The organism is Oceanobacillus massiliensis str. N'diop (assembly GCF_000285495.1).
Lineage (GTDB): Bacteria > Bacillota > Bacilli > Bacillales > Amphibacillaceae > Oceanobacillus > Oceanobacillus massiliensis.
This window is the reverse complement of sequence record NZ_HE610979.1, coordinates 214,556-272,226: the sequence shown is the minus strand read 5'-3', so window position 1 is coordinate 272,226 and position 57,671 is coordinate 214,556. Positions and strand designations below refer to the sequence as shown.

General features: G+C 41.0%; 58 protein-coding genes, 4 pseudogenes and 3 riboswitches (1 of these 65 cut by a window edge). Of the genes and pseudogenes, 42 read left to right on the top strand and 20 right to left on the bottom strand.

Features of this window, described 5'->3' with window-relative positions; translation table 11 throughout:
• Positions 1–82 carry the end of a hypothetical protein gene (locus tag OMHG_RS14945; protein WP_010651707.1) on the top strand. Its footprint begins 611 nt before the window's first position, so only the last 82 of its 693 coding nucleotides appear in the window; the start codon falls outside the window, past its left edge; it ends in the stop codon at positions 80–82.
• A gap of 59 nt (positions 83–141) precedes the next feature.
• Here the strand turns inward: OMHG_RS14945 and OMHG_RS18045 are convergent.
• Positions 142–255: pseudogene (locus OMHG_RS18045) on the bottom strand (IS3 family transposase); the annotation flags it as partial.
• A 3-nt stretch (positions 256–258) separates the two neighbouring features.
• On the opposite strand from OMHG_RS18045, the gene OMHG_RS14940 reads away from it, so the two are divergent.
• The 4 genes from OMHG_RS14940 (at position 259) to OMHG_RS14920 (ending at position 3,734) form a co-directional block, all read left to right on the top strand.
• Positions 259–759 carry a hypothetical protein gene (locus tag OMHG_RS14940; RefSeq protein ID WP_147629092.1) on the top strand — a complete coding sequence of 167 codons (501 nt, stop codon included), beginning with the start codon at positions 259–261 and terminating at the stop codon, positions 757–759.
• A gap of 379 nt (positions 760–1,138) precedes the next feature.
• Positions 1,139–2,131, top strand: a complete 993-nt coding sequence (locus OMHG_RS14935; RefSeq protein WP_010651704.1) for an asparaginase — start codon at positions 1,139–1,141, stop codon at positions 2,129–2,131.
• Between the two features lie 216 nt (positions 2,132–2,347).
• Complete coding sequence (locus tag OMHG_RS14925) at positions 2,348–3,040, top strand: copper homeostasis protein CutC (RefSeq protein ID WP_010651702.1); 693 nt, start codon at positions 2,348–2,350, stop codon at positions 3,038–3,040.
• Positions 3,041–3,119: 79 nt separating this feature from the next.
• Positions 3,120–3,734: an HAD-IA family hydrolase gene (locus tag OMHG_RS14920; protein ID WP_010651701.1), complete on the top strand. Its 615-nt coding sequence runs from the start codon at positions 3,120–3,122 to the stop codon at positions 3,732–3,734.
• A gap of 167 nt (positions 3,735–3,901) precedes the next feature.
• Here the strand turns inward: OMHG_RS14920 and OMHG_RS14915 are convergent, their stop codons facing one another.
• On the bottom strand, positions 3,902–4,084 hold the full coding sequence (locus tag OMHG_RS14915) for a hypothetical protein (RefSeq protein ID WP_010651700.1): 183 nt from the start codon (positions 4,082–4,084) through the stop codon (positions 3,902–3,904).
• A gap of 193 nt (positions 4,085–4,277) precedes the next feature.
• Between OMHG_RS14915 and OMHG_RS14910 the strand changes: the two genes are divergently transcribed.
• Entirely contained in the window at positions 4,278–5,213 is a 936-nt protein-coding gene (locus OMHG_RS14910; RefSeq protein ID WP_010651699.1) for an NADP-dependent oxidoreductase, read from the top strand.
• A 317-nt stretch (positions 5,214–5,530) separates the two neighbouring features.
• Positions 5,531–6,853 (top strand): metal ABC transporter solute-binding protein, Zn/Mn family, encoded by a 1,323-nt coding sequence (locus OMHG_RS14905; RefSeq protein ID WP_010651698.1) that lies wholly within the window; start codon positions 5,531–5,533, stop codon positions 6,851–6,853.
• A gap of 254 nt (positions 6,854–7,107) precedes the next feature.
• Here OMHG_RS14905 and OMHG_RS14900 read toward each other — a convergent pair whose 3' ends face one another.
• Complete coding sequence (locus tag OMHG_RS14900; RefSeq protein ID WP_010651697.1) at positions 7,108–7,371, bottom strand: hypothetical protein; 264 nt, start codon at positions 7,369–7,371, stop codon at positions 7,108–7,110.
• A 356-nt stretch (positions 7,372–7,727) separates the two neighbouring features.
• On the opposite strand from OMHG_RS14900, the gene OMHG_RS14895 reads away from it, so the two are divergent.
• Positions 7,728–8,246: a methylated-DNA--[protein]-cysteine S-methyltransferase gene (locus tag OMHG_RS14895; RefSeq protein ID WP_010651696.1), complete on the top strand. Its 519-nt coding sequence runs from the start codon at positions 7,728–7,730 to the stop codon at positions 8,244–8,246.
• A 53-nt stretch (positions 8,247–8,299) separates the two neighbouring features.
• Here OMHG_RS14895 and OMHG_RS14890 read toward each other — a convergent pair whose 3' ends face one another.
• Both OMHG_RS14890 and OMHG_RS19275 read right to left on the bottom strand, forming a co-directional pair.
• Positions 8,300–9,037, bottom strand: a complete 738-nt coding sequence (locus tag OMHG_RS14890) for a YqjF family protein (RefSeq protein ID WP_010651695.1) — start codon at positions 9,035–9,037, stop codon at positions 8,300–8,302.
• Positions 9,038–9,141: 104 nt separating this feature from the next.
• Positions 9,142–9,273 (bottom strand): hypothetical protein, encoded by a 132-nt coding sequence (locus OMHG_RS19275; RefSeq protein WP_261796353.1) that lies wholly within the window; start codon positions 9,271–9,273, stop codon positions 9,142–9,144.
• A gap of 241 nt (positions 9,274–9,514) precedes the next feature.
• Here OMHG_RS19275 and OMHG_RS14885 point away from each other — a divergent pair.
• Positions 9,515–10,341: pseudogene (locus OMHG_RS14885) on the top strand (manganese catalase).
• Between the two features lie 122 nt (positions 10,342–10,463).
• Here OMHG_RS14885 and OMHG_RS14880 read toward each other — a convergent pair.
• Positions 10,464–11,138 carry a DUF421 domain-containing protein gene (locus tag OMHG_RS14880; RefSeq protein WP_010651693.1) on the bottom strand — a complete coding sequence of 225 codons (675 nt, stop codon included), beginning with the start codon at positions 11,136–11,138 and terminating at the stop codon, positions 10,464–10,466.
• A 136-nt stretch (positions 11,139–11,274) separates the two neighbouring features.
• Between OMHG_RS14880 and OMHG_RS14875 the strand changes: the two genes are divergently transcribed.
• On the top strand, positions 11,275–11,631 hold the full coding sequence (locus OMHG_RS14875; protein WP_010651692.1) for a SpoIIAA family protein: 357 nt from the start codon (positions 11,275–11,277) through the stop codon (positions 11,629–11,631).
• Positions 11,632–11,685: 54 nt separating this feature from the next.
• On the top strand, positions 11,686–11,991 hold the full coding sequence (locus OMHG_RS14870) for an AbrB/MazE/SpoVT family DNA-binding domain-containing protein (RefSeq protein ID WP_161603069.1): 306 nt from the start codon (positions 11,686–11,688) through the stop codon (positions 11,989–11,991).
• Positions 11,992–12,059: 68 nt separating this feature from the next.
• Here OMHG_RS14870 and OMHG_RS14865 read toward each other — a convergent pair whose 3' ends face one another.
• A complete protein-coding gene (locus OMHG_RS14865) occupies positions 12,060–12,689 on the bottom strand; it encodes a flavodoxin family protein (RefSeq protein WP_010651690.1) in 630 nt (209 codons plus the stop codon).
• A 154-nt stretch (positions 12,690–12,843) separates the two neighbouring features.
• Between OMHG_RS14865 and OMHG_RS14860 the strand changes: the two genes are divergently transcribed.
• The 4 genes from OMHG_RS14860 to OMHG_RS14845 are packed head-to-tail and all read left to right on the top strand — an operon-like array spanning position 12,844 to position 16,858.
• Positions 12,844–14,403 carry a spore germination protein gene (locus tag OMHG_RS14860; RefSeq protein ID WP_010651689.1) on the top strand — a complete coding sequence of 520 codons (1,560 nt, stop codon included), beginning with the start codon at positions 12,844–12,846 and terminating at the stop codon, positions 14,401–14,403.
• A complete protein-coding gene (locus OMHG_RS14855) occupies positions 14,400–15,503 on the top strand; it encodes a GerAB/ArcD/ProY family transporter (RefSeq protein WP_010651688.1) in 1,104 nt (367 codons plus the stop codon). Before OMHG_RS14860 ends, OMHG_RS14855 begins: the two co-directional genes overlap by 4 nt.
• Before the next feature lie 2 nt (positions 15,504–15,505).
• Positions 15,506–16,678, top strand: coding sequence for a Ger(x)C family spore germination protein (locus OMHG_RS14850; protein WP_237566208.1), 1,173 nt, complete (start codon positions 15,506–15,508; stop codon positions 16,676–16,678).
• Positions 16,679–16,858, top strand: coding sequence for a hypothetical protein (locus OMHG_RS14845; protein ID WP_010651686.1), 180 nt, complete (start codon positions 16,679–16,681; stop codon positions 16,856–16,858). It begins immediately after the preceding gene.
• A 20-nt stretch (positions 16,859–16,878) separates the two neighbouring features.
• On the opposite strand, the gene OMHG_RS14840 is transcribed toward OMHG_RS14845, so the two are convergent.
• Positions 16,879–17,613, bottom strand: coding sequence for a YqjF family protein (locus OMHG_RS14840; RefSeq protein ID WP_010651685.1), 735 nt, complete (start codon positions 17,611–17,613; stop codon positions 16,879–16,881).
• 157 nt (positions 17,614–17,770) lie between these two features.
• Between OMHG_RS14840 and OMHG_RS14835 the strand changes: the two genes are divergently transcribed.
• Both OMHG_RS14835 and OMHG_RS14830 read left to right on the top strand, forming a co-directional pair.
• Positions 17,771–19,201, top strand: a complete 1,431-nt coding sequence (locus tag OMHG_RS14835; RefSeq protein ID WP_390621688.1) for an FMN-binding glutamate synthase family protein — start codon at positions 17,771–17,773, stop codon at positions 19,199–19,201.
• A gap of 67 nt (positions 19,202–19,268) precedes the next feature.
• Positions 19,269–20,768: an amidase gene (locus tag OMHG_RS14830; RefSeq protein WP_010651683.1), complete on the top strand. Its 1,500-nt coding sequence runs from the start codon at positions 19,269–19,271 to the stop codon at positions 20,766–20,768.
• A 96-nt stretch (positions 20,769–20,864) separates the two neighbouring features.
• On the opposite strand, the gene OMHG_RS14825 is transcribed toward OMHG_RS14830, so the two are convergent.
• The gene (locus OMHG_RS14825; protein WP_010651682.1) at positions 20,865–21,875 is read right to left on the bottom strand and encodes a WxL protein peptidoglycan domain-containing protein; all 1,011 of its coding nucleotides are present in this window, start codon (positions 21,873–21,875) and stop codon (positions 20,865–20,867) included.
• 160 nt (positions 21,876–22,035) lie between these two features.
• Positions 22,036–22,602, bottom strand: a complete 567-nt coding sequence (locus OMHG_RS14820; RefSeq protein WP_010651681.1) for a WxL domain-containing protein — start codon at positions 22,600–22,602, stop codon at positions 22,036–22,038.
• A 281-nt stretch (positions 22,603–22,883) separates the two neighbouring features.
• On the opposite strand from OMHG_RS14820, the gene OMHG_RS14815 reads away from it, so the two are divergent.
• From OMHG_RS14815 to guaA, 8 genes and pseudogenes are all read left to right on the top strand, one after another.
• Positions 22,884–24,125 (top strand): hypothetical protein, encoded by a 1,242-nt coding sequence (locus OMHG_RS14815; RefSeq protein ID WP_237566207.1) that lies wholly within the window; start codon positions 22,884–22,886, stop codon positions 24,123–24,125.
• A gap of 23 nt (positions 24,126–24,148) precedes the next feature.
• Positions 24,149–24,301, top strand: a complete 153-nt coding sequence (locus OMHG_RS18460; protein WP_154648245.1) for a hypothetical protein — start codon at positions 24,149–24,151, stop codon at positions 24,299–24,301.
• A 163-nt stretch (positions 24,302–24,464) separates the two neighbouring features.
• A pseudogene (locus tag OMHG_RS14810) lies at positions 24,465–24,668 on the top strand (KGG domain-containing protein); the annotation flags it as partial.
• Positions 24,669–24,794: 126 nt separating this feature from the next.
• Positions 24,795–25,181 carry a KGG domain-containing protein gene (locus tag OMHG_RS14805; protein WP_010651678.1) on the top strand — a complete coding sequence of 129 codons (387 nt, stop codon included), beginning with the start codon at positions 24,795–24,797 and terminating at the stop codon, positions 25,179–25,181.
• A 255-nt stretch (positions 25,182–25,436) separates the two neighbouring features.
• Positions 25,437–26,396 (top strand): AAA family ATPase, encoded by a 960-nt coding sequence (locus OMHG_RS14800; RefSeq protein WP_010651677.1) that lies wholly within the window; start codon positions 25,437–25,439, stop codon positions 26,394–26,396.
• Positions 26,396–27,664: a DUF58 domain-containing protein gene (locus OMHG_RS14795; protein WP_010651676.1), complete on the top strand. Its 1,269-nt coding sequence runs from the start codon at positions 26,396–26,398 to the stop codon at positions 27,662–27,664. Before OMHG_RS14800 ends, OMHG_RS14795 begins: the two co-directional genes overlap by 1 nt.
• Complete coding sequence (locus tag OMHG_RS14790; RefSeq protein ID WP_010651675.1) at positions 27,661–29,844, top strand: transglutaminase TgpA family protein; 2,184 nt, start codon at positions 27,661–27,663, stop codon at positions 29,842–29,844. The genes OMHG_RS14795 and OMHG_RS14790 overlap by 4 nt, the downstream gene beginning before the upstream one ends.
• A gap of 84 nt (positions 29,845–29,928) precedes the next feature.
• Positions 29,929–30,030, top strand: a riboswitch (purine riboswitch).
• Positions 30,031–30,201: 171 nt separating this feature from the next.
• Positions 30,202–31,737, top strand: coding sequence for a glutamine-hydrolyzing GMP synthase (gene guaA, locus OMHG_RS14780; protein WP_010651674.1), 1,536 nt, complete (start codon positions 30,202–30,204; stop codon positions 31,735–31,737).
• 81 nt (positions 31,738–31,818) lie between these two features.
• On the opposite strand, the gene OMHG_RS14775 is transcribed toward guaA, so the two are convergent.
• The 6 genes from OMHG_RS14775 to OMHG_RS14750 all read right to left on the bottom strand — a co-directional run bounded on the left by OMHG_RS14775 (position 31,819) and on the right by OMHG_RS14750 (position 35,573).
• A complete protein-coding gene (locus OMHG_RS14775; protein ID WP_010651673.1) occupies positions 31,819–32,361 on the bottom strand; it encodes a metallophosphoesterase in 543 nt (180 codons plus the stop codon).
• A gap of 19 nt (positions 32,362–32,380) precedes the next feature.
• Positions 32,381–32,659, bottom strand: coding sequence for a site-specific integrase (locus tag OMHG_RS18810; protein WP_010651672.1), 279 nt, complete (start codon positions 32,657–32,659; stop codon positions 32,381–32,383).
• Between the two features lie 326 nt (positions 32,660–32,985).
• Positions 32,986–33,468 carry a protein-tyrosine phosphatase family protein gene (locus tag OMHG_RS14765; RefSeq protein WP_010651670.1) on the bottom strand — a complete coding sequence of 161 codons (483 nt, stop codon included), beginning with the start codon at positions 33,466–33,468 and terminating at the stop codon, positions 32,986–32,988.
• Between the two features lie 63 nt (positions 33,469–33,531).
• The gene (locus tag OMHG_RS17575) at positions 33,532–34,509 is read right to left on the bottom strand and encodes a hypothetical protein (RefSeq protein ID WP_010651669.1); all 978 of its coding nucleotides are present in this window, start codon (positions 34,507–34,509) and stop codon (positions 33,532–33,534) included.
• Positions 34,506–34,682: a hypothetical protein gene (locus OMHG_RS14755; RefSeq protein ID WP_154648244.1), complete on the bottom strand. Its 177-nt coding sequence runs from the start codon at positions 34,680–34,682 to the stop codon at positions 34,506–34,508. Before OMHG_RS14755 ends, OMHG_RS17575 begins: the two co-directional genes overlap by 4 nt.
• Before the next feature lie 381 nt (positions 34,683–35,063).
• Positions 35,064–35,573 carry a hypothetical protein gene (locus tag OMHG_RS14750; protein ID WP_010651667.1) on the bottom strand — a complete coding sequence of 170 codons (510 nt, stop codon included), beginning with the start codon at positions 35,571–35,573 and terminating at the stop codon, positions 35,064–35,066.
• Positions 35,574–36,549: 976 nt separating this feature from the next.
• Positions 36,550–36,651, top strand: a riboswitch (purine riboswitch).
• 115 nt (positions 36,652–36,766) lie between these two features.
• Between OMHG_RS14750 and OMHG_RS14740 the strand changes: the two genes are divergently transcribed.
• A complete protein-coding gene (locus tag OMHG_RS14740) occupies positions 36,767–38,071 on the top strand; it encodes an NCS2 family permease (protein ID WP_010651665.1) in 1,305 nt (434 codons plus the stop codon).
• Positions 38,072–38,453: 382 nt separating this feature from the next.
• On the opposite strand, the gene OMHG_RS14735 is transcribed toward OMHG_RS14740, so the two are convergent.
• Together OMHG_RS14735 and OMHG_RS14730 are read right to left on the bottom strand one after the other, a co-directional pair.
• The gene (locus OMHG_RS14735) at positions 38,454–39,182 is read right to left on the bottom strand and encodes a type 1 glutamine amidotransferase (RefSeq protein ID WP_237566206.1); all 729 of its coding nucleotides are present in this window, start codon (positions 39,180–39,182) and stop codon (positions 38,454–38,456) included.
• Between the two features lie 98 nt (positions 39,183–39,280).
• Positions 39,281–40,444, bottom strand: coding sequence for an MFS transporter (locus OMHG_RS14730; protein WP_010651663.1), 1,164 nt, complete (start codon positions 40,442–40,444; stop codon positions 39,281–39,283).
• 182 nt (positions 40,445–40,626) lie between these two features.
• Here OMHG_RS14730 and OMHG_RS14725 point away from each other — a divergent pair, with 182 nt between their 5' ends.
• Positions 40,627–41,337: a gamma-glutamyl-gamma-aminobutyrate hydrolase family protein gene (locus OMHG_RS14725; protein WP_010651662.1), complete on the top strand. Its 711-nt coding sequence runs from the start codon at positions 40,627–40,629 to the stop codon at positions 41,335–41,337.
• 147 nt (positions 41,338–41,484) lie between these two features.
• Entirely contained in the window at positions 41,485–41,793 is a 309-nt protein-coding gene (locus OMHG_RS18455) for a hypothetical protein (RefSeq protein WP_147629090.1), read from the top strand.
• Between the two features lie 85 nt (positions 41,794–41,878).
• Here the strand turns inward: OMHG_RS18455 and msrA are convergent.
• Positions 41,879–42,401: pseudogene (gene msrA, locus OMHG_RS14715) on the bottom strand (peptide-methionine (S)-S-oxide reductase MsrA).
• Between the two features lie 90 nt (positions 42,402–42,491).
• Between msrA and OMHG_RS14710 the strand changes: the two are divergent.
• From OMHG_RS14710 to purD, 14 genes are all read left to right on the top strand, one after another.
• On the top strand, positions 42,492–43,055 hold the full coding sequence (locus OMHG_RS14710) for an MOSC domain-containing protein (RefSeq protein ID WP_010651659.1): 564 nt from the start codon (positions 42,492–42,494) through the stop codon (positions 43,053–43,055).
• Positions 43,056–43,218: 163 nt separating this feature from the next.
• Positions 43,219–43,839 (top strand): DUF2179 domain-containing protein, encoded by a 621-nt coding sequence (locus OMHG_RS14705; RefSeq protein WP_010651658.1) that lies wholly within the window; start codon positions 43,219–43,221, stop codon positions 43,837–43,839.
• 292 nt (positions 43,840–44,131) lie between these two features.
• A riboswitch (purine riboswitch) is annotated at positions 44,132–44,233 on the top strand.
• Positions 44,234–44,565: 332 nt separating this feature from the next.
• Positions 44,566–45,057 carry a 5-(carboxyamino)imidazole ribonucleotide mutase gene (purE, locus tag OMHG_RS14695; protein ID WP_010651656.1) on the top strand — a complete coding sequence of 164 codons (492 nt, stop codon included), beginning with the start codon at positions 44,566–44,568 and terminating at the stop codon, positions 45,055–45,057.
• Complete coding sequence (gene purK, locus OMHG_RS14690) at positions 45,044–46,177, top strand: 5-(carboxyamino)imidazole ribonucleotide synthase (RefSeq protein WP_010651655.1); 1,134 nt, start codon at positions 45,044–45,046, stop codon at positions 46,175–46,177. Before purE ends, purK begins: the two co-directional genes overlap by 14 nt.
• Positions 46,171–47,475, top strand: a complete 1,305-nt coding sequence (purB, locus tag OMHG_RS14685; protein ID WP_010651654.1) for an adenylosuccinate lyase — start codon at positions 46,171–46,173, stop codon at positions 47,473–47,475. Before purK ends, purB begins: the two co-directional genes overlap by 7 nt.
• Before the next feature lie 2 nt (positions 47,476–47,477).
• Positions 47,478–48,191, top strand: coding sequence for a phosphoribosylaminoimidazolesuccinocarboxamide synthase (gene purC, locus OMHG_RS14680; protein ID WP_010651653.1), 714 nt, complete (start codon positions 47,478–47,480; stop codon positions 48,189–48,191).
• Positions 48,188–48,439: a phosphoribosylformylglycinamidine synthase subunit PurS gene (gene purS / locus OMHG_RS14675; RefSeq protein ID WP_010651652.1), complete on the top strand. Its 252-nt coding sequence runs from the start codon at positions 48,188–48,190 to the stop codon at positions 48,437–48,439. The genes purC and purS overlap by 4 nt, the downstream gene beginning before the upstream one ends.
• Complete coding sequence (gene purQ, locus OMHG_RS14670; protein WP_010651651.1) at positions 48,436–49,119, top strand: phosphoribosylformylglycinamidine synthase subunit PurQ; 684 nt, start codon at positions 48,436–48,438, stop codon at positions 49,117–49,119. The genes purS and purQ overlap by 4 nt, the downstream gene beginning before the upstream one ends.
• A complete protein-coding gene (purL, locus tag OMHG_RS14665; protein ID WP_010651650.1) occupies positions 49,103–51,331 on the top strand; it encodes a phosphoribosylformylglycinamidine synthase subunit PurL in 2,229 nt (742 codons plus the stop codon). The genes purQ and purL overlap by 17 nt, the downstream gene beginning before the upstream one ends.
• The gene (gene purF, locus OMHG_RS14660; RefSeq protein ID WP_010651649.1) at positions 51,307–52,716 is read left to right on the top strand and encodes an amidophosphoribosyltransferase; all 1,410 of its coding nucleotides are present in this window, start codon (positions 51,307–51,309) and stop codon (positions 52,714–52,716) included. Before purL ends, purF begins: the two co-directional genes overlap by 25 nt.
• 74 nt (positions 52,717–52,790) lie before the next feature.
• On the top strand, positions 52,791–53,810 hold the full coding sequence (gene purM, locus OMHG_RS14655; RefSeq protein ID WP_010651648.1) for a phosphoribosylformylglycinamidine cyclo-ligase: 1,020 nt from the start codon (positions 52,791–52,793) through the stop codon (positions 53,808–53,810).
• Positions 53,807–54,373: a phosphoribosylglycinamide formyltransferase gene (gene purN / locus OMHG_RS14650; RefSeq protein ID WP_010651647.1), complete on the top strand. Its 567-nt coding sequence runs from the start codon at positions 53,807–53,809 to the stop codon at positions 54,371–54,373. Before purM ends, purN begins: the two co-directional genes overlap by 4 nt.
• Before the next feature lie 9 nt (positions 54,374–54,382).
• Positions 54,383–55,915, top strand: a complete 1,533-nt coding sequence (purH, locus tag OMHG_RS14645; RefSeq protein WP_010651646.1) for a bifunctional phosphoribosylaminoimidazolecarboxamide formyltransferase/IMP cyclohydrolase — start codon at positions 54,383–54,385, stop codon at positions 55,913–55,915.
• Between the two features lie 98 nt (positions 55,916–56,013).
• A complete protein-coding gene (gene purD, locus OMHG_RS14640; protein WP_010651645.1) occupies positions 56,014–57,258 on the top strand; it encodes a phosphoribosylamine--glycine ligase in 1,245 nt (414 codons plus the stop codon).
• Positions 57,259–57,365: 107 nt separating this feature from the next.
• Here the strand turns inward: purD and OMHG_RS19125 are convergent.
• The coding region (locus OMHG_RS19125; protein WP_222704857.1) for a hypothetical protein at positions 57,366–57,671 on the bottom strand (306 nt) is incomplete at its 5' end.

The following is a 57,671-nucleotide window of genomic DNA, read 5'->3' as shown; positions in this document are numbered from 1 at the left end:
CAAAGAGACAGAGAAAGTGGAAATTGAAGCATTTACCAATGAAAAAATCATTGAGTACATTGAAAAAATTGAACTGGATTGATAAAAAAAGTGGCGTTGTGCACTGAACCCTGTCAAGTAGACAACTAAAAAAAGAGTAACTTATGCTGCGGCTTTTTCCTGATATTCTATCGGGGAAAGGCCGTTTTGTTTTTCCTGTAATCGTTCGGTATTGTAAAAATGAATGTATTTTGTAATCATTTGTTTAGCTTGCTCACAGTGCTAAAGCAAGTACTATCACTTTTTGAAGAAGCGGATTTCAGTTATCAGACGGAACTGCCTAACTACTTAAAGGAGGAAGAAGTTGAGAAATTAATAAATGAAGACGATATGGTTCTTATCCAGTACAATAAGCAGGTTATTGGCTTAGTGGAATTTGAAGTCATTATGGACGCTGCTGGACATTATAAACTGTATTACCGACTGTCCAACACTATTGATAAGGAATTAAATGTATCAATTCTAGGTGAAATCATCGACAGCTTCACAATGAGAAATCATGTTGTCAAGCTAACTGCACATTGCTTCGGAGATGATGATATCTATCAAGATATCTTCCGGAAGTCTGGTTTCGAACCAGAAGGACAACTTGAATCAATGTTGGAGTCTGATGAGAAAAAACCTGCTCTTGTTTATTACCATAAGGCGATCGATGAAGGGCATGTACATAACGAAGCTGAGATTGTACAAACAGAGCAGCCAAATCGTTTTGGTGAATAAATTCTAAGTGAAAGAGGGTCATAATGGGAATGATAGAAACGCCTGAAAAAACAGGGATGTTAGTAGGGTATCGCGCAAAACTCACAAATCTCTCTTAAAATGGAATTGGGTTTTGAATGAGCTGATTTATTTTAATCCAGATTATCCTTTTTATTATCTTAAAAAATTAGATTGGGAAATTTAGAGCTTATTAAAAGGACCGGATTTAAAAAAGTGGGGCATATTCCGAATGAATAATACTTTCATAATCAAAGAATCGATAGGGAAGTCTGGGTTATTCTAAAAGCAGAGTACGGGTTTAGGATTAGCAATCCATAAGAAACAGCCCAAGTAGAATTATGCTAAAATTAAGTCAGCCATTGTTAGAAGGGGGAAACTAATGCATACAATTATTGCAGAAGAATACCGAGGGGGATATTTGGAAAACAGGCATGAAGGTGCTATTTGTATATTGGATGGGAATAAACAGGTCATTTATTCAAAGGGAGAGACAGAGAATACTCCTGTTTTCTACCGATCAGCCATGAAGCCAATCCAAGCAATCCCCGTATTTGATACCGATATTGAAAGAAAGTATAACCTTACCAGTGATGAAATGGCTTTATTCTGTGCATCACAGCGTGGAGAAAGCTATCATCAGAAAAGCTTAAGTTCATTGATACAGAAATTAGGACTGCAAGAGGAATCCCTCATTTGCGGGAAAAGCTATCCATTGAACGAACAACCTAAAATTGACTATATCTGTGCAGGCAAAAAGAAACGAAAATTAATGCATAACTGTTCCGGCAAGCACCTTGGCTTTTTGGCTTATGCAAGAGAGAAAGGTCTAAAAACAGATGATTACGGGGAAGTGGGTCATCCTCTTCAAGAGCGTATCAGAGAAGAGGTTGAGCGATTAAGTGAATACCCAAAAGAAAAGATGGCTGTAGGCAAGGATGGCTGTGGAGTGCCTGTTTACGGGGTCCCGCTAAGGAACATGGCTCTATCCTATCTGAAGTTTGTAAATCCGGAGCTGGTCCCAGATATGAACAAAAGAGACATCTTAAACCGTATATCCAATACCATGCAGGCAAATCCGGAAATAGTGGCGTCTCATGACTTTATCTGCACTGTATTATTAAAAGATAATAACATTATTGCAAAAGGCGGCGCACAAGGGGTATACTGCTTGGCTTTAAAAGAAGAGAAAATCAGTATCGCGTTGAAGGTGTTTAGTGGTACAGAATTGCTTTGGCCATTGATTGTCGCCGAAATTCTAGAAAAAATCAACTATCGAAACCAAAAAACAATTGAAAGTCTTTACCAATTGCGATCCTCAATAATATGTAGTGATGCAGGAGAAGCAGTCGGGGAAACAAAAGTATTTCTGTAGGAGATTATATATATTAAAAAAACCTTCTGGAAGCTCGTATGTTACTATTTACATTGGATGCTGTAAACCAATTGTTGAAAATGGAGAAGGTAAAGAGCGTTTTCCATGACAAAATGGATTCACATTGGAATGAAAATACTTTAAGATTTTTTCCTTATTCTGATGGAGAGCATCGGGGCCCGATACATAATGGTATAACCAGAGAGGAGATTAAGAATGATTGAATGTATAGCAGAAAATGAAAAAGATGTAATAGCTGCTGAAGAGATCGGAGCATCGAGGATAGAGCTAGTATCGGCAATTCAATTAGGTGGTTTGACTCCCTCGTATGGAACAATCAAAAAAACGATAGAAGCGGTACAGATTCCAGTACAAATCATGATTAGACCTCACAGCTACGGTTTTATATATAACACACAAGAAAAGGAAGCTATGAAGGAAGATATCGCCTCATTATATGATATGGGACATTACCGAATTGTGATAGGTGCGCTTGAACAGAATAAAAAAATAGATACAGATTTTCTTGATGATATATTCAGGGAGTTTCCTAATCTGGATGTGACGTTTCATCGTGCGTTTGATGAAGTGGAAGATCAACTGGAGGGATATCGAACACTCATGGCTTATCGCAATAATATTAAGAGAGTATTAACTTCTGGCGGGGCAGATACTTGTATGGCGGGCATCGAATCCCTTCGCAACTTAGTTCAATTACAACGTGAGCTAAATGGTCCGCACATCCTGCCGGGGAGTGGTGTGAAACTAGAAAATATAAAAGAGCTGCATCAGGCATTGCAAGTGGATGAATACCATTTCGGAAGTGGAGTCAGAAAGCACCAGTCATTTGAAGAAGGATATGATAAAGAGGTAATTGAATCAATTAAGAGTATCCTATCCGATTGCTAGGTCCAAGCTTTCCCTCTTTTATTTTTGAGTAGGGTAAACTGAATATTACGATACTGCGAATGAGGAGGGAATAATTAGTATGTATAAACATATAATTTGGGATTTTGATGGCACTCTATTTGATACTTATCCCGTGATGGCGAACGTATTCAAAGAGTGTCTGCAAGTTAATGGAATAGAAGAACCGTTAGAGAATATCGAGAAGCGGATGAGGGTTTCTTCAGGCTATGCTCTTCAATACTATGAGGAGAAGTATGATATTAACGCAGATTTTATAGCAGGTTTCAAGAAAAAGAAAAGAGAGATAGAATTAGAATCTGCCAAACCATATAAAGGGATTTTAGATATTTGTGAATTCATTCATTCCACAGGTAGATATAATTATTTATTTACCCATCGAGGGGAGTCGTCCATCGAACTGCTAAAAAAATATGATTTGTATCGTTATTTCTCCGATTTTATAACTTCGAAGCAAAGATTTGAAAGGAAACCAAGTCCTGCCGCCATTAAATACATTATTCAAAAACATACTATCAAGCCATCAGAGGCTATCATGATTGGCGATAGAGATTTAGATTTATTATCAGGCAAAAGTGCGGGAATAAGTGCTTGCTATTTTGCCGAAAAGAATGAGCCAAATAATAATTCTGATTACATAATTAATGACTTCCAGAAATTATATTCAATTGTTTAATGCCTCAAAAATGAATTAGGAAAGACTATACAGTATTGAACAATATCTGATTTATAGCTAATAGGGAGGAGTAAAGAAGGTTATGCCTTGACGACTCCCTATTATTTATCATTTAATCCTGCATACACAAACCTTCTATTTCTGCCTAAGCCTGTTTTAAATGAATTTTAGAACTGGATATTTTGGAAAAGCGAAATGGTTAGTATTAGTGTTGATAAGGAACCCGCAGACATTAAAGTTATCATTTTTTTCCTATTCTTTTCTTTTGAAGGTTTTACAATCTCCCGAGACACCATAATCCATATAACCATAGAAGCTATAGCTACTATCGTAATAACATCTGTAGACATATTTCATACCTCCTTATTTGATACTTTTCTGAACGATACTAAACATGATTTTGTTATACCTTATGTACGAATTAAGGGAATTAAAGTTTCACAATTGAGCAATTAAAGGTGAGGAGAAGCACCGCAGTTTTATAAAAGGATAAATTTCCCACGATGCTTTATAATAAATGATACAACTAGAGGAGGTTAAAGGATGAAAGCAGTCATTATTGATCAATATGGAGGAAGAAAACAATTAAAAGAAAGAGAAATAGAGCGGCCGTCTATCACAGATGATCAAGTATTGGTTGAAATTCATGCTACTTCGATAAATCCAATTGATTGGAAACTGCGGGAGGGGCATTTGCAAGAGATGCTTCCATTTGAATTTCCAATTATTCTGGGTTGGGATGCAGCAGGCATAATCACGGAAACAGGTAAGAATGTCTCTGAATTCAAGGTTGGTGACAGGGTATTTGCACGTCCGGCGACAACAAGGCAAGGTACTTACGCAGAATTTGTCCCGGTTGATCAAAACCTGCTTGCGAAAATGCCTGAAAATATGGGATTTGAAGAAGCTGCATCGATTCCTTTGGCAGGATTAACCGCATGGCAGTGCCTGGTTGATTTTTGCAAAATCAAAAAAGGTGATAAAGTACTGATTCACGCTGGAGCAGGCGGAGTGGGAACCTTCGCTATCCAGATCGCAAAGTATTTTGGTGCATATGTTGCCACGACTGCCAGTGAAGAAAATGAAGAGACACTAAAATCCCTTGGTGCTGACCAGGTTATCCATTATAAAACGGAAGCTTTTGAAACTGTAGTTCGGGACTTTGATATTGTCCTGGATTCAATTGGTGGGGAAGTTCAAGCAAAAAGCTTCCAAGTACTAAAGGAAAATGGAAGACTTGTTTCCATTGCACAGCCACCTTCTGAAGAAAACCTGGAAAGATATAAGGTAAAAGCTGGATTCTTATGGCTGGAGCCAAAGGGAGAGCAATTGCAGGAATTGGCAGACATATATAATCAAGGGAAATTAAAGCCCGTTATTGGGAAAGTCTTCCCTTTTAGTGAAAGCTCTCTTCAGGAAGCACATGCCTTAAGTGAAACCCATCATGCTCATGGCAAAATAGTTATTCGTATGAAATAGGCAAATTTCGTTATCCGGTTTTCGCCTATTTGATAGCACCGACAATATCACAAAGAATTTATTAGGAGCCTATATGCTATTTTAGCTTGAGGATGCTTTTAAAAGTATTTATTGACTTTTAAAAGCATCCTTTTTAGCATGCAATTTCAAAGATTTTCCTGTATTTATGGGGGCTTGCGCTAGCCCGAGAACAGCGGATAGAGAAGTGATCCATAAACAAATATCTAATAAATCGTAATGATTACTGTTTACAAATCGTAATCATTTCGATATGATGATGAATGTTAAATAAATAATATTGTATAGGAGGAGAGAAAATGAGAATTACCAAAGCATTCATCGTTTTATTTGTAATGGGGTTTATTATTGCAGGATGTTCACCATCGACCAAAGGTTCCAGTCAAGCAGCGGAAGGAAGTACGGATGAAAAACTATCTTTATATACAACCATTTATCCGTTACAGTTTGCTGCTGAAAGAATTGGCGGAGAAACAGTCAATGTGGAAACCGTATATCCGCCAGGCGGGGATGCACATACATACGAACCTACTTCAAAAGATATGACTGCAATCGCAGAAAGTGACGCATTTATTTATTTGGGAGCAGGAATGGAAGCTTTTGCTGAAAGTGCTGCTGATGCACTTGCATCCCAGGATGTAAAATTGTTAGAAATTGGAAAGCGCGAGGAACTTTTCCACGACTATAAAGAAGCGCATGACCATGAAGGTGAAGAGGCCTATGAACATGAAGGCGAAGAAGCAGAAAACCATGAATCTATTAAAATAGAAGGACTATCCGATCATTATCATAGTGATGATGCTGTTCAACTAACAGCAGTCCTAAGTGAGGAAACTACTCATGAACACTGGCACTGGTATACATTGGAACCGAATGAAACAGAATGGGAGACAGTTCCAGATCAAGGTACCAATCACTATGAAGGCCAAGCCGATACATCAGGTCAGCAGATAAAAGCCACCCTTTTTGACGATGACCATAATATAATTGCTGAGTCGGAAGCGGTAGAAATAATAGTTGAGGACCATGGTGAAGAAGAACATGCGGAGCACGAGGCGGATGACCATGGAGAACATTCCCATGATGGACATAATCATGGTGATCAAGATCCACATATTTGGCTAGATCCAATCCGTATGATTGAAGTTGCGGAAATTGTTAAAGAGGAGCTTATCGAGCTGAATCCTGATGAAGAAGCTACGTACAATGAAAACTTCAAATCATTGGAAGCAGAGTTAACCGCATTAGATGAACGTTTCTCAGAAGTATTGGAAGCAAAAGAAAACAAGCATATTCTTGTTGCACACGCAGCGTTTGGTTACTGGGAAGAACGTTATGGCATAAAACAGATAGCGATTAGCGGATTATCTTCAAGCAGTGAACCTTCGCAAAAAGAACTGGTCGAAGTCATTGATCTAGCGGAGGAGTATAACCTGGATTATATTCTGTATGAACAAAATACTACAAATCGCGTATCCGACATCATTCAGGAGCAAATTGGTGCTGAAGCCCTGACCATTCATAATTTATCTGTGCTAACAGATGAGGATATCGATAATCATGAAGACTATCTTTCTCTAATGGATTACAATCTGGAGGTTCTTGATAAAGCAACGAAATAACAGGTTATATACTGCTTTCAAGATAGTCTATTGGGTGCAGGGAGAATAATTTCATTGCCTGTCTCCTCTGATTAGGTCGTCCAGGAAATAATCATTCTGGCAATATAATCATAATCAAGAACAGAAATTTATTACCAATTTGCAGCAGGGTATCAGGAAACATAAAAGATAACCATGTTTTTAAGGACGCAATTATGGGTCAAAATAATTGCGTCCTTTTTATTATTTTGACATTTGTTCTATCAAATGTTTTGTCAGTAACCGAACGGAAAGCCATATCCGTAGCTATAAGGATTACCGTAAGCCCCATAACCCCCGTAACCATAAGAAGGATAACCATAGCCTGGTGGTCCATACCCATAGCCATATCCATGCGGAGTGATTAAAGCACCAGCCAATAGACCGCCAGCAATCCCCCCAAGTAACGGCCAAGCAAATCCATAACCCCCGTGCGGTCTGCGCATGTCATCAGGATAAACGAATTGATCATTTTGCATATATATATAATTAGGTTCCATTCCGTAATACCTCCAGTTAAAGCATAATTTATGAAGGCGGCTAATACACAACAGCCATTGTTTCCAACCCAGCTTTTCACTTTTATCTTTGGCGCATACTGGATGCTGTGTTTAAGTCCTCCATTAATTCATGTTATGTATGGATATCAACCTATGTATGGGGCACTGACCTATTTTAGAAGGAATTCAACACAATCGGTAATGAAGAGTGTGGTATGGAAAGAATATGTCAATTTAGGGGACTCAAAGCTGTCCCTCCATTTTCCCGTATTAATTTTTCATTACCAATTCAATCAATCATAGTTTACTATTATAGTATCGTTATTTTAATATATGGTGAAAAGCGGGGTATTCATATGAATAAAAATACCAGATACATTTACTTTGATTGTATATCTACGAATAATTGGAATATCTACATTGCTGCAACAGATGATGGGCTTTGTTTCGTTGGCTCGGCGAATCAGGGATTGGAAGAAGTCGAGCAGTGGATGCGTAAACACAGGCATGTAGCTGAATTGATAGAAGATACGGACAAACTTTCGATATATAAGCTGCAGCTGGAGCAATATTTAAAAGGAGAACGCGAGCGATTTGATTTGCCTATCGATATAGCGGGTACACCATTCCAAAGGGAAGTATGGAATGAATTAAAAGAGATTCCTTATGGGCACACGGCAACCTACTCAGAAATAGCTGAGAAGATTGACAGACCATCTTCTGTTCGGGCTGTTGCGACAGCTATCGGTTCTAATGCGGTGATGATCGTTATTCCTTGTCACCGGGTCATCAGCAAAAACGGCAAAATGGCAGGTTACCGGGGAGGTATATCGATGAAAAGCAGTTTGCTCGAACTCGAACAATCATCAAAATGAGAGTGCAATCTTCTATACTATTCTCTAGAAGTTAAGCCTGCATCTGCCCTGCTTTAATCCTCCTTTTTGATTGGCCAAAAGAGAACACGTTTAGAATGTGCGTAATGAAAAATAGGATTTCCAATCACCGCTTCTGCAGGTAGAAATGGCATCATTTCCTGCTTCTCAATCGTTACCTCAACATCCATAACCTCCCATTGCAGATGATGGATGCCAACACGGTATAATTGCTTGCCGCGATGGGACCACATGAAATATCTTTCCAGCAGCCAGTAACTTAAACTGTGTTTTTTCGGTTGAGCAGGAGCAGAGAGGGGGCGATAGGAACCTTTAAACACGGCTTTTGAACTTCCTCGTCTTCTAGAATTATAATGATAAGTACTTCCCATTCTTTTCATGCTCATCTTTGCATAAAAATAGGGAATCGTCCCGACTCGTGCTCCTAGAACAGCAGAAAGCATATTGGCATCCAGACTGAAAAAGTAAATGCCGGGAAGCCCGTTTTTTATTACATACGTTCGGACGTTCAGCTCCAGATAGGAATTCATGAACGGAACTGGCGGCACTTTTCGAAGCCGCATATTATTTACTTTAAACGGGATGATGGTTATCCAGGCTTTATCATTATAGGTATCCAGCTCAAGACCTTCAGGAATTAGAGATTTCATGATATTTTTGGAAACAGGGAGATGCATGAACAATAAGTGATCCCATCTTTGGGTCATCAGCCAAGGACCGGCTGGTAATGGATGGTCACGATGCTCGATACGGTTAAGAATATCTTTATACATGTCTCTCCCTCCTTAGCTTTATTTCTACTCTTATTATAACGAAGGTCCAGGTTATCATACCTGGACCTTTATGTTGCTTATGAGATTTTCTTAAATGGTTGCTGTTATTTCTGCTTTGATTTGGAAACATTTTCCCTCTGAGGGCTAATATCCAAATCGGGATCTTTCTTCTTCTGATTCTGTTCGGGTGAATCTTGATTATGCTCGTCTTTCTTCTTATTCTTATCATCAGACATCCACAACACCCCCAATTTAAAATTATAATTGTTTTATATAGGTAAATATCCGTTTTTAGCCGATAACAAACATTTAATTCCATATGTTTTAAACCATTTGCCATGGGTATATACATATTAGTTCCGCGGAAGTTAACGATAGTAACTGGAAGGAGACAAGATAAGAGCAGAATGAATCAAAGGCAGGAAATTGTAACTTAAGCAAAGGGTACTAAAATCTTGTTTAATGGAAGGTGATACAATGTTCATTCACAAAAAAGAACTTCAGTTTCATGCTAAACCAGAAAAGCCGGATCCCGTCTTTGCGAAAAAATTACAGGAAATCCTCGGCGGACAGTATGGTGAAATGTCCGTTGCGATGCAATATATGTTTCAGGGCTGGAATACAAGAGGAAATGAAAAATATAAAGATTTAATCCTGGATACGGGTGCAGAAGAGATCGGCCATGTGGAGATGATCGCCACAATGATTGCAAGGCTGCTTGATAAAGCCCCTGTACAGGAACAGGAGGCAGCAGCCAAAGATCCAGCAGTTGAAGCGATTATGGGTGATATGAATCCACATCATGCTATCGTTTCAGGACTTGGCGCCATGCCGGAAAATAGTGTCGGTGTACCATGGAGTGCCGGCTACGTTGTGGCTAGTGGGAACCTGCTGGCAGACTTCCGCGCTAATCTGAATGCTGAATCACAAGGAAGGCTGCAGGTTGCCAGACTTTACGAGATGACCGATGATCCAGGTGTGAAGGAAATGCTCTCATTCCTGTTGGCTCGCGATACGATGCATCAAAACCAGTGGCTGGCAGCAATTAAAGAATTGGAAGAAGTTGAAGGTGTTATTGCTCCATCCTCGGTTCCGAAAGAATGGGAAGCAACTGAATTCTCTCATCAATTGATCAACTTCTCAGAAGGCAATGACAGTGAGAAGATGTCTTGGATTGGACAAGAGGCACCAGATGGAATTGGAACGTTTGATATGTTAGCAAGCCATCTGCATACGCGGAAAAACCGGTATTGAATCCCGCACCTCCGCATATGCACAGCACACCTCCATTGGATCCTAAATAAGAGGAATCAATTGTTTGCCTCTTGCCTTATGGAATTACAAAAGAAGAGCTTAAGTATGACAACCATAAAAGGGATTGCCCAAATATATCGGGCAATCCCTTTTATGATATTTATCGGAGAATTTATTCATCCAATTGGACAATAAACCCATGTTCTTCGGACCACTCGGCGTAAAAGATGTGTTCTATGTCGTGGTAGCCTAATTTAGCAAGCTCCTGGATTAACCAGGTCTTATCTTTTCCAATATTTTTGAGTACATGGTTTTCAATTTTGCCTTCATCAATCAATAAGTGTGAGAAGGATGAAGGAGCGGGTTCGATATTCAGCATGCCGGCAGTCGCAGCCGAAGAAGATTCTGTTTTCATAATACTTAATTGTCCGCCCGGTTCAAGAATTGCGTATTTTACTTCGTTCACCGAAAATACCCCCTGTTGCCGAAGAAGTGTTCGTAGCTGTTCAGCTTCCAGTTTGTTTTTCTTGATCTCTTTTATATCGAATGTTCCATTCTTTATAATAATGGATGGCTCTCCTTTCAATACGGGTCTCAGTTTTTCGAATTTCCGTACAAGCATTTCCAGGACCAGGACTAAGACTGCCCATAATGCGATGGCATAAAGAACTTCCCAGACAGTTACGAGGTCATCATAAACCGATTCCTCAAGCAGCCCTCCGAGAACCAATAGGTAGATAAAGTCAATTGGGGTTATCTGTGATAATTCCTTCTTTCCAAGTAAGCGGACAACGACAAGCAATGCCAACAGTCCCAGAACTATTTTGATCGTTATGGAAGTCTCCATTTATTTTCCTCCTTCTCTATGTTCTTCTAGTTACCCGTAATCCGCATCTTCGAATCACTGAGGATAACCGATAGTTTTATTTCCTTTGGCAAGGGGAATATTTTAACAAGACATTCTAGAAGAGGAGGAAGCGGTTATGTTCCAGTTTTTACCTAGCAGGGAACCTTCAACGATTGCAGTGCAGGTTAGAGGGAAAGTAACGAAAGAAGATGCCGAGAACCTTGAACAATATGTAAAAAAGGAATTTGGTGACGATACCCCGTTCAATATTCTTGCCATCTTTTTGGATGTTGGCGGTACTACCTTCCAAGGAATAACAGAGGGAAGTAAATTTGATGCGAAGCGATGGGGGCAATTCAGGAAATTCGCCGTTGTCAGCGATAAGAATCTGATGAAAGTTTCTGCAAAACTTGGTGATTATTTACCGGGTATTACGGTAGAATACTTTGAGGTGGATCAAGTGGAGGAGGCCTGGAACTGGATTAAAGAATAATAGGTTTTCTTTCTTCATGAGATGGTATATTAGATGGTATATAGAGTAATAGAGGTGAGTAAGATGCATTCCCTGGAAAAATGTAGACCCATCAATAAATATGGTTTAATTAATCTGCCGAAAAAGTGGAGATCAGAACTTGGCTTTGATTGTGGAGAATTGGTCGAAATCCGTTTGCAGAAAAGGGAAATCTGGATAAGTCACCTACAAAATGACACAGAGAATCAGCGTTATATTTCGCCGCATGGTACGGTAGCAATACCAGCAGAGTTTCGAAAAATACTGAATATAAACATGGATACGGAGCTATGCTTATATGTGGAGCCGGAAGAGAAAGCTTTTGTCTTGACGCCTGCGTAACAGGCACGAATATGGAAAAAACAAAGTCCCGCACGGTTTACATCCAGTGCGGGACTTTGTTTGAATTGCTATTCTTCTGATGCATTGCCTTCTGTTGGAATGGGGTGTTTCTGCAGCATTTCAGCAAAGTGAATCAAATTATGACTTGCCATCTGCGCATTCGATAGGGTGAATTCATTTTTATATCCTTTTGCTTCGATATAGGAAGGTCCTGGTCCGGCATCACCGACCCAATATGCAATCGGATTTGGCGGAATGGCAAATCCGAGCTGCGCAAGCCCGAATATCAAATCACCTGCTGCATTTTTCGCACCGTCTTCATTTCCGGTGACTACTGCTCCGGCTGCTTTATTATAAAAAATAGGCTGGCCCTTTTCATTGGTTTCGCTGCTGGAACCGTTTAAGCGTTCCAATACTTTTTTGGAAATACTGCTTTTTTCACCGAGCCATACTGGTGATGCGAGGATTACTATATCTGAATGCTTAATCTTATCCAGGATCTTCGGCCATTCATCACCATCCCCCATATCCGCACTGATTCCATAAGCAACCTGATAATCGGCTACTCGAATCACTTCTGATTTCATGTGCTTGCTGTCAAACACTTGAATAAATTCTTTCAGCAGTGCATCCGTATTTGATGGTTCACTGGATTTCTTTAACGAACAATTCAGTATTACGGCTTTTAGATTTTTCATAAGAACACTCCCTTTAAACGCTTCTATATAATGTCACTACCCTTAATTTCACAAAAATATGCATGGCGCATCACATCCAGATTCGTCTGTATAAAAATTCCCTGACTTGGGAAAGTAAAGAAAGAATCTATCGTATTTAAGGGGGATATGACTTATGGCAAGATCTCTTTTCAATCGAATGAAGCGGAAGAAACAGAGCAATCAATCCCCGGAAGAAACGGAATTCACCACGGAAATCTCCAAAAATATCGATAAAAACTTAAAAAATATGAAGCAAATGCTTGGTGGACCGGGTGACTTGATCGAGCGTGAAATACTGATTGGTGGCATTGAAACAAGAGCAGCGATTATTTATATAAAAGGAATATCGGATGAGAATTTGATTAACAATAATATTTTAAAAGCAATTCAGCTCAATCTAAAGCAATTTGATACGAATGTACTCGATAAAATATATAAGGAAGTATTGGCCGTAACAGATGTTAAGAAAGCAAAGACGATGGATGATGTCTCCTTTGCTGTTTTAAATGGAAATACGGCATTTTATCTGGATGGAACGGACACTGTTTTACTGTTGGGGACAACCGGCGGGGAGACCCGTTCGATTGAACAGCCGGATTCTGAAACATTAATTCGTGGACCGAGGGATGGATTTGTAGAAAATATCGTGACAAATATGGCCTTGCTGCGACGTGATATAAGAGATCCTAACTTGCGGTTTAAAACATATGAAGCAGGAAAACGTTCCAAACAGAAATTGGTTGTGAGTTATATAGAGGGAATAGCTAATCCAGAGATTGTTGAGGAATTAAATCGTAGACTTAAAACGGTAGATATCGATTATCTCACCGATTCGGCTTCGATTGAGCAATGGATAGAGGATAGCTTTTTATCCCCTTTCCCGCAATTGCTGACCACAGAACGTCCTGATAAAGTATCCTTTGACTTAGTACAGGGCAAGGTCGCAATTTTGGTTGATGGGACACCATTTACCCTCATCGCTCCTATTTCCATTGGCGATGCAATGCATTCCATGGAAGATTATAACCAGCGCTGGTTTACGGCATCGCTACTAAGATTGCTGCGTTTTTTTTCTGCCTTTATTGCTATCTTTTTGCCAGCGCTCTATATTGCACTCGTATCGTATCACCCGGCCATGATACCAAGCACGCTTGCATTTTCAATCGCTGCCTCAAGAGAAGGGGTGCCTTTTCCTGGCGCGATTGAAGCGATTTTGATGGCCGTCACTTTTGAGATTTTACAGGAAGCGGGAATCCGACTGCCTAGGGTCATTGGACAAACAATTGGTATTGTTGGAGGTCTGGTTATCGGGGAGGCGGCAGTTAATGCTGGTATAGTAAGCCCAATTATGGTCATTGTCACAGCCTTGACAGCCATTGCAGGTTTCAGTATTCCATCCTATAGCTTTGCCCTTACCTTTCGGGCTTTGCGATTTGGCATCATGCTGGCCGCATCCATTTTTGGATTGTATGGTATCATCCTTGCTTATATTATGATCAGCATTCATATTGTCAATTTAAAAAGCGTTGGTATACCATATTCAACGCCATTTGCTCCTTTGTTTCTTGCGGAATGGAGAGATCTCGTGATTCGTGCACCAATAACCAAGTTAACGGAGCGCCCGGAATACCTTAAACCTGAGGACAAAAAGGCGATAGATACGAAGCAAGGACAAAGGAAGGAACAATCATGAGTACGTTCAAATACGGTGATGAAAAGATCAATACCAGGGATATTCTGATTGCTGTTCCGTCGATTGTGATTGCGGTAGGAATTCTACCCTTCCCGAGGATTCTTGCAGAAAAAACGGTCACCGCGGACGGATGGTTAGCGATTGTTATTTCCGGATTACTCGCAATCATGCTTACCTGGATCACTGCAAAACTGGCTTCCAACTTTCCGCATCAGTCTTTTTTCACCTATGCATCGTCATTGGTTACAAGACCAGCTGCTGCTATTCTCACTTTTTTATTCGCGCTGCAGGGAGTTTTGCTGACATCGTTTGAGGTAAGTGCCATTACCGATATATCCCATCAATACTTATTTGAAAGAACACCATTTGAAATTGTTGCGCTAATTTTTTTACTGGTTGTAGTCCAAGCTGTTGCTGGTTCTAGGGTTGGGATTTTTCGTTTAAATTCCATGTTTTTGCCGATCATTCTGGTAGCAACGGCTATACTGGTATTCTTCTCGATTGGTTATGTAGAAGTGGAAAATATCCTGCCTCTTTTTAAAACCGACATGCATGGATATATGCAAGGCACCATACAAAGCAGTCTGTCATATACAGGAATCAGTGTTTTATTGTTTTATATATCGTTGGTTCAACACCCGAAAAAGGCTCCTGGAAGGGCAGCCCTCGGAATGGGTGGTGTCGTTATCTTGTATGTCATCATCTATTTAACCTGTATAGCGGTTTTTGGAAATGACGCAACTGCCAACATACGTTTCCCTTTGATTGAGCTGGCTAAAACGGTAGAAATACCTGGTGGTTTCTTTGAGCGTCTGGAATCGATATTCTTTGTCATTTGGATTATAGCCATCTTTACGACAACTGCTATGGCCTATGATGTTGCAGTGTTTGCATTAAATTCCCTATTTCCGAAGATAAATAAAAAAAGCATTGTTTTTATATTATCACCAGTGATATACCTGATGGCTATCACGCCACAAACCTTTACAGAACTTGGGGCTTTCGGAAACTTGGTCAGTTATCTTAGCTGGGGATTGAACATATCTGTGGTCACCCTCTTTTGGGTAATCTATAAATTTAAAGGAGTGAAGAATAAGTGAAAATGAAAAGATTATTATGTATGTTTTTCACACTAGCTTTGCTCCTCGTTATACTGAGCGCGTGCTGGGATGAGGTTGAACTTGAAGAAAGAGGATTTATTGTTGGGATTGCTGTTGACATGGAAGAAGAACAGGATGGAAAAGCAATCTTTGAAATGACGAATCAATTAGTTGTCCCTGCTGGTCTGAACTCGACAACACAGGGAGGTGAAGGGAAAGGGTTTCGTAACTTAAGCCAAACCGGTGAAAGTATATTTGAGACCAATTCCGCTATTTCGAGACAGGCAAGCCGTAAATTGGATGCAGGCCATTTGGAATTGATTGTCCTATCTCAGGAGGTTGCGGAACAGGAAAAGTTATTTGCAGATATTCTTGATGTATTTACGCGTCATCCCAATATGCGCAGAGGGATCCTTCTTGCAATTTCTGCTGATAAGGCAAGCGATATTCTTTATGTTGAACCTGAGCACGTAAAACTTCCTGCAGAATACGTTGGTCAGCTTTTGGAGAATAGAGACAATTTACTGACAACAGAACAGGTTCGAATAGGAGATGTGCAGGAAAACCTCTTACAGAATAGTTGCTTTGTCATCCCCCTCATTGAAGTGTTGAATAAGGAAACAGTTAACTATAAGGGGATAGCCGTCTTCAATGGGGAATCGGGCCAAATGGTTGGTACCCTGGAAGGAAAAGAAGCGGAAGGACGGAATTTCATATTGGGGCAGGATCAGGAAGGAAGCCTCAGTATGGAGGTGGGGGATGACCAAATGGCATTTGCTATTTTAAATGGTGACAGCAAAATAACAATCAAAAATGAGAATAAAGAAAACATGCAATTTCAAGTGGATATCGAAGTGGAGTCCCGAATAGCTGAATATGGCGGTGCAAAAGATATTTATAAGTATCAGTCTGAATTTGAAAAAAAGCTGGAGAACCAGATTAAAGATATTGCAGAAGCTACTGTAAAGAAGGTAAAAGACGAGCTTCAAGTAGATGTACTTAATTTGGGGAATCACCTGAGGATCAAAAACTATGATTTATGGGAGGAAATCAGAAACGATTGGGATTATGGGAAAAACTATTTTTCAATGAGCGATATTGAGATCAATGTAAATGTGAGCCTAAGAGAACCGGGCAATACCAAAAGAGTCGAGGAGAAAGGAGAATATAAATAGATGTGGGATATGATGATGGACAGATTACCGACAAAGCTTGGTTTTCTTTGTCTCTTCCTGGCTTACTTTGTTCCGTATGTAACCTATAAGGTAAACCAAAACCTTCATAAAGATGCGGATCCACCGTGGAAGAAAGAGGAGAGGAACAACGATAAAAGGCAAAATCAGCCCTCAAGTTAGTGTTCACTGCCATTGTTCGGTTATATTTTTTTGATATTCCAAAAAAGTGTATCCACACCTTGTGAAAAATGGACCACTGTTGGGGAAAAAGGATTTACATCAATCTTTAAGCGGGAAAGATGTGAATTACGAGAGATGTTAGCTTCTGCTTTTTGCAAAGGCCATGGTTTATGATGGATGTCTGCTTCATAAAGGGCAGATTTTTGAGCAGTATAGAGACGATATCTTTCGGTAAGCCAGTAATCAAGTGATTTCTTTTCCGAGTGATAGATTTCTGAGATAGGTGTCACCGATCCTTCAGCTTTTAAATATGTCTGCTTTCTGCGAATGCTTTCATAGTGATAGGTATGCAATGCTGGTTCATTTGCTATTGCTGCATCGTGATATGGTAATCGGTACCAGCGTTTGGCTATTTTGCTGGATGCCCAATTATCCACATCAATTGATAGGAAATAAATTCCAGGAACCCCGTTATAGGTGACATATGTTCTTACGTTAACCTCTGAGAATCGAGGTGTTAGGGAAAGCTTTGGCAACCCTCTGAAATGAATCGATTCCATGTCAAATACAAGGATGCCTATCCAAGCTTGGCTATGATAGGTGTCAATCGTTAATCGATCAGGAATAAAAGGGCGCAAATGTTTTGGTTGAACAGCCCAATGCATAAAGGAGACGTTTCTCCAACGCTGTCTCAAGATCCACCTTTTGGAAGGCACAGGAAATGGCCGATGTATTGTCTCTTTCAAGATATCCATAAATAACTCCCACTCTTTCAGTTATCGGTACTGTTTAGAAAGTCAATATCCGTATAGTATGTTACGAAGAAATAGAGAATAAACATGTTTTGTCTATTTTAGGCAAATATAAGCGTAATATCCTTAGATAAGGTAGTGAGTGGTTATGTCTTTCATGATGGTAATGATCCTAATAATAGTCTCCCTCCTGTTCCTCCTGTCTATATTGTTGCTAGTCGGCTGGCGATGGTTGATAAAACGTATGGTAAAGCAAGTCGGCAAGATTATATTCACTGACAGTTATCAAGAAAACATTATTGAAATGATACCGGGATTTAAGCATATGGGCTTGCAAAATTCCCTTGAAAATAATCTCCGTGCAGAATCCGGTGATGTTCTTCATCGACCGCTGGGATCCTCCAAAAAGTGGCCGCATTTAGATACGCTGACATTTATTCCTGCCCAGGTTGCGACCTTTCCTATTGATGGGGAGGAAGAAGTCGATGTGAAAGTAATAATCGGTCCAAATGCCAAGAAACCCCTCGAGCTTGATATACCTTTGATAGTAAGCGGGATGGCCTATGGAATAGCACTAGGCGAACAAGTGAGACTGGCACTGGCAGAAGCGGCTGAAAAATCCGGAACGGCCATTAATTCCGGGGAGGGTGGTGTCATGCCGGAGGAAATCAAGGCAGCAGGAAAGTATATCCTCCAGTTTTCCAAAACAGATTGGTCGAAGGAGGAAGCCTTGTTGAAGCAGGCTGATATGATTGAGATCAAATTCGGTCAAGGGGCACTGGCAGGAATGGGAGGAAAGATTTCTCCTGAGAATTTGACCGGACGTGCCCGAAGTGTGATGGGGCTAAAGGAAAACGAAGAGGCTGTTATTTATGAGCATTTCTTCACGAATCAAACAACAAATGATTTAAAGGAAATGGTTAAAGAGCTTCGCCGTTTAACCGGCGGCGTTCCAATCGGGGCAAAGCTTGGGGCAGGCGGGAAACTGGAAGAAGACATCGATCAGTTGATTGATATGGGGGTGGATGTTATCGCTGTTGATGGCGGGCAGGCTGCAACACACGGTGCTCCGCCCATTTTGGCCGATGATTTCGGCATACCGACATTACATGCTGTCATCCGGGCAAGCAATCACTTGAAAAAGCGGAAAATGAAAGGAAAGATCAGCTTAATCGTATCCGGAGGGCTCTTTACACCTGGAGAGTTTCTGAAAGTCCTGGCCCTGGGAGCCGATGCAGTCTATATAGGTTCGGCCATCCTTTTCTCGGTGGCCCATAGTCAGTCATTAAAACCACTTCCTTTTGAACCCCCTACACAGGTCGTATGGAACGAGGGGAAATTCAATAATCAATTTGAAAGGGAAAAAGGGATCGAATCGGCAACAAAATTTTTCTCGGCAAGTATGGAAGAAATGAAGGTCGGAATAAGGGCGTTGGGAAAGCGGAGCCTAAAGGAATTATCCAAGACAGATCTTATTTCCTATGATGAACTGACATCCAAAATGGCTGGAGTCCCATTTTCCTTTAAACCATGGGAAAGTCAGCAGAAACAAGCAGCGAAAGAGGGACAAAATGATGCTGGGAATGCATAAAGCTGTATGTATTATTTCTCCGTGTTAGACTGGAACTATAAGATTCAGTCGGATGGAGTGTATACATATGAACATAGAAGAATATTTGAAAATGGATGCAGTAGGGCTTGCTGCTTCCATCCAAAAGAAGGAAGTAACTGCTAAGGAACTAATGGAAATTGCTTTTCAGCAATTGCACAAGGTACAGCCTGAATTAAATGTTGTGACACACTCCAGGATGGAAAAGGCATTGGAGGAGGCTGACCGAATATCAATTGAAGGTGCTCCGTTTAATGGAGTTCCTGTTCTCATGAAGAATATTTCGCAGAGCATAGAAGGGGAACGAATGACTTCGGGTTCCCGCCTTCTTCAAGGGAATTATGCCAAACATGATTCCTATTTTGTAAAAAAGTTCCGGGATGCTGGTTTTCATTTTATGGGCCATACAAATGCACCGGAATTCGGCCTGAAAAATATTACGGAACCTGTGAAATATGGGCCTACAAGGAATCCATGGAACCATAATCACTCACCAGGTGGTTCAAGCGGTGGATCTGCTGCAGCAATCGCCTCGGGCATTGTCCCGATGGCAGGTGCAAGTGATGGTGGGGGATCGATACGGATTCCGGCTTCTTTTACAAGTCTGTTTGGGCTGAAACCAACGAGAGGCCGTACCCCAGTCGGTCCTGGTGTAGGGAGGCAGTGGCAGGGTGCTTCGATTAATTTTGTTTTAAGCCGCAGTGTACGGGATAGTGCCGCATTGCTTGATATTCTGCAGGTTGTACAGCCAGAAGCTGCCTTTCAGACACCCTTATTTCCTGGAAGCTACCTTCAAGCAATGCAGGAAGATTTCAAGAAGCCTTTACGCATTGCTTTTTCGACAGAATCACCTGTTTCAACTCCAGTCTCTGAAGATGCTAAAGCAGCTGTTAAGCAAGCAGTGGACTGGCTGGAGCGTCAGGGTCATTATGTGGAGGAGAAGGGAAATAGTGTAGACGGAATCCAGTTGATGAGAGATTATTACGTGATGAACAGCGGAGAGATGAATGCAACAATCAGGAGTCTTGAAAAAGCTCTGGGCCGTACGATCATATCTGATGACGTGGAGATTGAATCCTGGGTTCTGCATGAAGCGGGGAAATTGGTTTCAGCAGCGGAATACTCAGAGAGCCTGTCATCGTGGGATAAAGCGGCGGAACAAATGGCGCAGTTCCATCAGACATACGATTTCTATATTACTCCAGCAACTGCCTCTGTGGCGCCAGCTGTGGGAGAGTTGACTCACACAAGGGAAGAGCAGGAGGAATTGCTATCCAAGCTGATGGGAAGTGGAAAGGAAAAACGTCAGGAGTTAGTGTATGATATGTTTTTACCGAGCTTAACTTATACACCATTTACTCAACTGGCCAATCTAACCGGGCAGCCAGCCATGTCCGTGCCACTGTATAGGAGCAAGGCTAACTTGCCGCTAGGTGTACAGGTAATGGCACAAAAAGGTGAAGAACATCGGCTATTGCAGCTGGCCTACCAGCTGGAGCAATCAAGCCAATGGGTCGGAATGAAAGGGAATCCATATTTTGAGCAGTAACAGCAAGGAGAGCTCCTGATTATCATAATTATAGTTAGTATTTATATATGCTCAAATAAAAGGACATTGCCATCTGCAGCAATGTCCTCTTTCGATTTATTTGATTTTTTTCCCAATGATAAACATCAACATCCCAAAAACAACCGCTCCTGCAATCCAAATCCAAATAGGAATTCCTGTATTACCGGATGCAGTGGTATTGGGCAGGTTTTTCTCCTCGAATTCTTGTATATCCTCATTCTCTATGGTGAAGGTTTCGGAAGCTGAAAACTCTTCACCTCCAGCGGTGCCGTTTAGATTGAGGGTATAGGTTCCATCAGCAAGAGTTTCATTTTGCCATGGAATCGAGTAGCGAATTTGCGATTTTGGAGCCATCTTGAAGGAAGGTATTTCGCCACTAAATAGTTCGTTTCCTTCTTGATCTGACACAGCGTATTCACCTATGATTTCCTCTTGTATCAAATGAGCATTGTTGGTCATTTCGATAAACACTTCGCCAGTTCCATTCAAAAATCCGGCCCCGCCAAGTGAAAAATCAGGAGTTGTTTCAGCTGGTAAATTCAATTGTAAAGCGACTGTGTAAGATGTCTCTGTATTTAATATAACATTTGCTGAATCATTTTCTGCTGTTTCTTCCACTTCCATACTCTCTGGTTCGGTTGTTAGGATGACTGCTCCTAAGAAGGTCTGACCATCTTCATCTGGAGATGTGACTTCAATAGGGACATTTACAGTAGATTGTGGCGGGATTGTGATAGACTCGTCGATTTTAATAAGGTCGGCTAGGTGTATGGCATCGTCAAGAAGGATGCTGTTCTCTGAATTAATACCTGTGCCGTATAACATTCCGCCTGTTGGGTGTGTATAGGCATTGGCGGAGCTTCCAGCTAGTGTTAACTCCGTATCCAGGTTATTGGCTACTCTTAATTCAAGGGTCTGTGTTTCCCCGGGTTCAACCAATAAATTAAAATAACCTTTTGTGTCAGCTAGCTGATTGTCAGGGTATACTGGTTCAATTTCAAGCGGTGCATCTTCATCTTCAGCAAGAGTGTGGAGTGGAAGGCAGCATAAAATGATTGCCAAAATAAAAAATAAGCGTATTTTCAATTCTGAATCTCCTCCCTTATTTCCTGTTGCTTTGATTGCAATGAATAAGTTCTATTAAAATGTCTATACAACTGACTACCCATTTCGAATGGGCGCAAAACAAATAAAGGCTGATTCTGTTTTTAGAATCAGCCTTGTAAGAAAGTATAAGCAAATAACCTTATGGTCCAGTTACTAGATTAAAAGTAATAGTAGAAGTATAAGTTCCGGCTTTTGTTTCTTTTGGAAGCAATTTAAGATTCAGATCGGATTCCGATAAATTAAACGTCCCCATACCCTCTTCTGTTTCAGCTGTTAGAAATTTCACTCCTGTTTCTGAGTCGATAACCCCAGTTTTATTTTCCAAGGCACCAGCTTCAGATGAGCCTGATTCTGCCTCGATAGTTGGAGCAGAGATGCTTAAGCTATTTTCAGGTAATGTTTGCAGGCCATCTGCAGTTGTTAATTGAGTTGCAGAAATGCTTAGGTTCCAGCCTGAGCCTGTTCCTGTTGCATCAACCACAGTAAAAGGATTGATAGTAGTTGTGATATCTTGAGTTGCACCGCTTAACGTAGTGGCTCCAAACTGTTCAATCGAAATCTCATTGATTGATAATGAACCACCCTCTAACGTTGTGGATGTTTCTACTTCGGATGACTCAGCAGCAAAAGTGGTTGTTGCGAAAGAGCCAGCAACTAATCCAAACGATAATGTAGCGATTGAAACTTTCTTGATGAAATTATTCAAAGATTTATTCCTCCTGGATTTTTTATTGTAAGTGATAACCTACAATGAATATTATGTCTTGAAATAGCTGTGATAAATATCCCCCGGTGTTCCTATTCGTGAATAATAGGAACCTATTCCTATCACTGCATCATTCCATGTAAAGAATAATGCTGTTATTTTTCGACAAAAATCGGGAAGTGACAGGCACCGGTTTGAGGGAGGGGGAATGGTGATACATAAGGAGTGAGTGGAATTTATGGAAAAGGTGGTGGTATTGTTTGACTGCGGAAGTTGTAATAATGAACAAACTTGGTATGTCATTAGCGGCAGACAGTGCGATAACGAGCGGCAGGGACGGGGTACAGAAGGTTTATAATTCGGCAAATAAGCTCTTCTCCCTTTCCAGTAATCACCCGGTGGGAATTATGGTTTACGGAGCAGCATCATTTATGGAAGTACCGTGGGATGTCATTATCAAATCCTACAGAGATTATCTAAAGGATCGGAAGTTTGACGAATTGAACTATTACGTGGACGATTTCCTTGATTTTCTGCGGCAGGATGAACGATTTAAGAATAAGGAAGTGGAAGAGATTATCGTTTATCGAACTTTTTCCGATATCTTGAAACGGATTGTCAGGGAAGTGGAAGATGATATAAAAACAGAAAAGGACAATGGATCCGACGTTACAGATGAAACGGTAACAAGCTGGCTAACCGAATGTGTATCCCGGCATATATCCACCTATCGGGAAAAAGAGGATATGTATCTCCATCTGGAATATGAGGAATTCAAAGAAAGGTTTACCGATGTCATCCAGGAAATCAAAAATGATCTTATCTCTTTTGAGCTCCCGCAATACCTCGAGGAAAATCTGTTTGAGCTCGCTTTTGAGGCAACAAGAAAGGATTATTTCAGCATCGGCAGTACTGGAATAGTATTTACCGGATTCGGTGAAAGGGAGATATTCCCGCATCTGCTGAATTACCGATTGGAAGGCTTTGTTTCAGGCCAGTTAAAGTTCAAAAAAATAAAGGAAAAAAAGATTAGCTATACCAATGATAAAGACGATGGTACAGCAGAGGTGACGGCCTTTGCGCAACGGGAAATGGTAGATTCATTCATTAGTGGCATAGAGCCCAATATGGAAGATGCGATATTTGGGATTATCGACAAGGTGCTGACAGGATACGATGAACAGATTCAAAAGCATCTGGGTATAGAATTCACCGATGACCAGGTTAAAGCAATGAAGAACATGGGTAATGATATATATACGTCGATAGAAGATGCTGTAGAGGAATATCAGCAAAAGAACTACATTGAGCCTCTGTTAGGTATTGTCAGATCCTTGCCAAAGGAGGATTTAGCAGAGATGGCCGAGGCGCTTATCAATCTGACTTCCTTTAAACGAAGGGTTACCAGGGCAACAGAATCAGTGGGACCGCCAATAGATGTCGCTGTCATTACAAAGGGCGACGGTTTTGTCTGGATAAAGCGTAAAAATTACGTTGATCCGGTCATTAATGCCAGGTTTTAAAAGTCTGAAGGGAGCGTGAGGAGATGACATTGAAAGAGGATAAGCCGAAAAAGGAATTTTTTAATTTGCCAAAAGAGGATCAGATGGAGTTTGAATTGGAAGAAGAGAAAAAGGCAGAAAAGGACCAGGCTGCAAAGAAGGTTTTTGAAAAGATAGATAAGAAATACGGTAAATAGTTTTAGACGATTCCTGACACAGCAACCTTTAAGGTGAAGTTTATATTAATAGATATGTTACAGTTCGATTAAAAGCCATATGAGATGTTTAGGATATAGGAGAAGTGGAAAACAAGTAACTGTAAGCGTAGAAAGCTTGCAAATATTGAAAGGAGCTGATTCAATGGCTAATAACAATAATCGTAAGTTGTCTCGTGAGCAGGCAGGTCAAAAAGGTGGTAACAAAACCGCTGATAATCACGACCAGGAATTCTTTGAGGAAATCGGTCAGAAGGGCGGAAGGGCAACATCCAAAAACCATGACCAGGATTTCTATGAAGAAATTGGCCGTAAAGGCGGTAAACGGAGTAATGGCGGACAGGGAAAAAATAATTCGTAGAAACAACGGATGAAGATTCCCTTTAAGCAGTTTAAAAAGGTCCGAATCGTGGAACAGTCAGAATGTAAGTGCTCGATCCTAATGACTAACTAATTTTAAAGGAGATGTTAAGGTATGGCTAGAAATAATAACGGCAACAAAATGTCTCGTGAACAAGCAGGTCAAAAAGGCGGCAACCAAACAGCACAGAACCATGATCAGGAATTTTATGAAGAGATAGGACAAAAGGGCGGTAAAGCCACATCGAATAATCACGACAAAGAGTTCTATCAGGATATCGGAGAAAAAGGTGGAGAAGCGACTTCGCAAAACCATGACAGTGATTTCTATGAAGAGATAGGTCAAAAAGGCGGAGAAACCACCTCACAGAAATATGATGAAGAGTTCTATCAGGATATTGGACAAAAAGGCGGTAAAGCCACATCCAAAAACCATGACAAAGAATTCTATCAGGACATCGGCCAAAAAGGCGGAAACGCACGCAACAACAATAACTCTTAAAATGTAACGAATATCGATTTGAATATAGATAGCACAGAAGAAAGGGATTAATTTCCCTTTCTTTTTTTCTGCTGCAAACTGCCTTTCTCTCATTATCAAATGTATAGCGCGGGGAGGATATGTTTATAATAGTTTTAAATATCTAACTATTTCCTTTTACTTGAATGTCTTTTCTAGTATAGTAAAAGGTAGATATAGGAATATATACACAGAAATAATCCTATGCAAAAGATACGCGAGAGGGGCCGCCTGGGCATGCAAAATATAGCAGTCTATAATGAAAAAATAGAAAAAATAGTGACCAATATAAATAAGGTTATGATGGGAAAAGAAGATGTGGCAATCTTGAGTTTAGTAGCTTTATTGGCAGAAGGACATGTGCTGCTCGAAGATGTTCCGGGTGTTGGGAAGACGATGCTCGTGCGAACACTTGCCAAATCGCTTGACTGTGACTTTAAACGGATCCAGTTCACCCCCGATTTACTTCCATCAGATGTAACTGGTGTCTCTATCTACAATCCGAAAGAAATGGAATTTGAATTTCGTGAGGGACCGATATTTGGAAATGTCATACTTGCGGATGAAATCAACCGAACTTCTCCTAAGACACAATCATCACTTCTTGAAGCAATGGAAGAGAGCAATGTTACCGTTGATGGAAAGACCAAACCCCTTCAAAAGCCTTTTTTCGTCATGGCAACCCAGAATCCGATTGAATATGAAGGAACGTATCCACTTCCGGAAGCACAGCTTGACCGTTTCATCCTAAAGCTGAAAATGGGTTACCCATCCTATGCAGATGAATTGGAGATGTTGGACAGAACCTCGGAAAGGCATCCTTTTGAAACGATAGATTCTGTTATCACAAAGGATGCATTAATAGCAATTCAGGAAGATGTCAAACAAGTATATATCGACAGAAATGTGCAGCAGTACATTATGAATCTCGTAACGAGAACAAGGGAAAATAGTGCGATTTATCTTGGTGTCAGTCCACGGGGATCGATTGCATTGATGAAGGCCGCAAAGGCATATGCCTATATATATGGAAGAGATTATGTATTGCCGGATGACGTAAAGTTCCTTGCCCCATTTGTGCTTTCCCATAGAATCATATTGACTTCAGAGGCAAGATACGAAGGAATATCCAATGAACAGACAATAGCCTCTATTGTGAAATCAACCCATGTTCCCATTCGGAAGGAATTTAGCTGATGAAAGGATCATTCCGGACAATAGCTAATGCATCAGTGGTTATTATTCTGTTTGCTGTCTTATTTTCCTATGCGATGTTTCAGGGAGGCTTTGTCAGCTGGTTTCTGTTTTTTAGTTTTCTGCCAATTTTTATCTATCTGCTAGGATTTCTATTCTACCCGATTAAAAAATGGAAAGTAACAAGGGATCTATCCCGTCATATTGTCCAGGCAGGTGACGGGATCACGGCAGCCATCAGGATTGAAAGGCATCTCCCGTTTCCTTTATATTACTGCATTATTGAAGAGGTCTTTCCGCATTCATTGATGAAGCTGGACAGTCGCATCGATAAATATCATTATATGGATCAGCCATATAAGCTTAATGTGGCACGGCAAATAAAGAAACTCTCTTTTCCATTATTTAGAAGGGACTTTCAGTTATCCTATTCTATTCAGCAAATCCCGCGCGGAGAACACCAGTTACAGCAAATCCGGGTGAAAACAGGGGATATATTCGGTTTCGTAAAGAAGGAGCATGTATTTGAAATCCAAGACGAGATTATTGCACATCCTGCCAACAGGTCCCTCCATCTGACAGAGCGCATCAGCAGCTTCGAACAGGGATCGGTCACCTCTAATGCACTAAATCTCGCAAATACAAATGTTGCAGCTGGTGTAAGGGAGTATGTACCAGGTGATCGTTTTTCCTGGATTGATTGGAAACAAACAGCTCGGAAGAATACAGTAATGACAAAGGAATTCGAGCAGGAAAAGAGTACGGATATTTTATTGATTCTGGATAGCTGTCAGCATGATAAGTTAAATCCGCTTGCGTTTGAAGCTGCAGTGGAGGTTAGTCTATCGCTGCTGGAGGTATTCAGAAAGCAGGACAATCAGGCGGGCCTATTATCTATTGGTGATGAAACAGTTTATTTCCCTATAGAGGAAAATAAAGAGAATAGATGGAAAGTGAATCAGTTCTTAACGAGAGTGCAGCCAGGAGGAGACCGACCATTCTCTATTAAACTAAAAGAAGAAAAGAATAAGGTGGAAGCTGGAGATATCGTTATCTTTATTGTTTCACATTTAGACGATTTTCTAAAGCGAACCATTCTCCAGGTCCATCAGCGCTCCAAACGGGCTGCAGTCTTCTTTATTTGCTCACAAGCAAAGATTACAAAAGAAGAACAGCGTTTGATCCAGCAGATTAAAACGGCCAGCATTGGTATTCAGATTTTGACTGAACAGCAGCTGGTGAAGGATACAATAGAGGTGACTATAGGATGAACCAACAGAATAAGAATATCACATTCCTATATACTGCTATCTTGTATCTTTGCGGTTTTTTTCTCTTTCTTGAATGGCTGTATCCATTGGAGACCATTTCGGATACATCCAATATTATGGTGTTTATTATTTATACCTTTTTCTGCTTCTTTATTTCGGTATTCCAATTGAAATGGTGGCTGGGCTTTTTGCTGAAGGGATTAGCCTTGCTGTTTATCTTGAATGGATTATATTTTGAAGGTACCTTTTTAAGTGTCCTATGGATGGAGCAGTTAAACTCGGAACTCTCTTATAATCTGCAGGCATTGTTTGATCAGCAATGGTATTACTTGTCCCCGATTTTCCGCAGTTTTCTATTCTTGATCTTAATCTGGCTTATGAGCTATCTTCTGCACTATTGGTTTGTGCAAATGAAGCGAGTTTTTCTCTTTATCATTCTAAGCTTTATTTATTTGACGATTCTGGATACATTTACAGAATATGATGCCTCCATGCCCATTATACGAACGTTTATCATGTCATTTATTGCATTGGGAATTGCGAATTTAGTAAAAGAAGTTGATAAGGAATCCATTCGATTTGTATGGGCTAAAAATTCGATGGCATGGATGGCGCCTCTTATTCTGATCGTGCTTTTATCGGCAGTTGTTGGTTTTGCCGCTCCAAAGGCAGAGCCGCAGTGGCCGGATCCCGTTCCATTCATATATAGTGCATCAAAGAATGCTGGGAGTGGTGAGGCGGGAATTCAGAAGGTTGGTTATGGAGAAGATGACTCCAACCTTGGAGGCTCCTTCATTCAGGATGATACTCCTGTTTTCAATGCCTTTACAACAGAGGATCATTACTGGAGAATCGAAACAAAGGATATGTATACTGGCCAGGGTTGGGTAACTTCAGCCGATCCCTCATATGAGCTGCAGACGGAAGGTGCGATAAATCTGGATACCTTTGCAGAAGGTATTGAAACGGAAAGTGTTCAAGCGGCTATTGAGTTTCATGGGGACGAAGCAATCAATAAGCTTGTTTATCCATATGGAATTTCTGAAGCCGAGGGCATCGCTGGAGTGGAATTTTATCTGGATACACAATCAGATGCGATTGAAGGGCGAGTCAATGGAACAGCTACTAATTTAACGAGCTATCAATTGACCTATGATAATCCGTCCTTTGAGATAAACGCACTGCGTGAGAATACAGAGGATGATCCGGCTGACATTACTGAACGCTATACACAGACACCGGATGCATTTCCGGAACGTGTCGGTAGTCTGGCGGAGGAAATAACTGCAGGCTACGAATCAAGGTATGATAAGGTAAAAGCAGTTGAACGTTATTTCTCAAGCAATGATTTTGAATATCGAACAACAGATATTCCAGATCCTTCCGAAGATGAGGATTATGTCGATCAATTCTTATTTGAGACACAGGCTGGTTATTGTGATAACTTTTCCACATCGATGGTTGTAATGCTCCGTACACTTGATATTCCGGCCAGATGGGTAAAGGGATTTACAAGTGGGGAAATTATCGACAATGAAGGTGAAACAGATATTTATCAAGTGAAGAATTCAAATGCACATTCGTGGGTCGAGGTGTACTTTCCTGAATCTGGCTGGGTACCATTTGAACCGACAAAGGGATTTTCCAATTTATCGGATTTTTATGTGGAGTTCGATCCGGATGCAGAAGCAGCTGCAGAAGAAGAGGAGCCGGAAGTGCCGGAACTGGAGAGACCAGAACAACCTGAGCCGGAATTGCCTGAGGAAGATTCGGCGTCAGCAGAGACACAAGCAAATACTGCGAGCTTTTCCATTAAATGGTGGCAAATCGCCATTGTGTTGGCAGTTGCCATAGCAATCGGGATCACTGTCTATAAAACAAGATTCCGCTGGCAGACGAAGGCCATTACTGCGCGGCTTCATAATCAGCAGGATGCCAAAACCTTCCAGGATGCCTATCATCATCTGATGAAACTACTGAATCATCACGGCTACGGGAAAGCTCCGGATCAGACATTGCGTGAATTTGCAGAGCAAATTGATACCCATTATGCCTCTAACGAGATGAGGCGGCTGACGAATTCCTATGAACAAATGATTTATAGGAACGACATAAGTCAACTATCATTAAATGAACTGACCCAATTATGGAAAAATTTAATCAAACGAATAATGGGTTGACCTGCCCGTGGTTGGTTAGTAGAATAAATACATGTAAAAAAAGAAGCAACTGTTCAAAAAGGAGATTCATTGTCTCCTGATGATGAAATGAATAATAATGCCGTTCGTATATCCTCGACAATATGGGTCGAAAGTTTCTACCGGGGCACCGTAAATGCCCTGACTATGAAGGCAGAGTCTAGTTTGAATCTGAACCTGGATTTCTGTCTTTTTGTTTTATATACAAAAGGGGGGATCCAGGTTTTTTAGTAGAATAACAGCCCCTCAAACAGTAGAAACTTATAAGAGCGGAAACATTATCTCATTACAAGCACTACTATCACTTTCAGATACGATAAAGCAGAAGGAGCATAACCCATGGAGAATAATGAAATGATACTCGTATTGGATTTTGGCAGCCAGTATAACCAGCTGATTACACGCCGCATAAGAGAATTTGGTGTGTATAGCGAATTGCACTCACATAAATTGACCGCAGAGGAAATTAAAGAGATGAATCCTAAAGGAATTATCCTCTCCGGTGGTCCGCATAGTGTTTATGATCAAAATAGCTTCCGCTGCGATGAGGGAATCTTTGATCTGGATATTCCAATCCTTGGCATCTGCTACGGAATGCAACTAATGGCATTGCATTACAATGGTACAGTTGAAAAAGCAGCAAATCGTGAATATGGAAAAGCACTGATTGAATTGAATCTGGATCCAGTCCTTTTTAAGAACACACCAACAAAGCAAACCGTATGGATGAGCCATGGAGATAAAGTAACTGCAGCTCCGCCATCATTCAAAATTGATGCAACAAGCCCATCCACACCAATTGCAGCCATCAGTGACACTGAAAGAAAACTGTACGGTGTGCAATTCCATCCCGAGGTGCGTCATTCGGAGTATGGTAATGATGTACTGAATCGTTTTGTGTTCGATGTATGTGATTGTTCAGGTGATTGGAGCATTGAAAACTTTATTGATATGGAAGTGGAAGACATCCAAAATAAAGTTGGCGACCGCAAAGTCCTTTGTGCATTAAGTGGAGGAGTGGATTCTTCCGTTGTAGCCGCCTTGATTCATAAAGCAATTGGGGATCAGCTTACTTGTATCTTTGTCGACCATGGACTGCTTCGCAAAAATGAGGCAGATGATGTCATGAAGGTATTTGCTGAGGATTTCAAGATGAATATCATCAAAGTGGATGCAAAAGACCGTTTCCTCTCCAAATTGGTCGGTGTCGATGATCCGGAGAAGAAGCGTAAAATCATCGGTAATGAATTTATTTATGTTTTTGATGATGAAGCCGCTAAATTAAAAGATATTGACTTTCTTGCACAGGGCACGCTTTACACAGATGTCATCGAAAGCGGAACAGAGACTGCCCAAACCATTAAATCGCATCATAATGTCGGCGGACTTCCGGAAGATATGCAATTTGAGCTGATTGAGCCGCTGAATACATTATTCAAGGATGAAGTTCGCGAACTTGGTTCACAGCTTGGAATTCCGGATCATATTGTATGGCGCCAGCCGTTCCCGGGACCTGGCCTCGCCATTCGCATATTGGGTGAAGTAACAGAAGACAAGCTTGAAATCGTGCGCGAGTCCGATGCAATCCTTCGCGAAGAAATTGCAAATGCTGGTCTTGACCGTGATATCTGGCAATACTTTACGGTCCTGCCGAATATTAAAAGTGTAGGTGTCATGGGGGATGCAAGAACCTATGACCATACGATCGGCATTCGGGCAGTAACTTCAATCGACGGCATGACATCTGATTGGGCGCGTATTCCATGGGATGTGCTTGAACGTGTTTCCACAAGAATGGTCAATGATGTAGCACATATCAACCGCGTAGTGTATGACATTACGAGCAAGCCACCTGCAACGATTGAGTGGGAGTAGTATAAAAAACAGCCTAGACGTTGATTTAACAGCGTTTCTAGGCTTTTTATTCTATTTTGGTATCCGTTTCGTTAACCATGACTAGAGTAACTTGTTTTCTCTTGATTTCACTATACTTAAAACTTGTTTTATACTAATTGGATAAAATTCATTTACATCTACACCTACGTTAATAGCTCTACTTCCCAGAGTATTTCTAAAGAACTCTATCCCTTTGTGATGAACGTGTCCAAACAAATGAATTGAGTTGTTGTAAAATTTATCCCATTCCAATATTGGATAATGGAACAATACTATTGTTTGTTTATTGTACTTAAATGAATAATAATCCTTTATCCATTCAAAATGAGAACTATCAAATTCTGGATCATCTAGATAATGTTCATGATTACCTTTAATTAGGTATTTCACTCCGTTTAATTGCTTTAGAATCTCATTTGCTTGTCTCCCACTTCCTCTAACAACTAGATCACCTAAAATATAAACTTCATCAGTTTCATCGATCACATCATTCCAATTATTAATCATTGTTTGATTCATTTCTGCTACATTATCAAAAGGGCGATTGCTTAACCCTAAAATGTTTTCGTGATAGAAATGTGTATCGGATATGAAAAATTTCACAAAAAGCACCTTCTTTTACTTATTTCTCATCCTCTAAGTTTGATTCATTTGAACGGTTAATATATTGATTGCCATTCCAATTATTTAATAAGCTATTACCAGAAGTCTGAATTTTAATCTTTCCATTCATTTGATTAGCGATCTCACTATCAATAGTGGGGTATAAGTGGGCATACACTCCCAATGTGATTTGAATATCTGAATAACCTAAACGTTTTTGAACAACTAAGGGGTTTACATTCAATTCATTTATAAGGAAAGAAGCATGTAAATGCCTTAAACCTTTAGGAGTTATCAATCCATCCTTTCTTTTGCTTTAAAGTAATCTTGTCACGAGTTACTTATAGTAATCAATCAAACACTGATTACTTAGCTTTCGTACCATTGATTTCCCCAATCGTATAGCTATCTGCTTCAATTTTTATTTCGGAGTATTGCCATGTATCTACCATAGTCATCCCTTGCCCTACAAAAAATTTCTCCAAGGTAATGGAGACACCTTAGAAATATGATAACAACAGGCTTTATAATCCCTGCCCTCTCCATTGAATGGGAATAGAAGGAGAAAGCCTATAAACCTTGATTTATAGGGTTTCTAGGATTTTTTTATTCACCAATATTCATCTATTCTGGATAATTTATTTCATCCCGCAATTCAATTGCTGTTTTCTTTGTATAAGGTTTACCGATCAAAAGACCATATACTTCGATATTTGGCGAATACAACGCGCTGTCTTTCTTCTCATTTAGTTCTTTTTTATACCCAAGTCGTTTTAAGATATAATAGCCAATAGCTGAGCTACGACTGATTCCTTGCTCGCAATGTAGCACAAAATATTTATCGGCATGCTTATCAATAAAATCATCTATAATCACCTTGTTTTTTTCGGTCAATCTGTTACTGCCCGCAGGTGTGCTACGATCAATTTCTTCAGCAAAAGTCCACTCATCATAAAAAGCTAAGGACATCGTATCAGTATAGTGATTTGAGGCAGTGTCTTTGACTGGTTCTCTATCCCCGATTCTAATAGCTATAACTTGTTCTTTTGAAACTGGCGGTACCCATTCTAAAAACTTCTTACGACTCATAATAGTTACTTTATCCAATAGAAACCTCTCCTTGAAGTACAAGAAATTAAGACCGATTTTTTAAGACTCAATAGTTGTTGTTTAATTAATAATTTCATTAAAGTAACGTATTTTTTTCACATCTGCTAAAGTATTCTTATAGAAATGTAAGTCTATTAGATTCAGTTTTTCACAGAGTATTTTAGTAATCCACTTTCCTCGTTCTTCAATAAGCAAATTGACATTACGATAAAATTGTTCAAAATCTGCTATACTGCTTGGAGTAACGGATTTTTCAAAATGATTATCCCACAATTCACTAACTGTATAATTGTTATCTACAAAAGGAAATAGATAATATTTACCAATAAATTCCATCCAAATTCTTTCACCATGTTCAAACTGCATTAAGAAATCCTGGAGATTCTTCAACGTTAAATCCCAATAGTCTTTTACATTTCCACTTCCTCTTCCTTGATTCATCCAAGATAACATCACTGTGAAATTACCTATAGAATGAGTTGATTGAGCAAATTGCTCTATCTCATTTAACAAATGAGTACTTGTAATGCCATTTTTTATTCTCCGTAGATTTTCTGTATTAAAATGAAATTTTTCTATATTTCTAACTGTATCATTTTTAACCCAATACTTTAATTCTGTATAGATGTTAGGTACACCACTAAAATCATCGTTCCAGGTTTTGTTATTCTCTATTGAGAAGGGGGTTTTATTAACTAAAAGAAGTGGTGTAAATGTTGTTGCAAAAGAGTTCATAGAATCTCCACGAACACTGTCGTTAATTTCTTTTTGCCATCCTAAAACATGATATATATAAAATGCCTCTTTGTCGCAATCGGCGTTAGCCCCAGTGTTCTTTGTAACATTGAAATTAGTGTTTTTTTCTGAAAGTAAATTCGTATATTTATATGCTAGTTCTAACCATAAATTTGATTTATCTTCAATATCGTCTTCCAAATAGCATTGTTTAAAATCAAATTCCCAAGGTGCTATATTTTTGTTATCACAATATTTCAGCCAGTTTCTAACCCAATTTTCAGCTCGTTCTGTAATATTCACTTTATTCCTCCCTGTATATTGTTAAAAAACTTAATTGCCTTTTCTCCAAACTGTAATTTCAAGCTGTTGAATCTGTTGTTTTCTTCTATCAAATAATTCGAAATCATATGGTAAATAATCATGACGTCTTGTTCTAATTCAAAGTTATCATAAATGCTAAAAAGTTCAGGCATATTTCTTGCATTTTTGCAATAGGTCAAGTCTTTTTCCCTTCGATCTTATCTTCAACCTCTTGATTATCGCTCAAAATATAATTGAAAATGTAACTCCCCAAAGTTTCATAAAGTTTTATTGCATAAGCAGTCTGTTTTATTGCGTTGAGTGTGAACACGTTAACGACATAATTCAAACCTCCAATTTAGGTAGTGATAGCGGGTAAATATAGCAGTTTTCAAAGAACATTTTTCTTGCCTTATTTTATTCCTCTCTAATTCCCCTCTCTATATATGAATAATACCGCATATTTTATTTGTTTGTCAACTATTATTTCTCCTTTGTGTTGACGTTGGTGGAAGAAAAAAAGAACTCACTAATGAGTTCTAATAATACCACTACTATAACAAGTCGTTTACTTCAAGTTTAGTCATAACTTCATTAACAAAATTTTTGAGTGTTTCTTTTGTTTCAGTAGACATATTGTTTTGTGTAAATTTATCCAACGTGTCAAAAATTACTGACTCAGTGGAAACATTATTTTTGTTTTGAAGTTCATAAATTACTAACCTTAGGACAAATTTAATCGCGGCGCCAATAGTTACATATTTAGCACCCACATTTTGTTGGATAATCTTTTTCAGTTCCGTAATCTTAGGCTCTATATTTACAGAAATTTGAAATTTAGGTCTTAGTGCTCCAGAAGAAATTTCGTAATTTTTATCAATGGTTATAGGCAAACCAAGTATCCTATTCCAATCGGTTTCTTTCCACATATCGTATGTATCTAAAATTGCTTTTGATAATACTTCTCCTTTAGAAAAATTAATTTCGTTTTGTTCTTGATAATGTTCCTTAAGCAACTCAAGCATTTCAGCCGTTTCATAAGCAATCCTAACTTGTAATTTCATTAATATCATCTCTCATTTTAAGTTTCTATCTTCCAGCAAGCGAGTAAGTAAAAGCTAAATAATTTGAGAAATTATCTATTCTCTTTTGATGTTCTTTAAATCATTTTTATTTTTCACTCTATAAAAATAATTTCCCATCCAGAATGTAGTGTTCCATTGTTTCATTTTATAAATTCTTTCTAACAAAAGTTCAGGATTCAGTGTAATGTTTACTAGTTCGAAGGGTCTTTTTCCAATTTTTTCTGTAGTAAGTACCATTCAGCTCGTCTAGTAGAGTATTTGATCGATGATTGAATGGTTTCTATCCATACATCTTAAAATTAAAATCTCCATTTGCAATATCATTATTATCTAGAATGGGTTTCTGTGTTAAAGTCATATCTTAAGTGTTCTGCCGCATTTTAATAATTTTCAAAAGTCTGCTGTTTAATTTCCATGATTATCTTTTATATTTTTCAAGGGAAATTATCGGATTGTTTTAAACATGAATATACACCAAAACCACTCAGATTTCAATTATATTTGTCCTGTGGGATTTTTTTAGGTGTATGAGGTTAACATGTCATCTGCCATGTCATCAATAAAATCATATCTTTACCTAATTAACTCTTTTTATCAAACCAAAAAAACACTAAATTAAAGAAATTGGTTCTAAGTCTCTTGCATTTTATTGAGTGGGAGTAGATAAAAAAAGGAAGGACACCTCCAACCATTGGTTGAAGGTGTTTCCCTTTACTGATGAGGAAAGGCAAAGGTGGGCACCGGGGATATCAGCATGTTTTAGTGATACATCAGCCTTTTTCGGTGGAATATCAGCAAAAAACAGTACTATATCAGCATTTTTGGCGATATATCAGCATCTGCCGTCAAGTGATGCTTTACTGAGCTGAATCAGAAAATAAAGCGAACGATCGTAAGAAAATATGACACATTGTTCGTATTCTGTTGACATTGCTAAGTAAGACTAGTAATATAGTAATATAATTTGATTGAAATGCGTATAATTTCGGGGATATGGCCCAGAGTTTCTACCAGACTGCCGTAAACTAGTCTGACTACGCGGAAGATCGTAAGCTATCCATTTATGGAAAGCCTCATTACAATCTCTGTATAGTGAAGGTAGCGCTCTTGGAAAGTTCCAGGGGCGTTTTTTATGTCTTTATAGATAGTTATAATTTTAGGGGGAATCGTAAATGAAAAAGTATTTTCAGTTTGAAGAACTGGGTACAAACTACAAAACAGAGTTTATGGCAGGTTTAACCACATTCCTTGCGATGGCGTATATTCTTTTTGTGAATCCATCCGTCCTGGGGGAAACCGGGATGGATCAGGGGGCGGTATTTGCTGCAACGGCTATTGCTGCTGCAGTCGGTTCGCTATTTATGGGCTTTATCGCTAAATATCCGGTTGTATTGGCGCCAGGTATGGGATTGAATGCATTTTTTGCTTACACGGTTGTACTTACCTTTGGAATTCCTTGGGAGACAGCACTGGCTGGTGTTTTGGCATCCGGAATTATCTTTATTGTCCTAACGCTGACAGGTCTGCGCGAAAAGGTAATTAACGCAATTCCTTCTAGCTTGAAGCTGGCTGTTGGAGCGGGTATTGGATTATTTATTGCTTTTATTGGTTTACAAAATTCAGGGATTGTTATTTCTGACCCGTCAACAATGCTTGCGCTTGGTGACATCACATCTCCTACTGTATTGCTGGCAGTGTTTGGAGTAGTTGTTTCCGTTATCCTGCTCACGCTTGGCATTAAAGCAGGTATCTTTTACGGGATGATCATAACGGCTGTAACAGGGATGGTTTTCGGATTGATTGGTGTTCCAACCGGGGTTGACGGAATTGTCAGTGGGGTTCCTAGCCTTGCTCCAACATTTGGTCAGGCATTTTTACACTTTGGTGACATCTTTACATTGGAAATGCTCGTCGTTATTTTGACATTCCTATTCGTCGACTTTTTCGATACTGCAGGGACACTAGTTGCAGTAGCTTCACAGGCAGGGTTGATGAAGGATAATAAGCTTCCCCGCGCTGGGAAGGCATTATTTGCTGATTCGGCAGCAACTGTTGTCGGAGCGGCAGTTGGTACATCAACAACAACATCTTATGTGGAGTCCACTGCAGGTGTGGGTGTAGGTGGCCGTACTGGATTTACAGCAGTAGTTGCAGCCGGATTCTTCCTGCTTTCACTGTTCTTCTCGCCACTATTGAGCATCATCACGAATGAAGTGACTGCACCGGCTTTAATTATTGTAGGTGTTATGATGGCAACTGCTTTGAAAAGTATTGAATGGGATGAATTCGAAATCGCAGTACCAGCTTTCTTAACAGTGTTGATGATGCCATTAACCTATAGTATTGCAACAGGTATTGCCATTGGATTTATTTTCTACCCAATTACGATGATCGTTAAGGGCCGTGCGAAGGAAATACATCCAATAATGTATGGATTGTTTGTAGTCTTTATTCTGTATTTCATCTTCCTGAAATAGATCGGGATGGATAAGAGGGCTGGACCATTGTGGTTCAGCTCTTTTTTTGCTTCTTGATCAGTTCTTTTTTGAGAAGCTATCTGAAGTGCGAAGCGATACAGATTTGAGATTGCTGTTTGCGGGTAACAATCGGATTCGGTTCTGGGGAGCAGCTTTCCACTGTTGTGTAAATTCTTTGGTGGAATTAATAAATAGTAAAAATAGATGTGTATACGATGCAAAAGTGGAGGATTAGCGAAAGGAAAACAACGGCAGGAAGTTTGTATTCCGGGTTGGTGTTTTTACCTTTTGGAAATGCGGGAGAGGCTGAAGCCGTTACGATCAATTAGTCTATTGATCGTTTTGATTGTGCCATAATCTTGCCATAAGGAAAATCGGTTCATCAGCCTTTGCCTTTATACATAAAATCCATGAGTAAAAAGAGGACCTCCTTATTGATTGGAGGAATGTTATAGTCTTGGATTTCCTGTTCCGATTGTACATATTTAGAGCCGTCCATATATTCCCGGTCTTTTTCGATTAAAGAATGGACACTTTCCTTGGTGGATTCCAAATGAAATTGTAATCCGATCACATTTTTGTTGTAAAGGAATCCTTGATTCTCACATGCTTCACTCGAGAATAGCCGCTCGGCACGGCCGGGCAAGTCAAATTGCTCGCCATGCCAATGGAATGCAGTCAATTCCTTTGGCAAAAAGTTAAATCTGCCTGTCGTCGTTTGGATGACATGCCAGCCAATTTCTTTGAATTCTCCTTGAAAAATGCTACTACCCAATGCTTTGGCAATCTGCTGGGCTCCAAGACAAATGCCGAGAATGGGTTTGTTTTGATTAATGAGCTCCAGGATAAGCTGCCGCTCCTTTTCCATCCATTTGAACTCGCTGCTGTTGGCGCTCATCGGGCCGCCTAAAATGACGAGAAAATCGATTTCTTTGGATCTCGGAAGCTTATCTTCATTGAAGAGTTCATAAATATTCATTTCAATGTGATGAAGGGCGGTCCATTCCTTGATTGCTGCGGGTCCTTCGAAGGGGACATGTTGAATAACGCTTAATTTCATACGGAACACCTTCTCTCTTTTAATGGGTGCGGCAATGATTAATTTAATCATACGATAAAATTTAAAAATATTAAAATAATTGCCCCCTATGAAACGTTATTCGACAAAATCCAACAAAAACCGGGAAGTGACAGGCACCTATTCGGTACTTATTCAAGTTCTTTGCCGTATGGTAGGATGTGATAGATTATGAGAAATAGGGTTCCGACTGCGGATAGGGTTCCCATCCCAATATACATTGTTGCACCGCCGAAGGATTCTATGAGTGCTCCTCCTGCCAGAGAGCCAATTATTCCTGATAAACCAAAATATACCGAGAAAAACAAGAGATGTCCTGTCGATTGCAAAAACTTAGGAATCAGTCGGGTCACATAATCGAAAGCCGCTGTATAAAATACTCCAAACGTTAATCCATGCATGAATTGAAGTGCGATAACAAACAGCGGATCATCAACAGCTGCATAAAGGAACCAGCGTATCGTATATAATAGTGCAGCAGCAATGATGAATATCAGGGAATGGTATTTTCTAAACCAAAATCCTGCCAATGCGAAAACAGCTGCTTCTGCAATAACTCCAGCAAACCAGGCCATACCAACTAATCCTTCGCTGCCGCCCAGCTCTGTAATATATAAGGCCATATAATAGTCGTTCATCCGATGGGTGATTGTAATAAAAACGATAACCGATAAAAAGATGAGAAAGGGCTTATTCTTAATAAGTCTGCTTATATCCTTTATTCTAACGGGCTGGGCATCCACTGCAACATCCTTTAGGGGGAAGAGTGTAATCAATGCCATGATACCGAAGACCAAATAAACCCAAGACATATACTGGATTCCGAATCTGGCGAGGACCTCTCCTACAATCAGGGAGGATATGGCGAAACCAACAGAACCCCACATACGGATAGAACCAAAGGAAACATTTAAGTCGACGGAGCGCCGCTGTGCAAGACTGTCGGTAAGGGCTCCAACTGGTGTCGCAAAGAAATAGAAAAGCGCGCCGGTAATTAGAATGGCTGGTAATGTGTCCATTTGGAAAAAGACCGTACTTCCAATAAGTAATCCAATAATGCATATAAGCAATATCCTCTTAACTGTCTTATATTTATCGCTTAAATAGCCCCAAAATGGCTGGGCAAGGATGGAAGCAAGCGACTCAATGGCAAGGACCCAGCCGATTTGGGTGCCGTTTAGACCGCGAAACTGCAAATATAGTGGCAGAAAGCTAATCAGAATCGTATTTGATGCATGAAAACTAATAAACAATGTCTTTAAAGGTATTAGTGATTCCTGTTTAGGTAGGTTCATTTCTATCTCCTTTATCAAAAAATAAATATGTATGTCACTCTGTGCTTGACCTAACTATAGCATTATTTTTTTCAGTTAAATAGAATAGTTTGAAATAATTCTGTATTAAGCTCAAATGTAACTGGTTATCTGTCAAATAATAAATTACACTATTATCATAGAATGGAAAAGAGGGAAGTATGATGAAACCGTTAATTGGCATTACCGCATCAATGGAGACTGACAAATCGAATTATTTAGTGGCCAACAGGAATGTAAAGGCAATCCAGGCAGCGGGAGGCATCCCGATTATTTTGCCATATTTCTTAAGAACAGAGGAAATTAAAGAAATTACCAATCGTATCGATGGGCTATATGCCACAGGCGGGTATGATATCGACCCGATTCTCTTTGGGGAAGAGCCCCATCCGGGTCTTGGGAATATTATTCCGGAAAGGGACCAGTCAGAGCTGGCAGTAATTAAAGAAATGCTTGAAAAGGAAAAGCCAATCTTAGGAGTATGCAGAGGCAGTCAGATTTTGAATGTGGCTGCTGGAGGGGATATGTACCAGGATATCAATACCCAAATCAATACCGAGCTGCTGCAGCACTCTCAGAAAGCCCCATTTGATTATCGCTCGCATTTTGTTGATGTGGCAGAGGGATCTTTGCTGCATCGTTTGACAGGTAAGCATAAATTAAGGGTGAATAGCTTTCATCATCAGGCGAACAGGTCGGTCCATGAGGGGTTCCGGATAAGCGGGACAGCAAGTGACGGAATTATTGAGGCGATTGAAAGCGAAATACATCCATTTGTGCTTGGACTGCAATGGCATCCGGAAGCATTGATTCATGAGGAAGATGATCCATCCCTTCAAATCTATCAGGGCTTTATCAAGGCATGCCAGCAATAGGTTGTTTTGCACATTGTTCTTATTTTACCATTACAGTTAATGATAATTATAGAGTGGCTTTGCTGACTTATAATCTGTACCTTGAGGTGTATTGAAAACAGTAACAATGAAACAACTCCGAAATCTCACGAAGGGGAATGAATCAAAGTGAAAAAAGTAAAATTAAATATAACATCTTTTAGCACGACAGGATTAACTGTATGTATATTACTTTTTTTATTTTCTGCTCTTTCGCAGAGCTTTCACGATTTTACTGTTTATAAACTAGAAATACACCCTCTCATTTTAACTGTTGCTATTTCATTAGTTTCATTTGTGATCGCAATATTAGGGGTTTTAAAAACAAAAAACGGACAGTCTGCATTCATAAACTTATCCGTAATAGTTATTACCCTTTTAATTTCAGCAATATCTATTTCAATTTTACTATTCGGCAATTTTATTAATAACATTTAAAAAAGACTATCCATAAAGATAGTCTTTTTAATCAGCATTCATTAATTTTTAGTGGCTCCTTTGTTACAGAAAATCGTTATAAAGGTTATTTCCAGACGGAATCGATAAACTCATCCCTGCCGGATGCCGCACGATCCTCTTCGTATTCGTTCTTGCTTTTCTTATAAAAAATCCTGATGATAGTCCTCTGCAGGATAGAACACATCGGCCGGAAGAATTTCCGTAACAATCGGTTTGGAAAATTTCCCGCTGTCAGCGAGCTCCTGTTTCGATGCTTCTGCCAGAATCCTCTGGTCCTCGTTATGATAAAAAATGGCTGTACGGTATTGGTCGCCCCGATCTTGGAACTGACCACCATCATCTGTCGGGTCAATCTGTTTCCAGTAGAGATCAATAATGGTGTCATATGAAATTTTTTCTGGATCATACGTAATTTCCACTGCCTCATAATGTCCTGAATCCCCTTGTTTCACGAGCTCATAGGATGGGTTTTCAATATGTCCGCCAGTATAACCGGAAATAACGCTATGGACGCCATCCCATTGATCGAATGGTTTCACCATACACCAGAAACAGCCCCCGGCAAACGTTGCCTTCTGAATAGTCATTGTTATTTCCTCCAGTTCCTAATTATTATAAAAAATATGAATTTCTAGTAGAATAAAGATAATATACCATAATATAAAGCAGGTGACATGATGCAAGAACCGTATGTACATAAAATATATACCAACGATACAGAAAGACACAATCCCTTTCCGCTAAAAAAGCACGGTTTTCTGGGGGAGACAGCGTATAGTGAACAAAATGCCGATCTGCTCGACAAGGCGATTTTTGCATATCCAATCAAACATTATGCGAATCAGGACGGGGAAACCGGATTATCGACGGATAGCATTGGGAAGAGGGGAGAAAATTTCGCTGTCCTGGAAATGGATGAATTTACAGTATTCATCGGTGATACGTTTCAGATGGGAGAAGCGATTATTCAGGTTTCACAGCCTGGGCCTGTTAGTACAAAGCAATTGCAGAATGGACTGCATACTGGCTGGTACTTTCGGGTATTAAGGGAAGGGGAGATACAGCAAGAGAAGGATCTTGTTCTGCTGGAGCGTCCTAATCCCCAATGGTCGGTAGCGGCTTGTATAGAAATAATGTTTTTACAGAAGGATGACTTAAAGGCTGCTGAAGATTTATATTCCTGTCAGCATCTCGGGGGAATTTGGAAACGTACGTTAAGAAAAAGACTGCGGGGCTATTAAACTTTCCTATAAAAGAGCGGCCTTTATCTTTATTTCGATTGTAATAATGAAAAGAGGGAATAATTATTAAATCTGGGAATTGCCGTTTGGGCTTTATGGATTATTTCCAACCCGGATTCAATTGTTGTATGCTTATAGGATAGACAATTTAGGAGGGGTATTTTTGCTGGAAAATGCAATCATTATGGTGACAATCATCTTTGTGATCAATGTAGTATATGTATCCTTATCGACAGTACGTATGATACTTACGCTAAAGGGACGAAGGTATATAGCTGCATTTGTAAGCATGTTTGAAGTCGTTATATATGTGGTGGGGCTTGGACTTGTATTGGATAACTTAAACGAAATTCAGAACCTTGTGGCCTACGCTATAGGTTTTGGTACAGGAGTAATCGTAGGAACCCTGATAGAAGAAAAGCTTGCCCTAGGTTATATCACTGTGAATGTTGTATCCGCGAATCCGGATTTGAATTTCACGAAAAAGATACGGGAAAAGGGATACGGAGTTACGAGCTGGTCTTCCTATGGAATGGATGGAGATCGTCTGTCCATGCAGATTTTGACGCCAAGGAAATATGAATTGCGGCTGTATGAGATGATAAAGGAAATCGATCCGAAGGCATTTATCATTTCCTATGAACCGAAACAGATTCATGGCGGATTTTGGGTGAAGCATGTACGTAAAGGAAGACTGATGCATCCTAAGAAAAAGCATGCAGCCGATAAAAAAGCAACTCCAGATTCTGCAGTTGCACCGGAATCAAAGCCGGACAACAGATGAATTTAATAGAAGTAAGCGGTGAGCATATCCATTTGGGATATGCTCATTTTTAATAATCTTGGCAGCGTGAATTATCCAGGCTCTGAAAATCTAAAATAAATCTGCAATACACCCAGGCATAAACTGGCAATCTCACCTCATTTCCACAGAGACAGATATTATTTAGAATTTTTTCGGAGGTTAAGGACCCCTGTAAATCTTTATATCGCTGAAAACCCGAACAATAATTAAAGAAAGCAACAAATCGTTCGTTGTTTATTGATTTTTTGCTATTGATTTGTTATGCTTATTTCGACAAATAAATACGACACCTCATATATTTCCTGAGAATATGGCTCAGAAGTTTCTACCCGGCACCGTAAATGCCTGGACTATGAGGGAGGATGAATCATTGCGTAAGAGCAATGATTACTATAAAAAGGATGTTCGAAAAAGTCCGTTTAAATGACACTTCGGATTCGCCTGCTTTTTCATTGCTGGAAATGTACAACATTCCGGCTTGCGGCAAGATATAGGAAGCGCAGCTTGTGCGCATCTTTCGAAACAGATCCGCTTCGGAAAAGTTCGTGCTCTTTAGCTTTAGCTGCGAGGTCATTTAACTAGTTGAACTCCGACTTTAATTTATATTGATAAATGAAGTCTATTCATCTTCTCTCAACATGGGGGAGACGAATAGGCTTTTTTAATGGGAATTCATTCATAAATCGACAGAGAAAGAGGGATTTAATGGCACAGGTTGGGGTTATAATGGGGAGCATTTCCGATTGGAGTACCATGGAACATACGTGTCAAGTGCTTGAGGAATTGAATATTTCTTATGAAAAAGATGTTATATCCGCACATCGTACACCCGATGATATGTTTACCTATGCGAAAACAGCGCGAGATCGCGGGTTGAAAGTCATCATTGCTGGAGCGGGGGGAGCGGCACATCTGCCTGGCATGGTCGCCTCGCAGACAACATTGCCCGTAATTGGAGTGCCGGTTCAAAGTAAGGCATTAAATGGTCTGGATTCCTTATTATCCATTGTCCAGATGCCTGGAGGTGTTCCGACAGCAACCGTTGCTATTGGGAAGGCCGGTGCCAAGAATGCTGGTATTCTCGCTGCACAGATGATTGGGGCATTTGATCCAGAAATCGCTTTAGCGCTTGAGGATCATCGTAAAATGTTGAAAGCCAATGTAACGGAAATGAGGGAAGATCTTGCAGAAAAATAATAACATTCTTCCACCGCAAACAATTGGAATCATTGGAGGCGGACAGCTTGGCAGAATGATGGCAATCTCCGCCAGATATATGGGCTATAAGATAGCTGTACTCGACCCGACACCTAATTGCCCTGCTGGACAGGTTGCGGACATTCAATTGACGGCGGCCTATGATGATATGGATGCAATCAAAGAATTGACGGCAATCAGTGATGTAATCACCTATGAATTTGAAAATGTTGATCTTAACGCTGCTGCCTATATAGCGGCAAAAGGAAAACTGCCCCAAGGTGCATATGCACTTGAGATTACACAAAACCGCGAGAAAGAAAAACAATTGATGAAGGATGCCAAGCTTCCTGTTCCGCGATTTGCGATTGTGAAAAGTGCAGAAGAATGCAGGGTAGCATTACAGGGGTTTACATTCCCGGCTGTTATTAAAACCTGCCGCGGCGGGTATGATGGAAAAGGGCAAATCAAATTAAATTCAAGCTCTGATATGGAACAGGCGATAGACTTTGCAGCAAAACATAACTACTGCATAATCGAACAATGGATACCATTTGATAAAGAAATCTCAGTTGTATTCACAAGGTCGCGTACAGGGGAAATCACCTTCTTTCCGATTGCTGAAAACGAACATCGGAATCATATATTGTACCGGACCACCGCACCAGCTATGATTAGTAATGGGATTCAACATAAAGCATATGAAGCAGCCCGGACCCTTGCCGATAAAATGGATATCGTCGGAACCTTTGCCATTGAAATGTTTGTAAGGGATGAGGACATTTATTTGAATGAAATGGCTCCAAGACCGCATAATTCCGGTCATTACACGATCGAGGCATGCAATGTCTCCCAGTTTACCCAGCACATCCGTGCCATCTGCGGTCTGCCTTTAACCGATATTCATTTGCTGATGCCAGCCGTTATGATTAATGTTTTGGGAGAGGATCTGGAAAGCACCTTACAGGCAATGGCCGAAACAGAAGTTGGCTTTGTGCATTTATATGGAAAGGCAGAACCGAAAGAAAAACGGAAAATGGGACATATCACATTCATAGCAGAAAACGAAGCAGCATTACAAAAACAGATAAAGAACTTCAAGGAGGCAACACAATGTTAGCACGTTACACAAGAGAAGAAATGGGAAACATCTGGACGGAAGAAAATAAATTCAAAGCATGGCTTGAGGTGGAAATCCTTGCATGTGAAGCATGGAGTGAATTGGGCGTAATTCCTGCAGAAGATGTTAAGAAGATTAGAGAAAAGGCATCTTTTGATATACAGCGTATTTACGAAATCGAAGAGGAAACACGCCATGATGTTGTTGCCTTTACAAGAGCCGTCTCCGAAACACTGGGCGAAGAACGGAAATGGATCCATTATGGATTGACTTCGACGGATGTAGTCGATACCGCCTTATCCTACCTGATCAAACAGGCAAATGAAATCATTCGCAAGGATTTGCATAACTTCATCGAAATTTTGAAGGATAAAGCAATTGAACATAAGCATACAGTCATGATGGGCCGTACCCATGGCGTTCATGCAGAGCCAACGACCTTTGGTTTGAAGATGGCGCTCTGGTATGAAGAAATGAAACGTAATCTGGAACGGTTTGAGGCAGCTGCCAAAAATATCGAATTCGGAAAAATGTCGGGTGCGGTGGGTACATACGCAAATATCGACCCATTTATTGAGCAATATGTATGTGAAAAACTCGGTTCATCACCAGCACCGGTTTCGACACAGACATTGCAGCGGGATCGTCATGCGGCATATATGTCTGCATTGGCATTAATCGCAACGTCGGTCGAAAAATTTGCAACGGAGATTCGCGGCCTGCAAAAAACAGAGACACGTGAAGTAGAGGAACGGTTTGCCAAAGGCCAAAAAGGTTCTTCAGCAATGCCGCATAAACGTAATCCAATCGGTTCAGAGAACATGACTGGAATGGCGCGTGTAATACGAGGCTATATGCTTACTGCCTATGAGAATGTATCGCTTTGGCATGAGCGGGATATCTCCCATTCATCAGCAGAACGTGTGATACTGCCTGATGCAACAATAGCATTGAATTATATGCTTAACCGCTTTGGCAACATTGTAAAAAACCTGACTGTATTTCCTGAAAATATGAAACGCAATATCGATAAAACACATGGAGTTATTTTCTCTCAGCGTGTACTGCTTAAATTAATTGATAAAGGAATGGCGCGTGAAGCGGCCTATGACATCGTCCAGCCAAAAGCAATGCAGGCATGGGAAACGGAAACACATTTCAGGAAGCTGGTTGAAGCTGATGAAGTGATTTCTGAAAAGCTGACACGGGAAGAAATTGAGGACTGCTTTGATTACACATACCATTTGAAAAATGTGGATGTTATTTTCAATCGAATCGGATTAGCGGAAGGGGAATAACGATGAAATCCGAGCTTTTATATGAAGGAAAGGCGAAGAAAGTTTATCAGGCAGAGGGAAAGAACGGACAATTGGTCCTCTCGTATAAGAATGATGCGACAGCGTTTAATGGAGGCAAGAAAGACTCTTTCGAGGGAAAAGGCAGACTCAACAATAAGATATCGGCACTTATTTTCTCAGCTTTAAGCGGCCAGGGTATTGAAAGTCACTTCATTGAGAGCTTGAATGAGACAGAGCAGCTTGTTTATCAGACAGAAATCATTCCATTGGAAGTAGTTGTTCGAAATGTCGCTTCCGGCAGTATTACGAAGCGGCTTGGCATTGAAGAGAAAACCCAGTTTGAAAACCCGATTATCGAATTCTTTTATAAAAATGATGAGCTCGGCGATCCGCTGATTAATGATGAGCACGCTCTATATTTAACCAATGCTACTCCAGGGGAAATAACGTTCATTAAAGAAAAGGCACTGGATATCAATGAGGTGCTGAAGAAACTCTTTCAATCTATTACCATCACATTGGTAGATTTTAAGCTTGAATTTGGACGTAAGGCAGATGGGAGCATTATCTTATCGGATGAGATTTCTCCGGACACATGCCGATTATGGGATGCCGCAACAGGAGAGAAGTTAGATAAGGATGTTTTCCGTCAAGGTACGGGAGATTTGATTGAAGTCTATGAGGAAATTTTAAAACGGCTGGAGGCTAAAGCATGAGGAAGGTAACCGTCTATATTACATTGAAGCAAGGTGTTCTTGATCCGCAGGGTAAGGCAATCCAGGAATCATTGAACGCACTTGGATATAACGAAATTGAAGATACAAGAGTAGGAAAATATATTGAGCTGAAGGTAGAAGACGGTCCCAACCTGGAGGCACGTGTTACCGAAATGTGCGATAAGCTGCTGGCAAATCCAGTTATAGAAGATTACCGGTTTGATATGGAGGAGGCTGGAAGCTTGTGAAATTCGCTGTAGTAGTTTTTCCAGGATCGAATTGTGACCGTGACATGTACCATGCGGTAAAAGATGTATTACAGGCTGAAGCCGAGCTTGTCTGGTATGAAGGCAGCAATCTGGAACAATATGATGGCATCCTGATTCCAGGTGGCTTTTCCTACGGGGATTATTTACGTTCAGGTGCTGTAGCGGCAACCTCCAATGTCATGAAGCAGATAAAAGAACATGCAGCTAAAGGAAAGCCGGTGCTGGGCGTTTGTAATGGATTCCAGATACTAACGGAGGCAGGACTGCTGCCAGGTGCGCTAATGCGTAATGAGAAATTATCTTTTATGTGCCATCAGGAGGAACTGATCGTAGAAAATGAGCACACTCCATTTACAGCGAGTTTCAATAGAGGCGAGGTCGTCCGTTTTCCGATTGCGCATGGAGAGGGAAATTACTTCTGTGATGAGGAAACATTGAAAGACTTAAAGGCAAATAACCAAATTGTATTTACCTATCAGAACAATCCAAATGGATCGGTTGAAAATATTGCGGGCATTATCAATAAACAAGGAAATGTACTTGGTATGATGCCGCATCCTGAACGTGCGGTCGAAAAACTTCTCGGCAGTGATGACGGACTGAGATTATTCCAGTCGATCGTCCAGAATTGGAGGGACACCTATGCTACAAACGCATGATATCAGTCCAGAACAGATAGAAAGAGATAAATTATATCGCGATATGGGCCTGAGTGATCAGGAATATGGCATGATCAAGGACATTATGAAAAGGCGCCCTAATTTTACCGAAACGGGTATTTTTTCGGTTATGTGGTCAGAGCATTGCAGCTACAAAACATCGAAGCCGCTATTGAAAAAGTTTCCAACTGATGCGCCCCATGTGCTTCAGGGACCTGGAGAGGGCGCTGGAATCATTGATATAGGAGATAATCAGGCGGTTGTATTTAAGGTGGAAAGTCATAACCACCCATCTGCAGTGGAGCCTTATCAAGGTGCTGCAACAGGTGTTGGCGGAATCATCCGTGATGTTTTCTCAATGGGGGCAAGACCAATCGCGTCCATGAATTCACTTCGTTTCGGCAACTTAACAACAGAGCGCACGAAATATCTGTTCTCAGAAGTTGTTGGCGGCATCGCAGGTTATGGGAACTGTGTCGGTGTTCCGACTGTCGGTGGCGAGGTGCAATTCGATGACAGCTATGAAGATAATCCGCTAGTTAATGCCATGTGTGTTGGTTTAATCAATCATGATGAAATCCAAAAAGGGATTGCAGCAGGGATTGGCAATACCATTTTATATGCAGGTCCGCCAACAGGCCGCGATGGGATTCACGGTGCCACATTTGCCTCTGACGATTTAGGGGAAGATGCTGCCAAGGACCGTCCGGCTGTCCAGGTAGGGGATCCATTTATGGAAAAACTCCTTATCGAAGCTTGCCTTGAGGTCATTCACTCTGACGCATTGGTTGGAATGCAGGATATGGGTGCTGCCGGCCTGACGTCATCCGCAAGTGAAATGGCAAGTAAAGCCGGGACAGGGATGGAAATGAATCTTGATCTAGTCCCGCAGCGTGAACAGAATATGACGGCATACGAAATGATGCTATCGGAATCACAGGAGCGTATGCTGTTATGTGTAAAACAAGGCCGTGAACAGGAAATTATCGGTATATTTGAAAAATATGGACTGAAAGCAGTGCCTGTCGGTAAGGTAATTGAAGAGAAAGCGTTCCGCATCAAACATCATGGAGAAGTAGTAGCGGATATTCCAGTTGACTCCCTTGCTGACGATGCACCGGTATTCCACATGCCATCACAGGAGGCGGCATATTTTAAAGAATTTCAGCAAATGGAATATCCGCTTCTGGAAGTGAATAATCATAGCGAAATGCTGCAAACATTGCTGCAACAGCCTACTATCGCAAGCAAAGAGTGGGTTTACGATCAATACGATTCGATGGTCCAAACGAATACCGTCGTTGCACCTGGATCTGACTCTGCGGTAGTAAGGATTAAAGGACACGATAAGGCACTTGCCATTACGACGGATTGTAATTCCCGCTATATATATTTAGATCCGGAAACAGGAGGTAAAATTGCTGTAGCAGAAGCCGCCCGCAATATAGTCTGCTCTGGCGCGAGACCGCTTGGGCTAACAGATGGACTGAACTTCGGCAATCCGACGAATCCCGAAGTGTTTTGGCAAATGGAGAAGAGTGTAGAAGGGATGAGCCAGGCATGTGAGGCGCTAGGGACACCGGTTATCAGCGGGAATGTTTCTCTGTATAATCAGTCAAAAGGAAAATCGATCTATCCAACACCTGTAGTCGGTATGGTAGGACTTCATGAATCATTGGATCATATAACACCAAGCCAATTCCAGAATGCCGGGGATGCAATCTATCTGATTGGAAAGACGGAGGCAGAATTTGGCGGAAGTGAACTCCAGAATGTTATCGAGGGCGGATATCAAGGCAAAGCACCAATGATAGATTTGTCAGTAGAAGCCGAGCGGCAAAGACAGTTGCTGGAAGCCATTCAGTCAGGATTGGTCCAATCTGCACATGATCTTGCAGAGGGCGGACTCGGAGTGGCTTTAGCGGAGAGTCTATTTGCGAGCAAAGGTCTTGGCCTCGATGTGAAGCTGGACGGTAATGCTACGGTAGAGCTATTTAGTGAAACACAATCAAGATTCCTTGTTACGGTTAAAGCTGAGAATAAAGATCGATTTGAAAATACAATCCAGGATGCCAAACAAATTGGTGCTGTAACAAATGATGGAAAGCTTCAAGTAACTGTTAACGGCAAGAAGGTTATACAGGATGATGCTAAACAACTGGAGAAATTATGGAGGGGAGCTATCCCATGCTTGCTGAAATCAAAGGCATAAACGAAGAATGTGGTGTGTTTGGAATATGGGGGCATGAAAAGGCAGCTGAATTGACCTATTACGGGTTGCATTCCATGCAGCACCGCGGTCAAGAAGGTGCGGGAATTGTTGTAAGCGATGGAAATGAATTAAAGGGCCACAAGGGTTTGGGATTAGTGAATGACGTATTCAAGCATGCCAAATTTGATGATCTTTCAGGTCGTGTGGCTGTCGGCCATGTCCGCTATGCTACACAGGGTGGACGGGGAATTGAAAATGTCCAGCCTTTACTGTTCCAATCCCAGAAAGGCGGCATGGCACTAGCCCATAACGGTAATCTGATGAATGCACATAAATTACGCGGCGAACTGGAAGCAGAGGGAAGTATTTTACAAACATCATCCGATACAGAGGTTTTGGCACATTTAATCAAAAGAAGCGGAAATGAAACAGATGAGGACACCATCTCAGCAGCACTTAACCAGGTTGTCGGTGCATATGCATACCTGATTTTAAAAGAAGATAAAATGTATGCCGCACTTGATCCGGCTGGTATTCGCCCTCTATCCATCGGCAAGATTGGGGATGCCTATGTTGTTGCATCCGAAACATGTGCATTCGATCAAATTGGCGCAACATTTGAACGGGAAGTTTTACCAGGAGAACTTGTCACCATTGGCGATGAAGGAATCAAGTCAACCCGTTTTGCCCCGCGCAATGGGCGCAAGATGTGTGCGATGGAATATGTTTATCTTTCCAGGCCGGACAGCGATGTGAATTATGTCAATATTCATGCGTCAAGAAAACGTATGGGAATTGAACTGGCAAAGGAATCCCCGGTTGATGCAGATATTGTAATCGGTGTACCCGATTCCAGTATTTCGGCAGCCATCGGATATGCCGAAGAGAGCGGACTGCCATATGAAATGGGCATTATAAAAAACCGCTATGTTGGCAGAACGTTTATTCAGCCTTCCCAGGAGCTTCGGGAACTGGGAGTTAAGATGAAACTCTCGCCTGTCCGCGGGATTGTCGAAGGAAAACGCATCGTCATGATCGATGACTCCATTGTCCGTGGTACAACGAGCAGAAGAATCGTGCAAATGCTTAAAGACGCCGGTGCAAAAGAAGTCCATGTCCGTATTGCTTCACCTTCTATCAAGAATCCGTGCTACTATGGCATCGACATGTCTACAAGAAAAGAACTGATTGCTGCAAATAATACTATTGAAGAAATTTGTGAAGTTATTGGTGCAGATAGTGTTGCCTATTTATCTGAAAAGGGACTGGAAGAAGCGATTGTAAAGGATAAAACCATCAATCAGGGTGTTTGTATGGCATGCATGACAGGAAGGTATCCTGTCATGGAAGATGGAGAAACGGAAATCCACTATACAAGCTGCTAATGGAAAGAAAGGTTTTGCGGCAAGGGAGTTCCTTGTCGAATTCTTAAATAATTCGCTAAGAGGAAGTGTCAAGCATGTCAGATGTATATAAAGATGCTGGAGTAGATGTAGAAAAAGGCTATGAAGCAGTTGAACGAATGAAAAAGCATATAGCGAAAACCACACGTCCAGAGGTGCTTGGCGGAATTGGTTCCTTCGCAGGTCTATTTGATCTTTCTGGATTTAGCTTTAAAGAGCCGGTTATGGTTTCCGGCACAGATGGAGTAGGAACCAAATTAAAGCTCGCCTTTGAAATGGATCAGCATGACTCTGTAGGAATCGATCTTGTGGCCATGTGTGCAAATGACATTGTTGCCCAAGGAGCACAACCATTATTTTTTATGGATTATATCGCCTGCGGAAAAAATAACCCTGCTATGATTGAGCAAATCATTTCTGGAATAGCGGATGGCTGTGCAACAGCAGGAGCGGCACTCATTGGTGGTGAAACTGCTGAGATGCCTGGCATGTACCAAGAGGACGAGTACGACCTTGCCGGGTTTGTCGTTGGAATTGCAGAGAAATCCAAACTTGTAACAGGTGCGACGATTGAAGCAGGGGATACAATTATTGGCCTAAGCTCAAGCGGAATCCACTCTAACGGCTATTCGCTAGTTCGAAAGGTGATTTCAGGGCTGGACTTGTCGAAAACCTATGAGGGCCTTTCAGACACACTTGGAAAGACCCTCATGACTCCAACTAAGATTTATGCCAAGCCGATAGCGGCAGTGTTGAAGGAAATAGATGTAAAAGGCATTTCCCATGTTACCGGCGGCGGATTCTATGAAAATCTGCCACGTATGCTTCCAGAGGGATTAGGGGCAGAGCTGGATAAGAACAGCTGGAATGTTCCAGAAATATTCCATTTTCTCATGGAAAAGGGGAGTATCCCGGAACAAGATATGTATGGTGTTTTCAATATGGGTATCGGCATGGCACTGGTCGTCTCTAAAGAAGATGTTGAAAGCACATTGTCCATTCTGCAGGAAAACGGGGAGAGTCCCTCGGTTATTGGTATGGTTACGGAAAAAGAAGGAGTGCATTTCACATCATGAGTACGGTGAAAGCAGCGGTCTTTGCCTCTGGGACAGGGAGCAATTTTCAGGCGATAATGGATGCGGATCAGCTATCCTGTGAGATTGTGCTTCTCGTATGTGATAAGCCAGGGGCAAGTGTTCTGGAAAAAGCAAAAAGGCAAAATGTCCCAACATTTGTATTTGACCCAAAATTGTATTCATCCAAGGAAGCATATGAACAAGAGCTTGTACAACGGCTCCGCAATGCTAATGTTAGCTGGATTTTTCTAGCGGGCTATATGCGGATTGCAGGTCCCACCTTTTTGCGTGCATTTGAAGGGAAGATCATAAATATCCATCCATCCTTACTTCCTGCATTCCCCGGAAAGGATGCAATTGGACAGGCATTCAAAGCGGGGGCAGCTGTTACAGGAGTTACTGTCCATTACATAGATGAGGGAATAGACACTGGACCAATTATTGCACAGGAAACGGTTGAAGTTCTGGAAACGGACACAGAAGCAACACTGAAAGAACGTATTCAGCAAGTGGAACATGAACTATACCCACGGGTCATCAATCAACTTATACTATCAAAGTGAGGGATATATATGAGCAAAAGAGCACTGATCAGTGTTTCAGATAAAAGTAATGTTGAAGAATTTGCCAAAGGTCTTGTTGAAGCAGGCTATGAGGTGATCTCAACAGGAGGCACACTGCGTGCATTAATCAATGCAGGCATCGAAGCTACTGCTGTCGATGAAATTACTGGTTTTCCGGAAATTATGGACGGCCGTGTCAAAACATTGCATCCTCTCATACATGGAGGATTGCTGGGGAAACGCTCCAATCCTGATCATATGAGACAAATGGAAGAAAACAATATTACGCCAATTGATATTGTTGCGGTTAATCTATATCCATTTAAGCAAACATTGGAAAAGGATGGCGTATCCAAAGAGGAGATTATTGAAAACATTGATATTGGTGGTCCCACCATGCTGCGCTCCGCTGCTAAAAACTTTGAAGATGTTGCGGTGATTGTAGATCCATCCGATTATGAGAAAGTATTAAATGCTGTACAGGAAGACCGTCTCGATATAGAGCTTCTCCAAAGCCTCGCGGCAAAGGTCTTTCGCCATACCGCCAATTATGATGCCATGATAGCAAGCTATTTTCTTGGAGAAACAGGGGAAGCATTTCCGGAAACCTATACCGTTACATATGAAAAGGTGCAGGACCTGCGCTATGGTGAAAATCCTCACCAGCAGGCAGCATTTTATAAAAATCCAGTCATTAAAGGCAACAGTCTGGCTACCGCCAAACAATTGCACGGCAAAGAACTTTCCTATAACAATATTCAGGATGCAAATGCAGCATTGGAAATTTTGGCAGAATATAAAGCGCCGGCAGCAGTTGCCGTGAAACATATGAATCCTTGTGGCATTGGTGTATCCAAAACACTGGCAGGGGCCTTTGAACGGGCATATGACGCAGACCCAATATCCATCTTTGGAGGAATCGTGGCCTGCAACAGGGAAATCGATGCTGCAACCGCCAACCAGTTGAGTGAAATATTTCTTGAAATCGTCATAGCGCCTGCTTTCAATGAAGAAGCATTGGAAATCCTGACAAGAAAGAAAAACATTCGATTGCTTGAACTGGAATTGCATGCAGGAGCAACCGTCACGAAGAAGCTTACTACCGTTAATGGAGGAGTCCTGATACAGGATAGTGATCACGGCAGTGTTTCTGCCGATGATTTGAAAGTGGCAACCAAACGACAACCGACACAAGAAGAGCTGGAAAATCTTCTTTTTGCCTGGAAGGCTGTAAAGCATGTGAAATCAAATGCGATTTTACTTGCAAAAGATAATCAGACAATCGGTGTCGGGGCAGGCCAAATGAATCGCATCGGATCTGCCAATATTGCAATCAAACAGGCAGGAGAAAAGGCAAAAGGTGCCGTCATGGCCTCCGATGCATTCTTCCCAATGCCTGATACCGTTGAGGCAGCAGCTGAGGCCGGAATTACAGCAATCATCCAGCCAGGTGGATCCAAGCGCGATCAGGATTCCATCGACGTCTGCGATCAGCATGGAATCACGATGGTCTATACGAATATGCGTCATTTCAAACATTAAAAAACAGTATCCTGGGAAGTCAGCCAAATTTTAGCTACTGCCGCCGCTGGTGGTAACCATTTGGCGGCTTCCTGGTGTTCTAAAAAGGAGTTTTTTGTGTGAATGTTTTAGTAGTTGGCCGTGGAGGAAGAGAACATAGTTTAGTAATGAAGCTTTCAGAGAGCAAACAGGTAACCAATCTGTATGCCGCACCCGGAAATGGCGGTATGCAGCAGCAGGCAGCCTGCATCGATATTGATGAAATGGATATCGAAGGACTAGTCGTTTTCGCCAAGGAAAAATCGATTGACCTAACCGTTATCGGACCGGAAAATCCCCTGAATGCAGGGATCGCCAATCGGTTTAAGGAAGAAGGGCTTCCTGTATTTGCCCCAACAAAGGAAGCGGCAATTCTCGAAGGAAGTAAAAGCTTTGCAAAAGAATTTATGCAGCAATATGACATACCGACCGCATCCTATGCAGTTTTCTCAGACGCTCAGCAGGCAAAGGCATACATAGAGGAAAAAGGCGCACCGATTGTCATTAAAGCAGATGGACTCGCTGCAGGCAAAGGTGTAATCGTAGCATTAACGAAAGCCGAAGCACTTCAGGCAGTGGACGATATGCTCGTATCTAAAGCATTTTCAGGTGCAGGATCTACCATTGTCATCGAAGAATTTCTCGAAGGAAAAGAATTTTCACTGATGGCATTTGTCAATGAAAATCAAGTCTTCCCAATGGTAACAGCAAGAGACCATAAACGTGCTTTCGATCATGACAAAGGCCCCAACACAGGTGGCATGGGCGCATTTGCCCCGGTACCGGATGTAACAGAAGAAGATCTCCAATTCTCGATGGAGCATATTCTCAAGCCCACTGCTGATGGTATGCTGAAAGAAGGACGACCTTTCACCGGCATACTCTATGCGGGTTTAATCATGACTGCTGAAGGTCCAAAAGTTATCGAATTCAATACACGATTCGGAGACCCTGAAACACAGGTTATCCTGCCATTATTAAAAAATGATCTCGTTCAGGTATTTACCGACGTACTCAATGGGAAAAATCCTCAGCTGGAATGGGAAGACCAGTCATGTGCAGGAGTAGTACTTGCTGCAGAAGGATACCCCGGTTCCTATAACAAGGGCATACCAATACCAGCATTCAATAAAACAGAGAGTACATTCATTGTACACGCCGGCACAAAACTGGATGGCACATCCCTCCTGTCAGACGGAGGCCGTGTCCTGCTCACAGGCGCCAAAGGAAACACATTGAAACAAGCAACAGATACAATCTATCAACTATTGAAAAATACCAAAGACCAATCCGGATTTTTCTATCGGAATGATATTGGCAGATAAATAGGATTGCGTACTCGGCTAGTGGGAGAGGCAGTGAGTGACGGGATAATGGCAGGGAACCGAGGAATTATGGATGGAACCGCGGAATTATGGGTGGAACCGCGGAATTATGGCAGGGAACCGCGGAAAAAAGCTGAGAACCGCGGAATAACAGGCGGGAGCGCGGAAAAAGGCTTGGGAATCGCGGAATAAATCCCGGAACCGCGGAATAATGGGTGGAACCGCGGAAAAAAGCCGAGAACCGCGGAAAAACAGGCGGGAGCGCGGAAAAAAGCTGAGAACCGCGGAAAAAAGCTGGGAACCGCGGAAAAAAGCTTGGAATCGCGGAAAAACAGGCGGGAGCGCGGAAAAAAGCTGAGAATCGCGGAAAAAAGCTTGGAACCGCGGAAAAACAGGCGGGAGCGCGGAAAAAA

Coding starts and splice junctions, on each gene's coding strand:
- OMHG_RS14860 (WP_010651689.1), top strand. CDS start 12,844: ATGGCAAGATCTCTTTTCAATCGAATGAAGCGGAAGAAACAGAGCAAT.
- OMHG_RS14800 (WP_010651677.1), top strand. CDS start 25,437: ATGCAAAATATAGCAGTCTATAATGAAAAAATAGAAAAAATAGTGACC.
- purM (WP_010651648.1), top strand. CDS start 52,791: ATGTCAGATGTATATAAAGATGCTGGAGTAGATGTAGAAAAAGGCTAT.
- purL (WP_010651650.1), top strand. CDS start 49,103: ATGCTACAAACGCATGATATCAGTCCAGAACAGATAGAAAGAGATAAA.
- OMHG_RS14905 (WP_010651698.1), top strand. CDS start 5,531: ATGAGAATTACCAAAGCATTCATCGTTTTATTTGTAATGGGGTTTATT.
- OMHG_RS14865 (WP_010651690.1), bottom strand. CDS start 12,689: ATGAAAAATCTAAAAGCCGTAATACTGAATTGTTCGTTAAAGAAATCC.
- purS (WP_010651652.1), top strand. CDS start 48,188: ATGAGGAAGGTAACCGTCTATATTACATTGAAGCAAGGTGTTCTTGAT.
- OMHG_RS14840 (WP_010651685.1), bottom strand. CDS start 17,613: ATGGATATCTTGAAAGAGACAATACATCGGCCATTTCCTGTGCCTTCC.
- OMHG_RS14895 (WP_010651696.1), top strand. CDS start 7,728: ATGAATAAAAATACCAGATACATTTACTTTGATTGTATATCTACGAAT.
- OMHG_RS14730 (WP_010651663.1), bottom strand. CDS start 40,444: ATGAACCTACCTAAACAGGAATCACTAATACCTTTAAAGACATTGTTT.
- OMHG_RS14910 (WP_010651699.1), top strand. CDS start 4,278: ATGAAAGCAGTCATTATTGATCAATATGGAGGAAGAAAACAATTAAAA.
- OMHG_RS14735 (WP_237566206.1), bottom strand. CDS start 39,182: ATGATTAAATTAATCATTGCCGCACCCATTAAAAGAGAGAAGGTGTTC.
- OMHG_RS14855 (WP_010651688.1), top strand. CDS start 14,400: ATGAGTACGTTCAAATACGGTGATGAAAAGATCAATACCAGGGATATT.
- OMHG_RS14850 (WP_237566208.1), top strand. CDS start 15,506: ATGAAAAGATTATTATGTATGTTTTTCACACTAGCTTTGCTCCTCGTT.
- purB (WP_010651654.1), top strand. CDS start 46,171: ATGTTAGCACGTTACACAAGAGAAGAAATGGGAAACATCTGGACGGAA.
- OMHG_RS14880 (WP_010651693.1), bottom strand. CDS start 11,138: ATGGAGACTTCCATAACGATCAAAATAGTTCTGGGACTGTTGGCATTG.
- OMHG_RS14750 (WP_010651667.1), bottom strand. CDS start 35,573: ATGAAATTACAAGTTAGGATTGCTTATGAAACGGCTGAAATGCTTGAG.
- OMHG_RS14740 (WP_010651665.1), top strand. CDS start 36,767: ATGAAAAAGTATTTTCAGTTTGAAGAACTGGGTACAAACTACAAAACA.
- OMHG_RS14915 (WP_010651700.1), bottom strand. CDS start 4,084: ATGTCTACAGATGTTATTACGATAGTAGCTATAGCTTCTATGGTTATA.
- OMHG_RS14830 (WP_010651683.1), top strand. CDS start 19,269: ATGAACATAGAAGAATATTTGAAAATGGATGCAGTAGGGCTTGCTGCT.
- purN (WP_010651647.1), top strand. CDS start 53,807: ATGAGTACGGTGAAAGCAGCGGTCTTTGCCTCTGGGACAGGGAGCAAT.
- purH (WP_010651646.1), top strand. CDS start 54,383: ATGAGCAAAAGAGCACTGATCAGTGTTTCAGATAAAAGTAATGTTGAA.
- OMHG_RS14845 (WP_010651686.1), top strand. CDS start 16,679: ATGTGGGATATGATGATGGACAGATTACCGACAAAGCTTGGTTTTCTT.
- OMHG_RS14815 (WP_237566207.1), top strand. CDS start 22,884: ATGAACAAACTTGGTATGTCATTAGCGGCAGACAGTGCGATAACGAGC.
- OMHG_RS14925 (WP_010651702.1), top strand. CDS start 2,348: ATGATTGAATGTATAGCAGAAAATGAAAAAGATGTAATAGCTGCTGAA.
- OMHG_RS14890 (WP_010651695.1), bottom strand. CDS start 9,037: ATGTATAAAGATATTCTTAACCGTATCGAGCATCGTGACCATCCATTA.
- purF (WP_010651649.1), top strand. CDS start 51,307: ATGCTTGCTGAAATCAAAGGCATAAACGAAGAATGTGGTGTGTTTGGA.
- OMHG_RS14795 (WP_010651676.1), top strand. CDS start 26,396: ATGAAAGGATCATTCCGGACAATAGCTAATGCATCAGTGGTTATTATT.
- OMHG_RS14725 (WP_010651662.1), top strand. CDS start 40,627: ATGAAACCGTTAATTGGCATTACCGCATCAATGGAGACTGACAAATCG.
- OMHG_RS14900 (WP_010651697.1), bottom strand. CDS start 7,371: ATGGAACCTAATTATATATATATGCAAAATGATCAATTCGTTTATCCT.
- purE (WP_010651656.1), top strand. CDS start 44,566: ATGGCACAGGTTGGGGTTATAATGGGGAGCATTTCCGATTGGAGTACC.
- OMHG_RS19275 (WP_261796353.1), bottom strand. CDS start 9,273: ATGTCTGATGATAAGAATAAGAAGAAAGACGAGCATAATCAAGATTCA.
- OMHG_RS18460 (WP_154648245.1), top strand. CDS start 24,149: ATGACATTGAAAGAGGATAAGCCGAAAAAGGAATTTTTTAATTTGCCA.
- OMHG_RS14805 (WP_010651678.1), top strand. CDS start 24,795: ATGGCTAGAAATAATAACGGCAACAAAATGTCTCGTGAACAAGCAGGT.
- OMHG_RS14835 (WP_390621688.1), top strand. CDS start 17,771: ATGGTAATGATCCTAATAATAGTCTCCCTCCTGTTCCTCCTGTCTATA.
- OMHG_RS14755 (WP_154648244.1), bottom strand. CDS start 34,682: ATGCCTGAACTTTTTAGCATTTATGATAACTTTGAATTAGAACAAGAC.
- guaA (WP_010651674.1), top strand. CDS start 30,202: ATGGAGAATAATGAAATGATACTCGTATTGGATTTTGGCAGCCAGTAT.
- OMHG_RS14790 (WP_010651675.1), top strand. CDS start 27,661: ATGAACCAACAGAATAAGAATATCACATTCCTATATACTGCTATCTTG.
- OMHG_RS14875 (WP_010651692.1), top strand. CDS start 11,275: ATGTTCCAGTTTTTACCTAGCAGGGAACCTTCAACGATTGCAGTGCAG.
- OMHG_RS14710 (WP_010651659.1), top strand. CDS start 42,492: ATGCAAGAACCGTATGTACATAAAATATATACCAACGATACAGAAAGA.
- OMHG_RS14920 (WP_010651701.1), top strand. CDS start 3,120: ATGTATAAACATATAATTTGGGATTTTGATGGCACTCTATTTGATACT.
- purC (WP_010651653.1), top strand. CDS start 47,478: ATGAAATCCGAGCTTTTATATGAAGGAAAGGCGAAGAAAGTTTATCAG.
- OMHG_RS14935 (WP_010651704.1), top strand. CDS start 1,139: ATGCATACAATTATTGCAGAAGAATACCGAGGGGGATATTTGGAAAAC.